The 57,671-nt window shown below is 49.3% G+C and carries 36 protein-coding genes and 2 tRNA genes (1 of these 38 running past the window's edge); 12 read left to right on the top strand and 26 right to left on the bottom strand.

The window, feature by feature from the left end:
• The 5 genes from ACSHX2_RS11080 to ACSHX2_RS11060 form a co-directional block, all read left to right on the top strand.
• Positions 1-768 carry the end of a type I restriction-modification system subunit M gene (locus tag ACSHX2_RS11080; protein WP_435693012.1) on the top strand. Its footprint begins 933 nt before the window's first position, so 768 of the gene's 1,701 nt are visible here — the last part of the coding sequence; its start codon lies beyond the left edge, outside the window; it ends in the stop codon at positions 766-768.
• Entirely contained in the window at positions 765-2,288 is a 1,524-nt protein-coding gene (locus ACSHX2_RS11075; RefSeq protein ID WP_435693011.1) for a restriction endonuclease subunit S, read from the top strand. The genes ACSHX2_RS11080 and ACSHX2_RS11075 overlap by 4 nt, the downstream gene beginning before the upstream one ends.
• Positions 2,285-4,090, top strand: a complete 1,806-nt coding sequence (locus ACSHX2_RS11070; RefSeq protein WP_435693010.1) for a restriction system-associated AAA family ATPase — start codon at positions 2,285-2,287, stop codon at positions 4,088-4,090. Before ACSHX2_RS11075 ends, ACSHX2_RS11070 begins: the two co-directional genes overlap by 4 nt.
• 1 nt (position 4,091) lies before the next feature.
• Positions 4,092-5,150, top strand: a complete 1,059-nt coding sequence (locus ACSHX2_RS11065) for an HNH endonuclease (protein WP_435693009.1) — start codon at positions 4,092-4,094, stop codon at positions 5,148-5,150.
• A 1,114-nt stretch (positions 5,151-6,264) separates the two neighbouring features.
• Positions 6,265-7,293 carry a transposase gene (locus tag ACSHX2_RS11060; RefSeq protein ID WP_435693008.1) on the top strand — a complete coding sequence of 343 codons (1,029 nt, stop codon included), beginning with the start codon at positions 6,265-6,267 and terminating at the stop codon, positions 7,291-7,293.
• Positions 7,294-7,511: 218 nt separating this feature from the next.
• Here ACSHX2_RS11060 and ACSHX2_RS11055 read toward each other — a convergent pair.
• Positions 7,512-7,601 (bottom strand) — tRNA-Ser (locus ACSHX2_RS11055).
• Between the two features lie 130 nt (positions 7,602-7,731).
• Here ACSHX2_RS11055 and ACSHX2_RS11050 point away from each other — a divergent pair.
• Positions 7,732-8,556: a sirohydrochlorin chelatase gene (locus ACSHX2_RS11050; protein WP_435693007.1), complete on the top strand. Its 825-nt coding sequence runs from the start codon at positions 7,732-7,734 to the stop codon at positions 8,554-8,556.
• Positions 8,557-8,620: 64 nt separating this feature from the next.
• Here ACSHX2_RS11050 and ACSHX2_RS11045 read toward each other — a convergent pair.
• Both ACSHX2_RS11045 and metF read right to left on the bottom strand, forming a co-directional pair.
• A tRNA-Gly gene (locus ACSHX2_RS11045) sits at positions 8,621-8,694 on the bottom strand.
• A gap of 56 nt (positions 8,695-8,750) precedes the next feature.
• Entirely contained in the window at positions 8,751-9,653 is a 903-nt protein-coding gene (metF, locus tag ACSHX2_RS11040) for a methylenetetrahydrofolate reductase [NAD(P)H] (protein ID WP_435693006.1), read from the bottom strand.
• 279 nt (positions 9,654-9,932) lie between these two features.
• On the opposite strand from metF, the gene ACSHX2_RS11035 reads away from it, so the two are divergent.
• The 6 genes from ACSHX2_RS11035 to ACSHX2_RS11010 all read left to right on the top strand — a co-directional run bounded on the left by ACSHX2_RS11035 (position 9,933) and on the right by ACSHX2_RS11010 (position 16,949).
• Positions 9,933-12,314 (top strand): type IV pili methyl-accepting chemotaxis transducer N-terminal domain-containing protein, encoded by a 2,382-nt coding sequence (locus ACSHX2_RS11035; protein WP_435693005.1) that lies wholly within the window; start codon positions 9,933-9,935, stop codon positions 12,312-12,314.
• Positions 12,315-12,332: 18 nt separating this feature from the next.
• The gene (locus ACSHX2_RS11030; protein WP_435693004.1) at positions 12,333-12,935 is read left to right on the top strand and encodes a response regulator transcription factor; all 603 of its coding nucleotides are present in this window, start codon (positions 12,333-12,335) and stop codon (positions 12,933-12,935) included.
• 10 nt (positions 12,936-12,945) lie between these two features.
• Complete coding sequence (locus ACSHX2_RS11025) at positions 12,946-13,488, top strand: chemotaxis protein CheX (RefSeq protein ID WP_435693003.1); 543 nt, start codon at positions 12,946-12,948, stop codon at positions 13,486-13,488.
• A complete protein-coding gene (locus ACSHX2_RS11020) occupies positions 13,485-13,910 on the top strand; it encodes a hypothetical protein (protein ID WP_435693002.1) in 426 nt (141 codons plus the stop codon). The genes ACSHX2_RS11025 and ACSHX2_RS11020 overlap by 4 nt, the downstream gene beginning before the upstream one ends.
• 198 nt (positions 13,911-14,108) lie before the next feature.
• Positions 14,109-16,358, top strand: a complete 2,250-nt coding sequence (locus ACSHX2_RS11015) for a carboxy terminal-processing peptidase (protein ID WP_435693001.1) — start codon at positions 14,109-14,111, stop codon at positions 16,356-16,358.
• A gap of 72 nt (positions 16,359-16,430) precedes the next feature.
• Complete coding sequence (locus tag ACSHX2_RS11010; protein ID WP_435693000.1) at positions 16,431-16,949, top strand: SprT-like domain-containing protein; 519 nt, start codon at positions 16,431-16,433, stop codon at positions 16,947-16,949.
• Between the two features lie 13 nt (positions 16,950-16,962).
• Here the strand turns inward: ACSHX2_RS11010 and ACSHX2_RS11005 are convergent, their stop codons facing one another.
• From ACSHX2_RS11005 to ACSHX2_RS10895, 23 genes are all read right to left on the bottom strand, one after another.
• Positions 16,963-19,386: a DUF6288 domain-containing protein gene (locus tag ACSHX2_RS11005; protein WP_435692999.1), complete on the bottom strand. Its 2,424-nt coding sequence runs from the start codon at positions 19,384-19,386 to the stop codon at positions 16,963-16,965.
• 35 nt (positions 19,387-19,421) lie between these two features.
• Positions 19,422-20,051 carry a class I SAM-dependent methyltransferase gene (locus tag ACSHX2_RS11000; RefSeq protein WP_435692998.1) on the bottom strand — a complete coding sequence of 210 codons (630 nt, stop codon included), beginning with the start codon at positions 20,049-20,051 and terminating at the stop codon, positions 19,422-19,424.
• 346 nt (positions 20,052-20,397) lie between these two features.
• A complete protein-coding gene (locus tag ACSHX2_RS10995; RefSeq protein WP_435692997.1) occupies positions 20,398-21,093 on the bottom strand; it encodes a PEP-CTERM sorting domain-containing protein in 696 nt (231 codons plus the stop codon).
• Between the two features lie 170 nt (positions 21,094-21,263).
• Positions 21,264-25,421 carry a sulfatase-like hydrolase/transferase gene (locus tag ACSHX2_RS10990; protein ID WP_435692996.1) on the bottom strand — a complete coding sequence of 1,386 codons (4,158 nt, stop codon included), beginning with the start codon at positions 25,419-25,421 and terminating at the stop codon, positions 21,264-21,266.
• A gap of 115 nt (positions 25,422-25,536) precedes the next feature.
• On the bottom strand, positions 25,537-26,208 hold the full coding sequence (locus tag ACSHX2_RS10985; protein WP_435692995.1) for a hypothetical protein: 672 nt from the start codon (positions 26,206-26,208) through the stop codon (positions 25,537-25,539).
• Between the two features lie 168 nt (positions 26,209-26,376).
• Positions 26,377-28,431 carry a serine/threonine-protein kinase gene (locus tag ACSHX2_RS10980; protein WP_435692994.1) on the bottom strand — a complete coding sequence of 685 codons (2,055 nt, stop codon included), beginning with the start codon at positions 28,429-28,431 and terminating at the stop codon, positions 26,377-26,379.
• A complete protein-coding gene (locus ACSHX2_RS10975; RefSeq protein WP_435692993.1) occupies positions 28,428-29,024 on the bottom strand; it encodes an RNA polymerase sigma factor in 597 nt (198 codons plus the stop codon). The genes ACSHX2_RS10980 and ACSHX2_RS10975 overlap by 4 nt, the downstream gene beginning before the upstream one ends.
• A 182-nt stretch (positions 29,025-29,206) precedes the next feature.
• Positions 29,207-29,929 carry a hypothetical protein gene (locus ACSHX2_RS10970; protein WP_435692992.1) on the bottom strand — a complete coding sequence of 241 codons (723 nt, stop codon included), beginning with the start codon at positions 29,927-29,929 and terminating at the stop codon, positions 29,207-29,209.
• Between the two features lie 101 nt (positions 29,930-30,030).
• A complete protein-coding gene (locus tag ACSHX2_RS10965) occupies positions 30,031-30,750 on the bottom strand; it encodes a hypothetical protein (RefSeq protein WP_435692991.1) in 720 nt (239 codons plus the stop codon).
• A gap of 151 nt (positions 30,751-30,901) precedes the next feature.
• Positions 30,902-33,856: an acetylxylan esterase gene (locus ACSHX2_RS10960; protein ID WP_435692990.1), complete on the bottom strand. Its 2,955-nt coding sequence runs from the start codon at positions 33,854-33,856 to the stop codon at positions 30,902-30,904.
• A 21-nt stretch (positions 33,857-33,877) separates the two neighbouring features.
• Positions 33,878-38,041 (bottom strand): LamG-like jellyroll fold domain-containing protein, encoded by a 4,164-nt coding sequence (locus tag ACSHX2_RS10955; RefSeq protein ID WP_435692989.1) that lies wholly within the window; start codon positions 38,039-38,041, stop codon positions 33,878-33,880.
• Between the two features lie 91 nt (positions 38,042-38,132).
• On the bottom strand, positions 38,133-41,315 hold the full coding sequence (locus ACSHX2_RS10950) for a LamG domain-containing protein (protein WP_435692988.1): 3,183 nt from the start codon (positions 41,313-41,315) through the stop codon (positions 38,133-38,135).
• A 281-nt stretch (positions 41,316-41,596) separates the two neighbouring features.
• Complete coding sequence (locus ACSHX2_RS10945; RefSeq protein ID WP_435693032.1) at positions 41,597-43,042, bottom strand: sulfatase family protein; 1,446 nt, start codon at positions 43,040-43,042, stop codon at positions 41,597-41,599.
• A 163-nt stretch (positions 43,043-43,205) separates the two neighbouring features.
• Positions 43,206-44,606, bottom strand: a complete 1,401-nt coding sequence (locus ACSHX2_RS10940; protein ID WP_435692987.1) for a sulfatase family protein — start codon at positions 44,604-44,606, stop codon at positions 43,206-43,208.
• 244 nt (positions 44,607-44,850) lie between these two features.
• Positions 44,851-46,236, bottom strand: coding sequence for a sulfatase (locus ACSHX2_RS10935; RefSeq protein ID WP_435692986.1), 1,386 nt, complete (start codon positions 46,234-46,236; stop codon positions 44,851-44,853).
• A gap of 68 nt (positions 46,237-46,304) precedes the next feature.
• Complete coding sequence (locus ACSHX2_RS10930) at positions 46,305-47,873, bottom strand: sulfatase family protein (RefSeq protein WP_435692985.1); 1,569 nt, start codon at positions 47,871-47,873, stop codon at positions 46,305-46,307.
• Positions 47,874-47,889: 16 nt separating this feature from the next.
• Positions 47,890-49,356, bottom strand: coding sequence for a sulfatase family protein (locus ACSHX2_RS10925; protein WP_435692984.1), 1,467 nt, complete (start codon positions 49,354-49,356; stop codon positions 47,890-47,892).
• 161 nt (positions 49,357-49,517) lie between these two features.
• Entirely contained in the window at positions 49,518-50,939 is a 1,422-nt protein-coding gene (locus ACSHX2_RS10920; RefSeq protein ID WP_435692983.1) for a sulfatase family protein, read from the bottom strand.
• A gap of 5 nt (positions 50,940-50,944) precedes the next feature.
• Positions 50,945-52,513, bottom strand: a complete 1,569-nt coding sequence (locus tag ACSHX2_RS10915) for a sulfatase family protein (RefSeq protein ID WP_435692982.1) — start codon at positions 52,511-52,513, stop codon at positions 50,945-50,947.
• A 169-nt stretch (positions 52,514-52,682) separates the two neighbouring features.
• Positions 52,683-53,459 carry an outer membrane protein gene (locus ACSHX2_RS10910; RefSeq protein ID WP_435692981.1) on the bottom strand — a complete coding sequence of 259 codons (777 nt, stop codon included), beginning with the start codon at positions 53,457-53,459 and terminating at the stop codon, positions 52,683-52,685.
• 215 nt (positions 53,460-53,674) lie between these two features.
• Positions 53,675-55,051 (bottom strand): sulfatase family protein, encoded by a 1,377-nt coding sequence (locus tag ACSHX2_RS10905; protein WP_435692980.1) that lies wholly within the window; start codon positions 55,049-55,051, stop codon positions 53,675-53,677.
• A 118-nt stretch (positions 55,052-55,169) separates the two neighbouring features.
• On the bottom strand, positions 55,170-56,558 hold the full coding sequence (locus tag ACSHX2_RS10900) for a sulfatase-like hydrolase/transferase (RefSeq protein WP_435692979.1): 1,389 nt from the start codon (positions 56,556-56,558) through the stop codon (positions 55,170-55,172).
• A 33-nt stretch (positions 56,559-56,591) separates the two neighbouring features.
• Positions 56,592-57,539, bottom strand: a complete 948-nt coding sequence (locus ACSHX2_RS10895) for a hypothetical protein (protein ID WP_435692978.1) — start codon at positions 57,537-57,539, stop codon at positions 56,592-56,594.
• Positions 57,540-57,671: the final 132 nt, after the last annotated feature.

Below are 57,671 nucleotides of genomic sequence, written 5' to 3'. Positions count from 1 at the left end.
TACCAAGACACCCTCAGTAAGAGCTATAATGAGCATTCCTCTTACGATGTGATCTTTGCCAATCCTCCCTTCACTGGAAGCATTGATAAAGGCGATGTGAATGAAGCCCTCACCCTGAACACCACGAAGTCTGAGCTCCTCTTCCTTGAGAGTATCTTCCTGATGTTAAAGAAAGGTGGCACCGCATGCGTCGTCATCCCGCAGGGTGTGCTCTTTGGATCTGGAAAAGCCTTTAAAGCCCTCCGCCAGACTCTAGTCGATAAGTGCGAGCTAAAAGCCGTTATCTCAGCCCCAAGTGGCGTATTCAAGCCATATGCAGGTGTCAGCACTGCCATCCTCCTCTTTACCAAAGTCTACGATGCAGAAGAAGAGGTCAGCCGACCAGCCTCAGAGTCTACCTGGTTCTACGATATGGAGTCCGATGGTTACTCTCTCGATGATAAGCGCACGAAGCTAGACAATCACGGAGACTTGCAAGAAATCATTAAGGAATATCACCAACGTGATCCTGAAGTTGCCTCAGAACGAAAAGCAAAGTTTTTCTCAGTGCCACATGATGAAATCAAAAAAGAAGAATATGACCTCTCTTTTTCTCGATATAAAGCAGTCGATTTCGATGATGTCGTGTATGAAAAGCCATCAATTATTTTAGATCGTATTATCGAAAATGAAGTCGGGAAACCTGAGAACGATGAAAAAAATGACCGGACTCAAATCAAAGGTGGTATTGTTAAAAGCTTATTTGAACTTAAAGGATTGTTACAATGAAGTCTGTAAAGTTAAGTGAAATTACGAAGCCCAAACAATGGAGAAATCTACCTATTTCAGCTTTAAAGGAGTCAGGTTATCCAGTCTACGGTGCTAACGGTATTATTGGTTACTATGATGAATATAATCACCTTGAAGCTACAATTGTAATCACTTGTAGAGGTGCTACTTGTGGCACAATAAATATCACCACCCCTAAAGCATATATAACCTCAAACGCTATGGCTCTTAATGAGCTCAATGAAGATATTTGTGATTTTGATTATTTAGCAAAATTTCTCTCCTACCGGGGTTTCTCAGATGTTATCAATGGGGCTGCTCAACCACAAATAACACGAGCTAACCTACAACGCGTTGAAATCCCCATCCCAGAAGGCACAGCGGAAGAGTCTCTAGAATCTCAGAAGAATATTGCGTATCTCTTGGAAAAAGTCGAACGCCTCATTGCCCAACGTAAAAAACAAATCGAAGACCTCGACGAATTCCTCAAAAGCGTATTCATCGACATGTTCGGCGACCCTGTGAAGAATGAAAAGGGCTGGGATAAACCAAATGTAGATAAATTTGGGGACATCATTACAGGAAATACTCCTCCAAGGAAAAATGCAGATAACTATTCGAACGGAGTTATCGAATGGATAAAGACTGATAATATCAAAGCTGACTCACATATTATAACAAAAGCTTCGGAGTCTCTTTCTGAAATAGGACTAAAGACAGGGCGTTCTGTAGATAACGGGGCAATACTGATTGCTTGTATAGCTGGCAGCCTTGATTCAATTGGAAGGTCAGCAATAGCCAATAGAAAAGTAGCATTTAATCAACAGATGAATGCTATTCAGCCATTTGAAGATGTTGATACATTGTATCTTCATCAGCTTATTCAAGTATCAAAAAAATATATCCAGAATCATGCTTCAAAAGGGATGAAAAAAATCCTTACGAAAGGAGATTTCAAGAAGATTAAATTCATTAAGCCTCCACTGGAAGAGCAACAGTCATACTCTAAAATTGCAAGCAAGGTTTATTCTGTAACTAAATTCCTGAGAACAGGATTACTAGACCTTGAAACCCTTTACGCTTCACTCAGCCAAAGAGCCTTCTCTGGAGAGTTAGACCTATCCTTAATCTCTCTAGATGAAGGTATGCCGGATGCTCCAAAAGCTAAGCGAGAATCGACCATACCTGTTCAGAGTGAGAACGAGGTATCTATGTTTGAAATGCCAGCTTCCGAAGGAATAGAGCTCGAATCAGAACATGTGGATGACACCATCATCATGAAATGGTTTGAGAGCTACTGCTCTTTTCAGAAAGAGCAGGCAGACGCGATAGATATAAACCAGTTCATCGAACAAGCCCAAGAACGCTACCAAGAACTCTCCGAACAGAACCAAGCCATAGGAGTTGGAACCTATGACAAATTACAAACTAAGCTCTTTGTTAACTTAGCCTCAGTGAATCAGGAGCAGTCATTGAACGAAGAGACAAACAAAGTAGAAGTCAAATCAGTAACCCTATGAAACTTCTCCGCATAAAAATTACGGATAAAGAAGGCTTTCGAAGCTTACACTCAGGATTTGAACATAAGTTTTGTGAAAATTGGAACATCATTGCTGATAGAGGAGTCATATTTTCCCATGATGGTTCAATTAGCCCCAAACCTTTCGAGCCATATATTTGCTCAGGTGAAAATGGCAGTGGCAAATCTAATGTATTAGAAGCCTTAGCAGAGATCTTCTTTCAATTAGAAAAACTACGTGTTCGCCGCTACTTCCTTCCTGATTTCTATAAAGAAGACGAAGTAGTTAGAGAAGATTACAAATATCGGTTAGACGCATACGAGCTCGAATACTCAATTTGGAATGGTGAATTTGAGCATTTCATCAAAGTTATTAAGGTTCCAACAACTAAAGATAAAAATGGCCAGAATATAGAACCCATTACCATTCGGAGAAGCTCATCTGACACTGGTGAACAGGATGTTGAAGTGAAGCCTTCCGAGCGTGACGAGATGCTACCTGAATACATCTTAGGATACTCTTCAGGTGAAAATGAAATTTTAAGTCTCCCGTTCTTCAAAATGCGATTTATTCAATACGATGAATATTGGAATGCCCTCAGTGGCAGAGCTCCCTACGCAGGTAAACCTGAAACGCGTATGGCGTATCTTGATAGTAGTTTTAGCCAAGCGATCCTCCTAACAAATATTCTAATGTATAACGAGGATGAACTCTCATTATACAAAGACCTCATAGACCTTGAAAAATTCAACAGTTTCCGAATCATACTTAAGGAAACCGTGATGGTGGATAAAGAAACCGCATATCATTTTTATAAAGACTCAAAAAACTCACCAAACTTTAACGAAATATCTTCAGAAAATCAAGACACGTTGTATGAGGTTAATATACTGGATATTTTAGAGTCTCTAGACACCAAGGAGTCTAACCATAGGATCATCGATAAGTTAAAAAACTGTGCCACTTGCCAATTCTACGAAGAATCAACCAAAACCCTATATTTAGATTACTGGGTTAATGATGCCACAAAAGAAGCGTTTCGAGAAAACTTTAGTTACTATGAAGTCGAAGGAGGCAGTAAATTCAAAGGTAATCCACTTGAACTCTTCCAAGCGTTTCAAGTGCTTTTAACTTTAAACCTATACACAGTAAGTAATAGGCTTAAAAATGACATTTACGCTTCTAATAGCATCTACGTCAACGAAACTGTGCCAACCTTAGCATCTGAAGATCGAGTTATGCGGTTCAAGCATGTTTATTTCAAAAAGAGAAATCTAGAGAAAGAGGTAATGGTCAAGAGTCTCTCAGATGGCGAACACCAATTATTACACAGCCTCGGTCTATGCCTCCTCTTTAAAAACTCCAATTGCCTCTTCCTGTTCGATGAACCAGAAACTCACTTTAATCCACGGTGGCGATCTGATTTCATCTCAAATCTCAACGCCTGTTTTAAAGATTCAACTGGTTATAGAGAAATGCTCATCACAACCCACTCACCGTTTCTTATCTCCGACAGCAAGCCTGAGAAGGTTTTAGTCTTTGATAAAACAGATGAAAAAGTGACCGTAAACCCTCCTGGTTACAACACTTTCGGAGCCTCCATAAATCAGATTACCATGAAGACATTTGGTGAAGAAGATACCATCGGTGCTATAGCACAGAGCAAATTAAAGGAATTTCTGGATCGCTCTAAAAATGGTGAAGACTCAGAGGCGTTAGTTAAAGCCATGTCATTTGAGTTAGGCGACTCTATAGAGAAATCCATGATCATCTCTGAAATATTGGAAGCGAAGAAAAAGTAGAATGTTACAGCCCTACACATACTTCGAACACGACTTGGAAAAATGGAAACGCTATGTGGACTTCATAGTTTCTGATGTATGGTCTCAGGCACCTACAGGTATTACCTTTGATCTAGAATTGTTTGAGTCCGCACCTGATATAAAAGAGTTCATCAGTAGATGTGGCTACAATCCACGAGCAAGCAAACCACAACAGAAGTTTCATCAAGACATTAAATCCATTTATGAAAGTTGTAATGCGCTAAGTAGTGCGCAAGTAAGAGAAATCCAAGAGTGGTATAATAGTAGTAGTTGTGTAGCTAGTATTTGTGAAGATAATCGCAATCACTGTATTTCAACCAAAGAATTATCGAGGGAGTTACGCCCAGTAGTATGCCTAATAGTAAATTTTCTCAAAAGCCTCTGGAATGCAGATTTGCTAGGAAAACCAAATTTACGAAAGCATTACAAACAGTTTTTAGAAGTTAATAAACCAGCAAGGTGTCACTTCTGTGGTTTATCCGACATGGTGGCGATCAACGGTTATAGAGAAGACTATGATCACTTTTTACCCAAGTCAAAATACCCAGCTAACTCAATCGATTTTAAAAATCTAGTGCCAACCTGTAGTCACTGTAATAGTAAATTCAAAGGTTCAACTGATCCAGCGCGCAATATGGATAAAAGTCGCCGTCTTGCATTTTATCCTTATTCTCAAAGTAACCTGCAACCAGGAGTAACGGTAACTATCGAAGGGTTTCATCAAGGAAGTGTTCCGAAAGATAAGTGTTATATCTTACTTACTCCCGAGGATTCTCAAGAGGTTGAAACTTGGAATGATCTCTACCGCATTAAAGATCGTTACATTGAAAAATGCACGAGTGCTGATGGAAAGGTCTGGCTAGAAGCTGCACGTATAAAGAAGGACAAAAGAAAGATCTCTTTACCCGACCAAATCGAAGACATAAAAGAAGAAATTGAACTTTGTGGAGCTCTAGCCACATCAAATTTCCTTAAGCTAGCATTTCTAGAAGCATGCAATCAGAGCGATGTAATAAATAATTTAGAATCAAACTCATGACAAAACGCGGAAAAACCATCCAAATCTATCTACCAGACGGAAACCCACGCTCAGTTAAGATTGCTGAATTTACGAGCAGAACCGTGCAAGCAATCCTGATACCACGTGCCCAATTAGAGCAAGCCTACAAACGAGCGGAACTCTCTAATGTAGGCGGAAATGGGGTCAGAAGTATCAGACATCTTGCAAGTGCTTTTTTGAGTTTTTTTTATTTTGATTCGAAGGCGTGTTAGAGCGTGCCGAAAAAACACCTTGTTTTTTGGCATCGCAAATCATGCGTCAAACGGATCGTTGCTGCTTGGGCTCTGATCGGTTAGAGGGGGGCGGCAGCGATGGCAACCATCGGTTTGCTCACTGAGAGCGTTCGCCCCCTTGTCCTGGCATCCTGTAGCGCGCCCTCGTTATCGGCTTGCGCAGATGACGGAGCTCAGTATCTTTAAGCCATGGCCCATACCCCGAACTTGCGTAGAGCCGGGGTCGGGTCGGGGGCGACCGTTGTTTCTGGCATTCTGACCCAAGCCGTCGCAATGCGGCTGCAGAGAAAAAGCCATCCGGTCGCCCCCTCGCCGATTTTATTCCCGTCGCGCGTTCATCTTGGATTTATGCATGGAAAGGTTGTAAAATATGCTAGTCTTCACTGGGCTTGACGGGTTGCAACGAGAGCTCTACGCCGTGGAGCTCCGTGACAACTCGACGCCAGAAGCCCATGGGGTAGTTTTCATCGGTTAGCATATCCTGCCAACCGGGGATGACTCGCCATTTTTCCACGAGTTTAGCCCATGTTGTTAGACAGCCGTCAGTGATGTCGTAAGTGTCCGCGCCCTGACGGCGCGCCGTGGGCGGCAGGTAAGGTGTCTGGGCGGTTACGAGGCTGCGGGTGAGCCGTAGTAGTGTGCGAGCCCCGGCGTAGGCGGCATGCTGGCCGTTGGCGTTGCGGCGTAGGAACCTTTTCTTATGCTCGGGCGGGCCGCAAAGACCTATTTTTTGAGCTCCCTGCACCACCTGAAATACATGGGGACAGACCCATGGGGACAGACCTTTTAATATATGGGGACAGACCTTTTATAGAGAAAGCAACTCGACTGTGATCTAGATCTGTAGTAAGTTGTTCACTATGAGAAGTCCTCGCTCATGTGTGTTGTCTCCCTGGGGTAAGAAGCAATCTGCGTCTTACCATATTATATCGCGTGTTGTGGATCGGCAGTTTGTCCTTCAGCGGCAAGAGAAGGAAGAGTTCGTGCGCTTGATGCGGCTCTATGAAAAGTTTTGCGGAGTACGTGTCCTGACGTACTGCGTGATGACCAACCACTTCCATATACTTCTCGAAGTCCCTCCAAAGCCGGAAGAGGAGATGAGTGATGACGCTCTGATAGCAAAACTTTCGGTGATCTATAGTGAAGGGTATGTGAGTCAGATAGTATTACTGTTATCCGCTGCGAGGGCTCTAGGAGCTGAAGAAGAGGTGGAGCGGATTCGGAATACTTACTTGTACCGTATGTATGACCTTTCTCAGTTCATGAAGGTGCTGAAACAACGCTTCACCCAGTGGTACAATAGGAAGCATGGGAGGACGGAAACACTGTGGGAGAGCCGCTTTAAAAGCGTGTTAGTGGAAGATGGCTACGCAGCCATGGTGATGGCGGCATACATTGATTTAAATCCTGTCCGTGCCGGGATGGTGAAAGATCCGAAAGAGTACCGTTGGTGTGGGTATGGTGAAGCCATTGCTGGGAGGCGCAGAGCGAAAGCGGGGATCGCCGCAGTGTTAGTCAAGAATGAGGAATCAATAGGGCAAAGTGCAAGAAATCAGACACAAGGTGAGCGGCTCGCGGCTTATAGAATGTTCATGTTTGAGGAAGCTCACGTTGTGGAGGGGTCGAAGCGTAAAGGCATCTCTACTAAAACCGTACAGAAGGAGCTTAAGAATGGCGGTAAACTTACGCGAACCCAGATGCTGCACTGTAGAGTACGCTATTTCAGTGATGGAGCAGTGATCGGGAGCAAAGCCTACGTGGATGCCTACTTTGAACAAAAACGTGCTCAATTTTCTGAGAAAAGAACATCAGGTGCCCGCAAGTTAAAGCATATGGCAGAGGGCGGGCTCTATGCCTTACGAGATCTCCAGCGACGGCCAGTGGGGTGAAACGGGCTCACTCTTTCTAGTGCTATGTCTGCACTCTAGAGAGATTGTTCTTCGCGTTGCTCAGTGACCTGCTGCTTGTGTTGCTAAGTAAGAAGGGTTCTGTGGCGTTCACTCGTGAAGCTCGCTTACTTTGAGCAGTCGAACTGCGTTCTCATCCCATCAATTATGCTGTAAAACAAAAAAGACCTCAGCGAGCTGAAGTCATTTTTATTTTAAGATGGCGGATCGGGAGGGATTCGAACCCTCGGTGACATCACTGCCACACACGCTTTCCAGGCGAGCTCATTCGACCACTCTGACACCGATCCTGTTATCTTAATATGTTACCTCTTGCGAGGTGGGCGGAAGCTACTGGGAGATTTGGTTGGTGGCAATTCTTTTTTTGTAAAAATCTCCATTGGCTTTTGACGGCTTATAAAAGTGGCATTAGATGTCTGCATGGCTGACATTACTGAATCGATTCTGCTGCTTGATAATGGATCATTGAGGGCTGCTGCGACCTTACAATTACGCGCGCTGGCGGCGAGGCTTTCCAATCTCATTGGGGTAGAAGTACATGCTGTTTCTTTACTGCATTCTAGCAAAGTAGATCCTGGCGAACTTGATGGCGTAAAAGCGCAGACCTTTGTGCCATTTTTAAGAGCTCAGAGGGAGTTGGGGATACATCGGTTTAAAGTGATGCCCTTGTTTTTTGGTCCGAGTGGTGCGCTTGTGGATTACCTGCCGAAGCGGGTGCTGGATTTACTGGAGGACGGCTGGGAAGAGTTGGAGGTGAATATTGCCCCAACATTGGTTCGCGAAGGCGACTTACGGGTCGCTGAAATGATGGCAAAGCTGGTGCGTGATAAGATTAGTGAACTGGGGTGGGAAAAGCCTGCTGTTGCGATGTGTGATCACGGCACGCCGGCTAAGGCGGTGAATGATGTGCGCGAGCTGGTGGCGAGGCAACTCGCTGAGATTTTATCTGAGGATGTGAGTACGGTCCGCGCTTGTTCGATGGAGCGCCGCGAGGGGGCTGAATATGATTTCAATGAACCACTATTAGAAAACTTGTTAGGTCTTGAAGGTTTCGAGAAGCAGGTGATTGTTTCTATGTTGTTTGCGGGGCCGGGTAGGCATGCAGGGGTAAATGGAGATGTGGCTGAGATTTGTGCTGCAGCTCGCGAGGGGAGTTTACAGTTAGAAACTGCAATGACTGCGCTGGTGGGCAGTGAGGCGGAGGCTTTGGTGGCGGTGCTCGCTGATCGCTATAGAGGAGCCTAGGTAAGACTGAAAGCAGACACAAAAAAGCCGCATCGTGTTAGGATGCGGCTATCTTTCTATCAGCTGGAGCGGGTAGAGGGAATCGAACCCTCCTAATCAGCTTGGAAGGCTGGAGCATTACCACTATGCTATACCCGCTTTTTGCTGTTGGAAATCAGCGTTGCTGCTGACGTGGGGGGAGTATTAGAAGAGAGCTAGGAGTTGCTCAAGCCTAAACTTGCATAAATTTCACGTGTGGCTTTGGATTTATTCAATGTGTAGAAATGAATACCAGCTACATTGTTAGCGAGAAGCTCGCTGCATTGTTGCGCAGCGTAATGAATACCAATGCGTTCCACCGCTGTCTCGTCGCCATTTGCGCGTTCGAGAGCTCGGAGGAGCTTAGCTGGGTAGCGTGCTCCTTCTGCTAACTCTGCCATGCGGCGCATTCCTTTAAGTGAAGTGACTGGCATGACGCCAGCAATAATTGGGATGTTTACACCTGCTATTGCACAGCGCTCACGGTAGTCGAAGAAGTCGTGGTTATCGAAAAAGAGCTGGGTGACGATGTAGTCTGCGCCGGCGTCGACTTTTTCCTTCAGGTATTCCATTTCGAGCACGCGGTTTGGCGTGGTGGGATGGCCTTCAGGGAAACCTGCGACACCAATACCGAATCCACGAGGGTCGGGGTGGCGGCCAGATGCATTAAATTTTTTGATGAAACGCACTAGGTCGGCAGCGAATTTGAAGTCATCGTTACTGCGGTCGTAGTTCGGGTTATCGCGTGGCGGATCTCCGCGGAGTGCTAAGATATTAGAGACACCGGCCTCAGCGTAACGGCTAAGGATAGAGTCGATTTCTTTCTCGGTGTGGCCAATGCAGGTGAGGTGGGGTACTGGGGAGATGCCGGTGGTTTCTTTGATTCTGACAACGAGATCGTGAGTGAGATCGCGCGTGGTGCCGCCAGCTCCGTAGGTAACGGAGACGAAGGATGGCTTATACGGTTCGAGCTCTGCGATGACTTCATAGAGCGCGTCAGAGGAATTCTGGGTTCTCGGTGGGAAGAACTCGAAGGAAAGTGACGGGCCGTCTTGATTCAGAATGTCGGAAATGTGCATGGACTACGCAGTTGTGAAACATCTGGCGATGGAAGCAAAGAAAAAAGCAAACGGATCAAAATCTAACCCTAATTTAGTAGCGGTGATTATTGTTAGGGTCGACCGCTAAAGTTACTAATGGTAATGAAAGGAGCTCATACGGTCTATGAAAAAGGTGAGCTCCTAAGGTGGGTTTTAGGTATGCCAAATGCTAAGTAGTGTATTGAAGACTTAAAATGCGTGTGTGAGCCCCCCAGCTACTGCCTGTAACGATGTGTCTTTTTATTAAAAATTGTAAAAATGATGAATACTATAGATGAGCCAGTGGTCTCGAAAAAAGGGAACGCAAAGTTAGATCTCAAGAGTTATACTGGGATTCAGTTATCAGGGGTGATCTTTGTGGTGGTGATGGCCGGTATGCTGATTGTAAATATGGTCATTTCCAGCTCATTGAAAGATGACTCATCTGGGATCAACCTTGCTGGTCGTCAACGGATGCTGTCTCAGCGCATGACAAAATCTATGGCGGCGGTACAGGCATCTATTCAGAGTGATGATTTAGTGCTCGCTAAAAAATTTCAAGACGAGCTGAAGTTATCCTCTGGTCTTTTTAATGACACTCTTATCGCTTTTCGTGATGGAGGAAAGACTACGGGCGCGACTGGGGATCAAGTGACTCTCGTACAGGTTACAGACGCTGAGTTGAAGTCCTATGTCGAGGAGGCTGATCAGATTTGGTCTGAAGTTTCTGAGGGGGTGTCTTATATGGCTAACCATGAGCTGAGTAGTATCGATAAAGCTGTTTCTGATGAGGCTATGAGTCAGCTGTCAGCAAATAACCTAAAGCTTTTGAAGCTGATGAATCAGCTGACTGTCGGGCTAGAAAAGACAGCGGAAGCTAGATCTAGTACACTGCAGTGGGTGATGGGGGGCGCGCTATTATTGGTGGTAGCGAACTTTGCGTACGTGATTATTTACTCAGTAGGCTTGTTGAAAAAGCGCGACCTTAAGCTTCAGCATTTCTCAACGGATTTGGTCTCTAAGAATGCGGAACTTTCAGATACAAACGAGGCTCTGGCGAGTGCTCAAGAGGAAATTAATGAGGCTAATACCTCGCTCCAAGGAGCTTTGGGGTCATTAAAGGTTTCAAACCAAGAAGCGCAGCACCGTGCGTCTGAACTAGAGACGCTCACTGTCGATTTGAACCGTCTGAAAGAAGAGTCTGACACGATCTTTAACTCAGTGGACCACGGGCTTTGTCTGATCGATTCCAACTTCAAGATTGGTCGTCGTATTTCAGCTGCTACTTACGACATTTTTGAGACGAAACATCTGTCAAATATGTCATTCCTAGATCTTATGCGACCTCTGATCACTGAGAAGGATCTGAAGACTCTAGAGAGTTTCTTGAGGCTTCAGTTTCAGGGTAAAACGATGTCTAGACAGCTTGAGAAATACAATCCACTCAAGAAGATAGAGATAACCCTCAAATGGGATGGTACGCGCTTCACCAATAAGCACCTAGGATTCGAGTTCGAGCGAGTCATGGAAGGGGATAAGATCGATGCAGTTCTTATTACCATCACTGATGTCACGGAAACCATTGTGTTGGAAAATGAATTGAAGCGTGCGAGCGAAGAACAGGATCGTAAGACGAGTCTTTTGTTAGAGATTATTCAGAGTGATTCTAAGGAGCTTGATCTCTTCCTTGCTCAGACTGAGAAAGGTCTAGATGACATTAATGACCTGCTACGCGATCAAGGTGTTAGCGCAGAGGCCGATCTTAGTGAAACTGTGGTGGACCTTGTCGAAAATGTGTTCCGGAAAGTGCACAACATCAAGGGTAACGCTTCTATGCTAGGTCTCGATAGTATTGTAGAAATTACGCATACAGTGGAAGATAAGCTCTCAGGTCTACGCAAGCGCAAGGATGTGAAAGGTGATGAGTTTCTTAGCTCCCTAGTTCAGTTAGCAACACTACGTGAGCGCCTCAATGATTACCAAGAGCTCACGCAAACGATCTTGAAGGACTTCGCTTCAGCTAAACCAGTAGAAGCGAAGAAAACGGCTTCTGAAGGTCTTGCTCTAGAGTTGAGTAAGTTTGCGAACAAGGTGGCAGATGATTTAGGTAAACAGGTCTATGTGAAGTCTCGTCTAGAGATGGACTCTATGAACCCTAACGCCTATCAGTCTATAAAGGATGTCTTGATTCAAGTGACGCGTAACTCGGTGGTTCATGGAGTAGAGTTTCCTAAGCTTAGAAAAGCCAAAGGAAAATTGGCAGAGGGTATTATAAACCTTTCTTGTACCAAGAGTGAGAGTTCCCAGAATATACTAAAGGCACCGTGTTATGAACTTACATTTCGAGATGATGGCGCAGGTTTAGATATTCCAGCTATTAAGGAGAAAGCAGTGGAGCTTGGAATGATTAGCAAAAGCGAAGCTGAAACGATGCCAAACGCGCAAGCGGCCGGCCTGATCTTTAACCCGAGTTTTTCCATGCAGGAAGAGTCTAATGAGCACGCTGGTCGTGGGACCGGAATGGGGATTATCAAAGATATCGTTATTACACAGCTTGGTGGGAAGGTTTCGATTAGTTATGTAGCGGGTCAGTATCTCCAGATTAGCTGCCTCATCCCAAAAGTAAGTGTGGAAGCTTCTCAAGCAGTTTCGGTCAACTAATTAGAACGAAGAAGATATATGAAATTACTCATTGTAGATGACTCGGCTATGATTCGCCGGTCAATAAACTCAGCGTATAAGGGGAGTTTATTTACTGAAATTCAAACCGCCGCTGATGGTCTGTTAGCGGTGACAACCTTTAAGCAGTTTCTGCCTGATGTGGTGACTCTCGATATAACTATGCCGCATATGGATGGCTTGGCTGCTATGTCTCAGATGTTAGAAGCTAAGCCAGATACTACCATCTTAGTGATATCGGCTTTAGCTGATCACCATACTGCGATCGAGTCATTGTCGAGGGGGGCGCATCAATTTATATGTAAGCCTTTTACAGCCGAAGAACTTAAAGAAGCATTAGATGATTTATTAAAAGATAGAGTGCCCGAAGCGAAGAAGAAGGTGTCTACTGAAGTAGATGTAGAGCTTAATAAAACGATGTCTCAAATCGCCAAAGCGAGCTCAATAGTGAAACAGCGGACACCTACGCAAGAAGAATACCCTTCTGGCTACGTCAGTCCGCCAGTGGCAGACCAGGCGGTAACGCGTCAGCCAAACTATGACGCTGTTAGTTCACAGAGACCATTGACTGAGATGTATAAGCTCTGGAATAAAAGTAGTTAGATATAAAGTGATGTCAGAAAATGATAAAAAACCCCATGGCGGGATAGATGAAGACACTATTCGTTTCTTTGTGTGGTCAGTTTGGAACTTTTTCCAAGCAAGTACCCATCAGGAGCCGGAAGTTGGGACTCCCTACCTTTTTGATAAATTTGAACATGATGATTACACCGGTATCATCGGCGTGTCAGGTTCGCAGAAGGGTGCTGTCTACTTCACAATGTGTCGTGAAATGTTAGATTCCGTGCTGAAGATTAATTACCCTGAATTAGAGGATGAAAATCCAACTGATGAGCAGCTCGAGGAGATGCGAGCGGACTATGCCGGGGAGATGACTAACATCGTTTCGGGTAATGTACGAAACTATCTGGGTGAGCAGTTTCTCATCTCGGTTCCAGTCGTAGTGACCGCTAAAGGCTCTGATTTGCACATGCAGCAGTCTACGCACGGAATCGTGTTTCCTGTCAACTGGTCCGGATATCGCTGCCATTTGATCTTAAGTCTTGAGGCGAATAACCTCAAAAATGATGAAGAGTTGTTAGAGTATACTGTATGAAAAATGTAATAAAAATCCAACTTCCTGTAGAACTAAAAACTTACACAGCATCGATAGAAAATGTGGGTGAAGATGTGAAGCTTCCCGCAGTACTTTGGCAATTATTGGAGACCCTTAGTATGACAAGCATGGTGCCAGAAGAGATCGGCGCTTACCTGTCGCTCGATAGTGGACCAGCGCTACAAGTGATCGAGGAATTAGTAGCAAGTGGTCTGATCACTGAATCTGAAGGGCATAGTTACTCTGAGTGGAAGGATATGTATGAGGAGCAAAGTATTGCGGTAGAGGAAGACCTTTTGGTTCTCGATGAAGAAACTTTGATAGAGAGCGAAGTCGAGACAAGCTCTCTAGGAGATGGTTCTTTCGAGGTGGAAGAGTCGACCTGTGAGGTGGTGGAAGTAGTGAGTTTCAACATTGCCTAAGCGATAGTATTTTGCTGTCTGTCATCCTGTGCTATGTATTGAATAGCACAGGATTTTTTTTGATCGGAGCTGGTGGCATTCTTTGGGAGTACATTAGATCGTTAATTTGAGGAAAGGATTCGACAAGACTCGTAGTATGCACGAATATACTCCCTCAAACTCGCGTAAGGGAGAAAGGCGAGATTCCCCAATACATTTATGAAAATTAAGAGATCGATCAGAAATGCGGTATTGAGCAGTGTGGCTGCTTTGACCACTGTGGTTCCTGCGACAGCTGCTGAGACTGACTTCAACGAGGTCGGTAAGCAAATGTCGATCATGCTACAGAACAGGCATTATGATCGATTGCCATTCGACGCGAAATTGAGCGAACGCATTTTTACGATGTATCTCAATGAGCTGGATTATGGCAAAATGTACTTTACTCAGGTGGACGTGGCTAAGCTTGAGAAAGAGTTTGGCGAGAAGCTGACTGACATGTTGTTGCACAAGGAGAGCATGGAGCCAGCACAGGAGATTTATAAGGTTTACCGTGAGCGTGTGGATCAGCGTATCGACTACGCAAAGGAGCTTTTAAAGACTCATCAATTTGATTTTTCTCAGGAAGAGGCTATTAAACGTACCCGTCGCGATGTGGCTGAGCCTACAATAGAAGGCTGGCCAGCAGATGATGCGGCAGCTAAAAAGCTCTGGTTAGGGATGGTTGGGGACGCAATGCTTTCAGAAACACTGCGCCGTCAAGTGATCGAAGAACGTGCTAAGGAGCAGGGTAAGAAAAATCCATTGGAGGATGATAAACCGATCGCAGAAAAGTTAACTCTCCGTTACGAGCGCGTGAAGCGTGCAGTCGATGATGTGGATAACGAAGATATCGCGAATTATTTCCTTTCTGCTGTAGCGAAATCCTACGGGCCACATACTGACTATTTCAGTGCCCGCGAGATGGAGCGTTTCATGTCAGGCATGAGCAACGAGTTTGTGGGCATTGGAGCTCTATTGCAGGCGGAAGAGGACGGCGCTACCAAGATCATGGGTATTGTCAAAAGTGGTCCAGCAGAAGGTCAAGGTGAGCTTCAGCTCGACGACCGCATCGTCGGAGTGGATATTAACAACACTGGCGAAATGATTGATGTCATGTTCATGAAGATCGATAAGGTCGTGGACAAGATTCGTGGAGAAAAGGGCACTAGTGTGCGACTCAAGGTGGAGCCCTCAGATGGTGGTGAACCAAAGTTCATCGTGATCAAGCGTGGCACTGTTGAGATGGGTGAATCTTTTGCACAAGGTGAGATTATCGAGAAGAAAAATTCGGAGAGCGAGATCAGCCGCATTGGCGTGATCACATTGCCATCTTTCTATGCAAATTTTGATACGGGTGAGACTCGTTGTTCTGTGGATGTGGAGAAAATCCTTAAACGCTTCAACAAGGAGAATGTGGAAGGGCTCATTCTCGACCTTCGAGGCAATGGCGGCGGCTCGCTTGAAGAGGTGCGTAGGATGACTGGCTTCTTCACAGGTAAGGGACCAGTAGTTCAGGTGAAAGACTACCTCGGACGTATCGATCTTAAAAATTCCTATGAGCGTGCGATTTTCCACAAGCCAATGGTGGTCCTCATTGATAAGTCCTCAGCATCCGCTAGTGAGATTCTCGCTGGTGCGTTACAGGACTACAATCGTGCGATCGTTGTCGGTACTAGCTCCACCTTTGGTAAAGGAACGGTTCAGCAGCCGATGGATATTTCGCGTTTGATGCCATTCTTTGCCAACCGTGAGCGCGCTGGCTTTCTTAAACCAACGATTCAGAAGTTTTACAGAGTGTCTGGGATGTCGACCCAGAACAAGGGTGTCGAAGCTGACATCGTGCTTCCTAACATGATGGATGCTATCGATGTGGGTGAGAAATACCTCTACTATGCATTGGCGTACGATAAGATTGATCGTGCTGCTGGCTACGCGCCGCAGTCACGTGAAAACCTTTTTGTAGCTCAGCTGAAGGGTAAGAGTCTAGAACGGATTAATGATTCGAAAGACTTCATGTACCTAGCCGACGATGTTCTGAGAACGAAGGAGCGAATCGATAAAAATGAACTTTCATTAAACATAGATATTCGGAAACAGGAGCTTGCAGAGGCTGAAAATAGAATCAAGGAGCGTAACAAGGAGCGCATCGAGCGCTTTGCTGAAATACAAGAGCAGGACAAAGAGAGCTATGTTTTCTACAAGGCTCACCTCGACGACCTTGATAATGATGAGCTGCCGATCTTTGACCCTAGTTCAGACGAAGATGATTACATGAATCGCGCGAAGGATGAGATTCAAGAACTCGACATCACTCCGGAGTGGCCATCTGGTCTCGACCCAGTGATGCGCGAAGGATTGTTCATTCTTGATGATTTGTTGCAGCTTACTGACCAAGCTAAAATGGCTGGAGTTCAGCAAAAATCATAGACCTCGTTACTTTTACAGATACCCGTCCGGTTGTTATTCAATCGCGCGGGTTCTTTTTTGCCCACATCTAAAATGGAAGAAATCAAAGCCGCGCTAAGTGATATATTAGAGTCCTCGCTAGCGCGTTTGGAAGAGCTAGCAGGGAGCAAATTCGCTGGGCAGGTGAGTGTGGTGTGGAATAAGCGCATGCGCTCGACAGCGGGCCGTGCCTTTTGGCCAGAATGCAGAGTGGAGCTCAACCCTAAGTTAGTAGAGGTGAGTTTGGATGAAGTCCGGCGGACCTTGTTGCATGAATTGGCGCATTTACTCGCGTATTATCGCTGTGGACGGAGGCGTATTGCTCCTCATGGGGCGGAATGGCAGCAGGCGTGTGCTGATCTGGGAATTCCAGGTGAGAGTGTTCGTCACACTTTGCCGTTACCGCGCAGAGCGCAGCAGAAGAAATGGCGCTACACTTGCCCGAGCTGTCAGGAGAGTATTGAACGGGTACGTAAAATGAAGCGGCATGTTGCCTGCTATTCTTGTTGTCAAAAACTCAATGGTGGCCGCTACCATAAGAGGTTCGAGCTAATCGGAGAAAGTCTCGTTTAGCTAGCCGATCGAATTAGTTGGTGAGATCTTCTAGAGTGTTCATCGGAGTCGTTGGCTCGGGTGCATTTTCGATTTCTTGGATGATGGTGATGAGAGCCTCGTAGTGCTCAGTCATTTTTTTGTTGTGAGCGCGATGCTCCGGTGTGGAGATGTGGTACTGAGGATTGTTGTAGAGTTGCTTGGCAAATTCCTTAATCATCGGGAGCTGTGTTTTGGCATCGGCTCCGTAAATGAGCAGAGCTTTGAAGCAGGATTGCCAGCGTTTGGAAAGTCCCCAGCGGCCAATATCAATAAGCTCGATACAGAGTGGAAGACCTTCCGCTACTCGGTTGCGTGCGAGTATTTCTAAACCGGTGAGGCGGATGCCATCGGAGAACATGACTCCACTGGGAGCTGGCTCTGCGACTGCTTTGTAGATGGCAGGAAGGAGTGGTTTGACCTGTGATGTTGGTAGTTTGAGGAGTACCGACTTGAGCGAGCTTCGTGACCGACCGTCTTCATTTTGCAGCAGAGTTTGAATGACATCGGTCATGAGCTCTTGGTCGATCGTCGCGATAGATTTCTGGATAAGGCCAGATTTGGAGTCGAAGAGTGCGAAGCCGACATAGCGGCGGAGGTATTCGCGATGGTCTCCGGGCATTGGCTCATCAGTGATCAATGTGAGTAGCTCTGGGATGCATTTTTTCGCGGGCGGGCCGATACCGGCGAGGGCTTCAGCTGCTTGGGCTCGGACCCAGTAGTCGTCAGAGCTGAGTAATTTTTTCAAATGGGGTATTCCTTGCGCGCCAGCTGTCCCTAATTGTTCCCACGCGGTACAGACTCCGAGGATTTCATTCTTTGAATGGCTCTGTGTGAGCTTGATGAGAGGAGTGACTAATTCTCTGGGGTTCTTCGTCTTGAGGGCGGCGGCGGCGCGCTTACGTACGACAGGCGACCATGACCTGAGGTTTCCTAACAACGCGTCAGTGCTGCGAGTTTTGTAGGAGCTTGCGTTGCTTTCAGGCGTCCATCCTCGGCCATCTTGAATCACGGAAGTGACTTGTTGTTGGTTCATTGACGGGAGACAACTTTTGCGCATGCCTGTGAGGTAGAGATTGCGCTTTGGGATGGCGAAGGAGAGTACATACGCTCCCGTGCAGTCCCAGCCACCGTAGGAATGTTCACCTCTAACAGCACCGGGCTTTCCGAGGAAGGTAAAGCTGCCATCGTGGGTGCGGGCGAGATCCATCAGCCAGGCGGATTCTTGCATCCATGCACCCGTTGCAAGTTCTCCATTTCTGGAGATTCCGGGGAGTGCCCAGAGCATATTGAAAAAATTCCCCGTGTGGCCGGTTTCGCGTTCGATCCCGTAACTCGCCAGTGCCGTTTTGGAGAAATAGCGGGTGGCGGATTGGTCGTTTAGGAGGTCGAAGAGTACGGCTGCAGCTGATGCCTTGCCATTGTCGTCGTGAGTTTTCAGGAAAGGATGATGGTCACCATACGGGATTGGTCCTTTTTCTGAGTAGAAGCGGAGGAAGCGCTGGCATTTATCGATTGCGGAATCGATTTCTTCACTTTCGATTCCAGCTTCCTTGGCAAGGAGTAGCGAGATGGTGAGGCTGATTCCGACTTGATTCATCGAGCCGTATCCTATGGCGATCCCTGTATCTGGATTCGCAAAGCGATGCCCCCAAGTGCCGACATGGCTCTGGCCCTCGGCGATCTGTTGGCTCAATCTCTTGATCGTTGGAAGCACAGATGGATCACTGGTGCGGAAGTAGTACTCACACATGAGAATATTGACCCAGCCAGAGGACCATGAGTGGAGGTCGCGGTCCGAGACCTCCCAATCTTTTAATTCTGAAATGGCTTGTTTCACCAGCGGTGACCATTGCTCATCGCCACTGGCCATCAGCGCGAGGGTGTTCAGGACCTTCACCACAACGTGTCTACGCTTGCCATCCGGTTTGCTCATGCTTTTGGCAATTTGGCTGCAGCCGAGTGCGACAATTTTCTGCGATTTAGGGCAATCGAAGGGCGCTGTCTTGGAATAGCGGCCGAGTGGCTCGAGCTGTAAAATGACCTCAGCCGTTTTGCCTTTGCGCCAGACCGTGAGTGAAAGCTTGCCATTAGTGGCTTCGGCTTCGGTGATCGCCTTAGCGAGGGTGATGCGTGCATCGCTTTTAAATGAGGTGCCATTGGTGCCGAGGATGACATCTCCAACCTTGAGCAGCGTACTCGCTGGGGAGTCTTTCGCGATTTCAGTGATGAGGATTTGACGGCTTTTTGAAGAGCCTCCTTTTTCACAGTAGACCCAGCCTTCTGCTCCTGTCGCACCGAGATTCCATGCGTGCGGGCTGTCGGGTGCTAATCCGTCACCCTTGGTGAAATCAGGGATTTGCGCCGTAGCTAGGCCAGTGAAAAAGGGGAGAATGAAGAAAAGGGTGAGCAGGCGCATTCCAGTCACTATTTCCAAGTTTGAGCCTCTATCAATTAAATAACTTGTTGATAGTGTGTTTGTTCCTCGTTTCTTCTCATGAAGACTGCGATGTGGCGGTCGACCGATTTGAGTGGCTGTTTGAGAATCACACGGGAGCGTGGATTTTGGAAGGTGTGGAGGAGTTGTGCCCCGAGTGCGCTGATGGCCTGCACTGCCTGTCTGTGTTCGCGGTCAAAGTAGGAGGTGATGATGAGCCTGCCGTTTGGCGAGAGCTGCTGGAGGGCGCTGTCGTAAATGCGAATCCAGGTCTCTGCGCCATTCCAGAAGTTTTGGTGGCGCATCAGCACGAGGTCGACTTCTGCTGGAAGGCTGCGGATTAGCTGCAGCTTGCTGGCATCGTGCTTCAGAAAGGCGATGTCCGCGTGTGGGGTCGACGGCCAGCGCCGGCGGGCATCGCTGAGCTCGCGATCTCGGATATCAACGCCGGTGAGGTGGAGGTGCGCACAGAGTGGGCTGAGGCAGCGCAGGAGCGTGCCAGTTTCGTCGGCTCTGCCACAGGCTATATTGAGCGCCGTAAACGTGTCTCGGTGCTCTGGGAACGATTCTTGAAGGATGGGAGCCAACAAGGATTCCAGAATGTGCAGATCAGTCTGGGTGCGCGCGTTGTTGGTCGGCTTCGGCATGACAGTCAGCGTAGAGAAACTCCGCAAGCCTGTCGAACTAGGATATGAGACTAGGTAGGGCGGGCTCGCTGAGCACGCCGTTTGAGGGGCTGATAGACATCGGCTTTAAGGTAAGTCCACAATGCACGCTCAATGATTGGGAATTAGTCTAGTGTAATAGTGACTACGTGAAAGGTTTCAGAAAGTGGAATGGATAGGCGAACAACGGCGTGTTCGGCGAACCCGCCCTAGCACTTGGGCGATCTTAAACAGGTGGGGTTGCCATTTACCCTAACGAAAGAAAGGCCCGTCGATTTCTCGACGAGCCTTCCCCAACATATGAAAAAAATAAATTCTGCCGTCGCGCTTACTTGCGGCGACGGAGGATGAGAGCGAGTCCACCAAGACCGAGAAGGGCGGTGGAGGATGGCTCTGGTACTGCTACTGCTTCGAATTGAAGGCCTGCGAGACGAGCTGTACCTGTGGACATTCCGATTTCGAATGCATTACTGCCATTTGCTGCAACAGAGCTAGTTAAAGTCTGAGCAACAAATCCATTAACAGCGGAAGAAAAGTTCATGCCTGTAACTGTTGGAGCGCTAGCGAATGTACCGGCGGCATAGGATGTTCCGTTGATGAGCATGGTGTCAGCTACGGCATTATTGGAAGAAGTAGCACCAATGTTCCAAGCTCCAGAGTTATTTTCAGACACAAATCCGATGAACTCGAGTGAGGCAAGCGGAGCTGAGAAATCAGAGAATGTGAAGGTGATTGTTTCGCCAGGTCCCATGCGGTTCCCTTCGTTTGAGGCGGTACTTGAGACACCATAGCCAGCTGCGATTGTATCTAATGCTGCACCAGCTGATCCTGACACTCCGGTTATTGTAATATCAGCAGTTAGACCGCCGCCGAGATCGAAGTTGTCCCAGAAAGTTTGACCTAGACCAGCGCTACCTGCAGTAGCTTCATTGGCTGTCAAGTCGAGTGTGACTACTGCAGCACTTGATGTGCCTGCGAGACCGGCCATGGCGATGCTGGCTAGCGTAAGTTTGTTCAGTTTCATATTTTCGAGGTATTTGTGTTTTGAATTTTAAAATGCATGTTTGGTGGGTGAGCTGTACATTGCTCACTATGCATTTAGGGATGTGCGGGCCATTCGGTGGTTTGGGACAAAATATTAGTTTTTTATTATTTTTCTAAAATGCGTCACTTGTTTTGAGCCAAAGCGAGGTATCACTCCTGCCAGTTGACCCTCCAGAAAGCTTTGTCACTGTAGGGATCCATTTCGAGATGCAGCTGGTAGGGGGAAGTTGGCAGGACTGGGATATTCTCTACTTCTTCCCAGCTGGAGCTGTCCGTGAGGTCAGTGGTTTTTTCAATGGAATAGGCGAGTCCCGGTGTGCCATAGAAGTCTAAGGTCACGATGCCATTGGAGGTGTTTGCCGTGGTTTGGGCGGCGAGGCCGAGATCCCAAACTGGCTGGTCACTGGCCGAAAATGAGAGTGAGGCGCGCAAGGCCACTTCATCTCCGGTGCTGTCACCCTGGCTGCCGACGACAAAGCTGAGGGTGTCACCCGCTGAGACTGCTACGTCATTGAGAGCAAAAGCACCATCCGCTTGAGTTAGCTGTCCTGAGGCACCTGTGGCGGTGAAGAGTGAAGTGGTATTGTGGAAAACCTGAGCACTCACGGAGTTGTCCGATGTGCCGCCTACTAGATCTCGGAAGCTTCCTGAGATGCTGGCGAGAACATGACCCATGGCGATGTCACCAGCGGAAATGGTGTAACGTAGGATCACAAAATCACGTGCGTCATCTGCATCCGTAGTGATGAGGAAGTCGGTGCCAGCGACGGCGTTATTGGCCGTATTGGTGGAGTCGATGACGTAGCTTCCAGTATCTGCGCCGCCTAGCACGGCAGCGGTGCCGGCTCCGATGTAGCCTGAGTTCGCCTGAGAGTCGACGGTTTGCCCGGCGGTGAGAACCACTTCATTTCCACCTAAAGCTTCTGAGGACTCGAGGTATTGCCAGCCACCAGCCACAGAGCTGGCTGCAGTGTAGCTTTGGCCAAGCGTGATACTGTCCTGGCCAAACAAGGTGTGACCCCGGCCTTGTTCTTCAGTGGTGAGTAGGCTGTTCCAATCTGTGAGATTTTGGACAATAGGAACCTCTGGGAATAAGGAACCCGTTTCACGTTGTTCACTGCCCCTGAGCATATAATCGCCAAGCACGGGACGAATCTCTTCAGCAAGGGTGAGTAGCTCTTCGATATCCTCACGATACGCGTTGTCTAGAGCCACATCTGAAAGTTCGGTGAAGGTAATGACTGCATTACTCTCATCTACAGCTTCATTACCAACGAGTGAGTTGGCTGCGCCGCTATCCGGCGAGAGGTCATAGAGACGGTAAATCGATGATGCTGCTTGTTGGTCCCAGAAGGGGCGTTCGTTCGAATCGCGTGGTACATGTAATTTCAAATGCCCTTTGCGTACTGCCTGGAGGTTCTCTCCATTGTAGTAATAAAAGGGCTCGTCGATGGCGCGAGAGATGGTTTGGTCAGTGAACAGGGGAACTAAACTCACGCCGTCATAGATGCGGTCAGAAGGGAGTGGCTCACCGATGATTTCAGACAAAGTCGGGAACAGATCCATCGAAACTGTGGGTGTGTCTTCATAGCGAGGGGTCTGAATCTGATCTTTCCAATAGAAGATAAAGGGGACTCGGTGGCCACCTTCATAGGTGACAAATTTTGTGCCACGGAAAGGAAGGCAGTATTGGTTGCCGGTGGCTCCATTGTCTGCGGTGAAGACGAGGATGGTATTTTCTAGAATGCCATTGGCTTCCAGCTCAGTGACGATCTGACCGATACTCCAGTCGACTTCGCGCAGCACATCGGCACGGGTGCCATTGCCGGTAGCACCGTCAAATGCGTTGCCTTCAGTGTAGGGAGTGTGGGGGTATTGGTGAGAATAGAAAAAGAAGAATGGGCGGTCTCGATGGGTACGAATGTATTCGCGTGCGCGCTGGGTGTATAAAGAAGTGAGGCGCGCTTCTTGTGCGTCATTGCTGACGCTAAAAATGAAGTCTCTTTCATCGAGGAATTCTTTGTTGTGCCCAAGATTTGAGGGAGCTCCGTAGTAGGTGTCGAATCCTTGATTGTAGTAAGAAAAGATCTCTTCAGTACCTAGGTGCCATTTGCCGATCATCAGCGTTTTGTAGCTTTGTTTACGGAATTGTTCAGCCAAGGTGATTTCATTTGGACTGAGTCCCATAAACCAGTGGGATTCGCGGTTTTCGTTGATGCCGTAGGGGAGGCCAGCTCGCTGAGGATAGGCTCCTGTGAGGAAGGACGCGCGAGCCGGGGAACAAATATTGGCGCCAGAATGGAAGTGGGTGAACTGAAGCCCACCGTGCGCTAGTGCATCAATATTTGGTGTGTCTACATCTTGAGCGCCATAGGCACTGACATCGCTGTAACCCATGTCGTCCATTAAGATGAAAATGACATTGGGGCGCTCGGTTGGAGCTCGGGGAGATGAAGGTGGAGTATCCCAGATGATGAGGTCGTCTAGCCAGAGGCCTTGCTCCGCAGTGTTGGTGCCAGTGATTTCCCAGCGCAGGCGTGACAAGCTCGTAGCTGCGTTCATCACTTGGCCACTCTGTGTCAGCAGGCTTGAACCATTGATGCTGACTTGTCCGTCATAGAGTGTGAGGTAGAAATCCTGAAGGCCTGAAGGAAGTGTTGGCGGCGACAGCCCTTTCAATGGTGTAGCTCCCACGCTCTCTTCACCAAGCGCGGTGGTGAGTGAGATATTGTTCTGTGAACTGTCTGTGTGTGAGGTGTACTTCACGCGGAAGATTTCATTGTCACCGTCATAGCCAATAAGAGTGGCTTCGTTGTCGCCTGAGGCCGATGCATTGGTGGCCAGCATTTGGAGATGGATCGCGATTTCACTGCTTTCAAACTCGAGTGCTTCGTCGAGGGTCAGTTCGATAGAGTCACCCTCGGCATTTTCGGAATCGAAGACGTAGGCATAGCCACGGGAAGTCTCTTCAAATTGGCTGTCGCCGGAGAGGCTAGTCGTCCAGGTGCCACCCAGTGTTGAGCCATCAAGGTCATAGAGCGCGGCACTGCCGGTAGCGTATTGTGGGTCAAAATTCAGAGCGACTCCAGCCTGAAGGGCTGGTGGGCCTAGTGGGGGAGGTGGACCAACTGGTGTGCCGCCGGTGGCAGTCAATTGCAGAGCCGAGACGACACTCACATCATTGCTATTAATGCTTTCGGATTGGATGGTGAGCACTCCATTTACGGAGCTTAAATTCGAGAAGGTGACATAAGAATCGGCGGCATCGAGTAGATCGGTCTCGAGGCTGGAACCATTAACATTCCAGCCGGTGTTTCCGTTTTCTATTTGATCTCCAGAGGCAGAGGGGCGGTAGGCACCAATGACTAATTCGTAGATTAGACCATCATCTAAGCCGTTGAATTCGAAGGTCAATTCAGACGAGGCGCCTGACTCATACCACCAATCGGTCTGGGCCGTCGCTGGTATGGATGTGTATGTAGGCGAAGAGGCTGTGGGGTTTCCTTCTCCAGCTGCTCCTGAGGTGTTGAGAGAAATGTAGTTGAGTTTGGAGCCATTGGTGTCGGTTAGTGATCCTGCGCTGATGTCGGCATTGACACTGGTTAATGTATTCCAATGGGTCGTAGCGTCACTTGAGCTGCTGAAGTCGACACCGATGACCGTTCCAACATCGATATCCGCAGTCTCAGGAGGGGCGATTGTCTCGCCCTCCGCGCGGAGCTCAGCGACTGCAATACCAACCCACTCGTTGCCATCATTGTCATCGATAGGGGTGATGGTGATCGTGATCACGCCGCCAGTGGGAGTGATTTCTGAAATCGTTCCGTAACCTTGGTCGATGGTGGCATCTGAGATGAAGCTACTGGATTCAGTCGTGGTGCCGGTGCTTAGAGAATAAGTGGCATCAAAGTTTTCAGCGCCAGTGTCACGATCTTGTCCGCCAAAGAATACGTAGCTTAGTGCATCGTCCAGACCGGTGAAGGTCAGCGTTACCGATTGGTTGGCCACATTGCTATAGGCGTAGTCGCCCCAGACATCGTTTCCTGTTGTCAGGCCTGAATTTCCGATCTCACGGTTGGATCCATTGACCGCGAGACCGGTTGCTTCGAAGCTTACTCCACTGAGAGCAGAGCCGCTGGTGTTTGAGAGCGAGATGCTTCCAGCGTTGAAAGCGTATTGATTGTAGTTGTCGTTGTTGGTCGTGCTACCGAAATCGACACCGATGATGTCGCCGCCTGAAATAGTAGCATTGGCCTGTGCCGCAAGGGCGAGGCAGGTGAAAGTGAGGTGACGAAAGTAAGGGTTCATCTTAGATTATATTGATTTAAAAAAGTTGGAGATGTAGAGGCTCGGAGATGTAGAGTGAACTCGATCTCCGTAGAGTCATGCATACTTGGAGTGGCTTATTTCAGAGAAGGGGCGATTATTTAGCCTCATTGAGGATGAGGGTTTGGCCGCCAATCTGAATAAGGGCGTGGGCCTTTGGTTTTGTGCGAGAGATAGCCTTTAGCTGGAGAGCCGAGACCATGGTGAACGCATCTGAGCTAGCATGAATGATGATGGTGCCGTCGTCTCGGGTGCTGAGCTTACTGAAGGTGGCGTAGGCCTTCTCTCCTTGGCTCGCATCAGTCGTTTGAGGAGTGCCATTATTGACGGACCAGGTGGTGTCGGCATGGTTGTTGTCCGCGTCATTGGCGGCTCCAATGATGAGCTCGTAGGATAGAGAGTCATCTAGATTGGAAAAGGTGAGCGTAATGGAACCTTCTTTTGCTGTGCCGAACCAGTCACCTAGTGCACTGGCTGGGAATGCTGGTTGATTTGCTATTTCTGAGCTGTCTTCCGAGCCGTCAGTGTTGAAAGTATGTTTAGAATCGAATTCCCAAGAAAATTCGATGGCATTAAGCTGCTGGCCTGAGGTGCTGATTAAGGAACGCGTACGTCCTTTGGACTTATTGAGGGTGTTCCAGTGTGTTGTATCTCCACCTTCACTGCTGAAGTCGATTCCAATGGCTGAACCTATCACCATGTCTTCAGCCACGGAATACGTGGTGATGCTTATGCTGATAATGTAGAGAACAAGTGTTTTGAGAATCATAGTGACCCGCTGGATGAAGGATGAAGTGAGGGAAGGTTGGTTTCCCCTCTACTTCAGCTTGTGCAGGTCAGTGTCACAACTGGGACACTTTCAGGTAATGTTTCTCATCAAGTGAGATAGAATGCCATTAGGGGCACCGCTATAATAATGATAGAGCTATCTCAACGACTAAAGCTTAGCGCTTGGTTCACGCACGGTGATTTTTATTTCGTCTAGACTGGATGAAGTGAGGATGCGTTGCCGCCATTTCACGTTCTTTTGGCTGTTGTTGATGATGATTTCCTCGAGCTTGCGAATCATGATTTGCTTATTCATGACTGGGTCGCTGCAATGCGAGAGATCGAGTCGCTTGATGGAGGTGTTATCGAGGTGATTCAAGTGGAAGGAATCGTCGATTTTGAGGACAAGCCCATCCACTTGTAGATAGCGTAGAATATGTGCTGTAGGTAGCTTGCCTAAATTGGATGTAGTGAATTCTTTCTCAGAAGAGATCGTGAGCTGGTCACTTTTTGGTAGGTAACTGGTACTTAGCTTGTGCGATTTTTGGCTAAGAAATTCTAAAGCAGCTCCGATGACCCCTGCGTAATGGGTTTTGTCAGTTCTTGCTTCATGATCATAGGCGAGGATAGCCAGCATTAGTGGCCCATGCTTATCGTCTATATTTCTAGCCTCACGGATAAAATGTGCGAGCTGCTCGACGCTTGGACGCTTAGTTTCGCTGAAGTTAAATTCTGGGAAGGCTTTTACATAGTCCATGTATCCCGCTCTTTGATGGTCGAGTTCAACCGGATGCTTTAAGGCATTTTTAAAGTCCAGCATGATACAGTGAATACTGAAGTGCTGGAATTGAGCTTCTTTCGAATCTGGATCGAGCGTGAGAGAACGATCAATCAACTCATTGACGTTACGGAAGGGGACCACGGGTTTTGTGAAGACTGATTTTCTTTTTTTATCCATGGCTTGCAGCAGAAGCTGCTTGGCCTGCTTGCGTCTGGGTTCTTCAGTTTGGTTGAAGAGGGCCTCGTACTCCGCTGTGAGTTCATCGACCTCGCTGCTGAGCTGTAGGCTGTGTTCGCGGGCTTGGAAGGTTTCTTGTTCTTTTTTGTCCAGACTTTGAAGGTACCAAAGTGTACAGAGCCCGATGACGGCAAGGGCTGAAGCTGCGATGCTAACTGGTGCCTTGTTGCGCTTGGTGAAGAGGAGTGCACGTCTGAAGATATTTGGACGCTCAGCGCCGGTGCTGTGGCCGAGTAAGTGTAGGTAGATGTCTGACTTGAGCTCGGTTACCGACTGGTAACGATCCGCTGGGTTGTAGGAAATGGTCTTGAGAATGATCGCGTCGAGCGCCTTGGGTATATTTTTCTGGGGAAACTCTTTGCGTGGTGACTTGCGGCCGAGAACCATAGTTTGCTTTAATATCTCTTGCTCAGTTCCGGTGAATGGAGCCACGCCTGTAAGCATGAAGTGGAGCAGGCAGCCGAGTGAGAAAATATCACTGCGCTGGTCACAATTTGCGGAGCCTTGAATTTGTTCGGGAGCCATGTAGCCGAGGGTCCCTTTAATTTGGCCAATCGATGTGACGTGGCGGGCTTCGAAGAGCTTCGTGGCGCCGTGAGTATGGTCTGAGCCCCTTTGATGGACAAATTTTCCAAGCCCCCAGTCGCACACCAGTACTTGCCCGTAACTATCGCACTGGATATTTTCGGGTTTGATATCACGATGAATCACTCCCTGAGCATGCGCGTAGGCGAGGGCGTCACAAATTTTGAGAAAGATTTCGAGTAGGATTTGGTGTGAAGTAGTGCGCTCGACAGCGTCAGCGAGAGTCGAGTTTCCCTTTAGATCCATGGTGAAAAAGGGGCGGCCCTCAGCAAAGGTACCCGCATCATGCACATTGATGATGTTCGGATGATTTAAGGAGGAAACGAGCCAGGATTCGTGGATGAATTCATCGAAAAATTCCGGTCCGTGTTCAGCGCGCGGCAGTGCTAGGGCGACGAAGCGCTGGGTCATTTCGTCATGGCAGCGATAGACTTCCTTGAGAGCACCTTTGCCGATCAGGTGTAAATTGGTGTAGCGCTCTTCTATGCTGACGAGTTCATTAAAGCTGGGACAGAGTGCCTCGAGGACTTCCTCATCAAGGTTGTCGACTTGTTGGTAGATCTGTTTGAGCCGCTTGTCAGGTTGGTAATAGCTCGATTGATGAGTGGGGTCAGGTGTCATCCTTCAAGCTCTTTGATTACCGCTTGTACTTCCAAATAAAGGCTGCGCTTTACCCGTTTGCGCAGAGTATAGACAGAGGAAAGGGTGAGCCCCGTACGCTTGGCGACTTCTTCTGCGGAAAGCCCCTGGAGTCCGAGCTCAAAGACCTCAATCGCTTGACCTCGATAGCCTTTTTTGACTCGGTTCATCGCCACATTAGTCACATAGGTTTCCCATTCGTCTTCAATGAACTGGTCGAGGTCTGGCGCCTGTTCACTGTCGCTAGTGATCATGTTTTGCGCAAATTTTTCGACCTTCAGTTGCTGGTTGTCACGCTGCCGGAAATGCATGAGAGCTGTGCTGCGGATGACTTGCTTGAGCCAAGTGCGGAAGCGCGCGCGCTCACGTTCATACTTAGGTAGATCGCGCATCAGAACGATCAATGTTTGCTGAGCAACATCGTCGATATCGCTCGGATTCACATTGAGCTGATGAAGCACGTAATAGATAAAGCGCTCGTAGTGTTTGCTCAGTTCATTCCACGCATCTTCATCATTGAGGTCGATTGCTCGGCGCAATAAAGAGTGGCGGGTGTTTTGGGAGGTACGTGTCATGCAAGATGTGGCTTCATCAAAAATTGCATGGATTGCTACTGGCGAACAAGGATCAAATCTTGGGCGAGATCGAAGCCCTATAAGCGATGAAGGAGATGCTAGAGCGAGGAAATGGCCTAGGACCCTAGAAAAAAGAACCCAGTGGACTTATGCAGATTAAAAGAATTTTTGTGGTTCTCTGATCACTGTGACTGATTCAGGAGTAAAGAAGTGGAGCCAAAATGCATGAGAGCTGAGTGCTTGTCGCTTAAAAAAGGTGTCACGGTGGCTGTGAGAGTAAGGCCGCCTATGGTGACGTGTTTGGTATTTCTTTTAACACGGATCACTAGAGTGCCGCGACCATCCGTTCTGAGTCCAGTGAGAGTGCCGTAGCCACTACCCGCAAGGGATTTAAAGCTTTGGTCGCCTGCAGACCAGATGGAATCGAAGTTGTCATTAGCGCAGTCATAACCACCTGACAGGTTGTAGCTGAGATCATCGTCTAGTCCTGAGAAGGTTAGTAGAAAATGTGCATTTTCATCCAGCTTCATACTCGCGGTGTCATTGGAGAGAATACGGTCGGCATAAATACTCGGCTCAGAGAATACTCCAGACCCACCGTAGCCTTCTTGTTCGTTTACACGATTGGTCACTTGGCCCGTGTTGTTAGTGAGGCTAAATCCTACACCTGTGAGCTGCTTAGATTCGGTAGTGATCAGAGGCTTGGAGTAGCTGAGTGTATCACCATTTATTATGCCCTTGCCGTCGTCAAAATGATTAAAAATGAGGCTTTTCGCGGGAGATTTCCCTCCGTGGTTAGAGCTGTCAAAATCGATACCGACTGTTTCGCCTAGAGGGATTCCTGCAAATACAGGTAGAGCGTAGGTAACGAGGTTTGTAATCAAGAATGTTGTGATGATCCGCATACAGCTAAAAATTTGTTAGAGTATCTTGTTAGTGGATACTCTAAGTCTTGTAAAGCTGCGAATCTAACAAGGTTGTTAGTAGCTGTGGTGTTGTAGCCTAGCTATTTTTCGTCACGTAAAATGAGACTTGTTTCACCGATACTAATCAGGCCGAAGCTTGTAGGTTCTGCCGCTGATCCTTCCACCACGATGTTATCAATATTAATTCGCGAGTTGCCGGCGTTGCCTTTGCCACCCCAGAAATAGATGCGGAACTCGACAAAATTGATATTTTGTAGGCTAGGTTTCGTACTGAGATCGACGGTAGTCGGGTGCCAAGACGTGCCCGCTTGATGCACTTCAGTCATTTGATCCGAGGTCAAAGTGTGGCCAGGTTTCCATCGACCAGCACCGTTAGGTTTAGCTAGGACATTGTAGTGACAAGCAGCTTTATCGCCGGCACGCGAGGTTTTGAATGAAAGCTTACCAAGCTTCAGAGTCCCAGGGACACCAGCTTTTAGCGTAAAGCTAATGTAGTTTTTTCCTGCAATAGCTCCACCAATATTTTCTGCTAGCATTCCCTCATTACTATCTCCCCAACTTCCTTTGTCTGTCGAACCGAAGCGAATGCCACTGGCTGCGGTTCCCGTAGTGTCGCCAATGTTGGAAATCTTGCCATTTTTAAAGCCTCCGATCCCAGCAATAGGGCTTGCGTTGATACCTGACGCCTCTTTGCTCACTTCCGCGTTCTCGGCGAAATCGTAACCCGCTAAAATGTCAGCGCTGATGGCTGAAAATGGGATGGCTGAACATAAGAGTACTAGATAGGGGAGCTTTGTCATGGGTATGGTAGATTTTTGAATGATTCTATAGACTTTATGCTGTTATGACTGGGCATAGCAAAGCTTAAGTAGGATGGAGACTCTATATGCGTAAATAGATCCAGAAGCACCTAACCGATTTAGGTGTTAGGTGCCGCTTCGTCGTATAGACTTACTGGGTGATAGAGAGACGGACGAAATTCTTGAGCGTAGATGCCATGGGGATGGTGGCTGTGATAGAATCAAGTCCATCGCTGTTTTCCACTGTATAAGAGGCTCCTAGAGGCTCAATGGGGCCGCTCTCGGTTGAGTTGCCAATCACGATGTTATATTCGGGCGAACTGAAACTAAGGTCGCCTGAGACCTCGACTGCTATACTGGCGGTTGGAGATTGTTTGAAAATGTCGGATCTGCGGAAGCTGACTTGAAAACCCGTATTGGATTCACTCACCACAGGAGCAATACCTTCTTCACTTATGGTCGGGTCTCCTCCGAAAACAAATTCGAGGAAGTTACTGAGCCCGTCGTTGTCGAAATCAACCGAAGAATCGGTATCGGTAAATAGGTGAGTGAAAGAACTTGTTGCCCAATCATTATAGGCGGCTGCGGCTATCGTTGTAACTTCCAGAGAGCCGGTGGATTCAGAGAAAGTCCAAAGAGAAACTCCGGATTCTAGAGTCCAGATTCCCTCATTGTTAGAAAAAGCTCCCAAGCTGCTGTTGACGCTAAAAGTACTCTCGCTGTAGTTCGCCGTGAGATCGGTCTCGCCTACGAGTAACCAGGAATTTCCTGGCGATGAGTTTGCATTTTCTAAGTTGAGGTGGATATGCCCATTGAGGTTGACTATCCCAGAACCTGCGGTGACGCCTGCGATCTGGTTACAAATACCATTAGTAGTTGGAATGAAGCTAAGTGATGCGTCTGGTTCCAGTGTCAGTGAACCAGCTTCTACAATGGTGTCGCCTGTATAGGTATTTAGCCCAGAGAAGATTACTGCGCCTGTGCCGGATTTAGTAATTCCATTGGACTCACCGTCTTCTTGGCTGATTGTTAGATCGAAAACCAAAGAGCCTGAACCGTGATGGACGATGTTTAAATGGTCATTAAGAATGAGTGATCCGGCGGTGTCATAATCATCAATCAAACAATCACCTTCTGCGCCAGCTTCGACTGTGATCGATGCGCTGCTCCCATTGTTATCCATTGTGAGTGTTCTTACGTAAGCGCTCGATCTGAAAACATTGATAGTGAAAGCTTCGTCAATTGATTCGTCGAAACTCAAGCTGCTAAGCTCATAATCGTTATAGGTGTTAGAGGAGGTTCTTGAGCCAGCGTCAGCAAGGACTACCTCGATAGTAGAGTCGGTTGGCGGAGCTGAGTCTCCGAGCCAGTTACCCGCGGTGGACCATCTGGATTTAGAGCCGCCGCCGTCCCAAGTGAATGCCGAGCTTTGGTCGCTGGAAACTGTGGCGGAGAGAGGGATGTCAATGGTGTCGGTAGTGACGTTATCAAGGGCGACCCATGTCAGGCGTAGGGTCGTGCTGGCACTTTCTCCAGATGTGAGCCCGGCGATGCTGTTGTTGAAAGTGACATCAAATGCTGCGCCAGTGACGAGCCCGAAGGTGAATTCCTCCGTAGTGGAAAATGCGCCGGGGTGAGATGGATTGATAAATTCCACGGAGGTAATCTCTAGGTTATGGATCGCGGTGAAATCGACACTGACGCTGGCAGTCGCGCTAGTGTCAGCTGATGCTAGCTCCATAGCGACGAGGCTCGGTTGCTGGATAATCACGCGTTCTTCTAGTCGTGAACTAACAAAGACGGTCTCTGTTACATAATTGGTTTCTCCCGGTAAGTAGTTGGTCTCGAAGATCGAGGTGTCAGCTGTCACGTTCACAAACCATGCCGTTACATCCGATGGCAAGGTCGCAGTTCCCTGCCAGATTCCAGAACCAGTAGACGTTTCTGCAAAGTCAGTCAGCGTCACAGTTGTCCACGAAAATGCCTTACTATCGCCCATCTCATTACTGTGATAGAGCGTGGCGCTAGTCAGCGGTCTGGTGGATTCAAATGACACCGTGACTTGATCGCCAACAAGGCTGAGACTCTTTTGCACACACCATGGATTGTTCGCACTCACTCCAACAGATCCTGCATTATTCCCGACAATACTATCCGCGAAATCATAAGAGTCCGCTCGTCTCCATGTAAACGCATGGGAGTGTTTCATCCCCTGTATCATACTAACCATCCGGGTGCCGGGTGCTTGGTTGTAGCTGTTGGCTTGGCAATCCAGATTGAAGGTGCTGTCGTTGAGCCAGGTCAACCACATGATCGGCATGGTCGCGTTTTCGAGGTAAAGCATCGGATCCCAGACATTTTTATAATAGTCAGTCCCGCCGGCATTATTGATCGCTTCTTGCCATTTCCCAATGCCATCCCACATGTGACCACAGCCGTAAGTCGGGATGGCAAATGCGAAACGGGTGTCGACTCCGATCACCGTGGAGGTAATGACGCCGCCCCAAGAAACTCCGTGGATACCGACTTTAGTTTCGTCGACAAAGGTGAGACTCCGCATGAGCGAATTCGCAAGAATGGATCCCGCGGTGGCGTGGTACATGAATTGATTTCCTATATCCACATTTGCCTCGTTGAATACTCCTGATCTACGAGGCCCGCCCTTGTTGTGTCGGCTGGTTGTGTTGGCCGCGCCTTCGGTATCGATAGCGATGGCGACATAGCCGCGCTCGGCCCATAAATCTACCCAAGTGGAATAGGCCATGCCAGAGCCACCGTGAACGAGGACGACGGCAGGTAAAGGTGCGTCACCTGCTTGCCATTTCGGCATGCCGACCCAAGCGTACACTCGAGTGGGGTTGCCATTATAGTCGATGGAATCGAAGAAAATGTTCTTCAGAGTCTGCTCAGTCTCTGAGGGAACGAGGTCCGTGACAGTCTCTGATGATTGGAATGCAGCATTACTCTCGTCGACTTCATAGAGTGTGGGTGCTGTCGTCAGATTGGCCAGACCCTCGATCGCGGCGCGGTCACTCGCGTGGTCCGCATTGGCCGTGAGTGAAAGGCAAAAGGCGATGCAAATGCTATAGGCTATCTTTAGATTCATGAGTTTTCGGTTTTGTGTGATTTAACGAACCACGCTGAGGCGGCCAAATAATCGACCATCGACAGCCCTGTCTTTACTGACTGTGACTGTGACGTCTTCAGCGCCTTCGACTCCGCTGGTAATACTGACTTCAGCAGCTTGTTCTCCTGTGATGTCGAGGTCATACCAGTCTTGTAAGTTGGAGCTGTATTGGAACACTTGCGACGTGTCATTCGCTGATTCAGCACGACGGGTGAATGTGAAAATGAAATGTTCACCCGAGGCGTCGAGTGTTGGTAGAATGTTTTTATCATCCACTAATGGGCTCCCGTTTAGAGTGAACTCAAGCAAACTAGTGATTCCGTCCTTATCCGCATCCTCGCTTGGCTCCACCTCCTCCATGCTCGGGTATCGGCTGGTCCAAGCTTCATAGCCTTCATAACTCTCATAGAGACCTGTCACCTCGGCGGCATTTAATGCCACATTGTAGAGCTGTACTTCATCGATCAGGCCATCGTAGCTGGAGGTCCCATCCGCACCGCTGCCGAGGCGCGCTGTGGTGATGCCGGCCATGCTGCGGTTGTGGTTGGTTCCGCTATGCCAGAGTGCTCCGTTGAGGTAGATTGCCATCTCTCCCGTTGTGGAATTTTTCGTAAATACCCAGTGATTCCAGCGTTCTTTGTATTCGGAGGGAATCGCGAGCTTATTGATCCGATCATAGTTTGATGTGCCGTTGTTGCCCGCATCCCAGATGAGTTCGGAAGTTGACCAGGGTAGATGGAGGTTGAGTACGCGGTAGCCGGACGCGTCTTCGGCGCCGAAGACTGTGTCGGCTCTCGGCTGGGTGGGATTCCCATAAAGCCACATGGCGAGTGTGATTTCGGTGTCGATGGAGGAGAAGGCTTGCGCTGGGAGGGTCACGCTGGAATCGCTGCCATTAAATTGCATCGCGCTGCCATTGACGCCCGTGACGAGGCTGGCATTTTCACCTGTGGCATCGAGTGAATTACCGGAGCTGTCGATGATGGTGCTAGCATTGCCTGAATCGAAATTCCACTCCGCCACGAGCCCTGGAATAGATAGATCATGGAGGTCTATAGACATCGATTGGATGGACTTTCCGCCGCCATCGTCATCTTGGCCGTAGAATGCAACGCGGTAGTTTTTTGAGAGGTCGAAACCTTCAGTAATCACGCCGGAAGCTTCTTCTATGCCATCGATTGAGTAACTCCAGACACCGTTAGGGCGGATGTCGATGGTGACTTCTGTCGAGATGTCGGTAGGGAATTGGACATTGGAGCCAGAGACATCGAGGGTGGTGCGGCTGGAGCCGTTGGTGAAATTGAGACCCCGGGCGGTGGTGTCCCCATTGGATGTGAGGTTGACTCCGAGGCTGTAGACGCTGGTGTCGACTTTGAAGGGGTTGAGGCCGGTGTAGGATGCAAGATCTGTATCGGTGCTGATGAAGCCGAAAGAGAAATTATGCGAAATGGCATTGCCGATGCTGCCAGTGGTGTAGTTGACTCTGAGCGTAAAGCCGCCATCGGATTGGAAACTCTCCGTGGAATAGAGGAGCGCACAGTAGTCAAAGTTTACCCTTTTGTTGTAGTAAACGTACTCAGCGGTCTCATCCTCAGTTTCTTCATAAGCCCAGTAGGCGTTACCATTGAGAGCATGCGATGTTAGATCAAAGAATTGGGTGTCGATTACGTCGATCTGAACGAGCGTGGAAACGGACTGTGAGCCATCGTTGAGGGCGAGTTGGAGGGTATTGATTCCAAGGTCAGTACTTCCTGGCGTTCCGCTCAATTGCCAAATGTCTGGCGCGACTTCTTCAAGCTCGAGCCATGAAGGCCCCGAGAGTTTGGTGAGTGTCAGTGTGTCGCCATCAAAGTCTGCAAAATCTATTCCGCGTTTGAGTACGATGGAGAACGGATTATACCGATAGGCAGTTGGCAGGATGAATGGGTCTGTAGCCCAAACGGGAGTTCCATTTTCTGGATTCACAATCGTGGAGGTCGAGGCATTGACCTGTAGCTCGATGTCTCGCGAGCGCGCGTCAATATTAACATCGCGAGCTCGGATAGTAAACTGATGCTGGGTCGGGGAATCTTCGTCCGGGAGCCCGCTCATGACCCACTGACCTGGCTGGTTTGGGTCTTCGCTGATGCTTAACCACGAGGGCGGATTGTTGAGAAACCAGACGGCATCGATCGCGTCACCTTCTGGGTCCCAGAAGTCGACTCCTTCGGTGAGAACGTGGTAGTAGGCTTCGCCAATGGTGGCTTCGGGTAAGATCGTGTGGACCTTGGCCCAGTTTGGTGCGCCTGGGTCTTGATATTGAGCGAGATAGTCGTCGAGCGCTTTGATGAGGTCATAAGCCCACGGTCTAAGGACGGTCTCTCCGCCAGAGACCATAGTGGAGCCACCCCAAGTCATCGAGCCGCCCGCTTGGAGCGCTTCGATGTTCCATTGTAAAAAGTCAGCTTCTTCCCACGCTTGATAGGGGCCACTAGACCATGAGGTAGTAGCGAGTTTTGAATGGAAATTCCCTACGATTTTGTCGTCCCATGTCCAAGCGCCGCCATCGTGGACGTAGCCATCGGTCTCGACCATGCGTAGGACATGGTTATAGTTTCGGCCGAATGCTCCATTATCCTTGCTGGCGTGATCGGTGTTTCCACCATAGGCATGGCCGAAGGTGAAGTCCTCAAAGCGAATCGCGTGGGCGAAGGGAAAGGAGTTATAGTTGACCGTGCTTCGAGCGTTATTGAAGGCGATAGGGATGTCTGAATTACCCGCGTGGACTGCATTAGCAAATGCCTGATAGAGACGTTGTTCTTCTACGAGTCCACTGGTGGCATTGTCGCCTACGCGCGGGATGTCGTCGGCTGAGTCAAAGATCCAGCGATCAATAAACTGGCCATAGCGGAGGGAGTAATCCTTCAGCACAAACTCGGCGTAGCAGAAGCAATAGCGACGGTTTGGATAGGTTTCTGAGCCGTCTTCGTTGTAGGCGACTTCGTATTGTTCTGTGGTGCGGTTCCAGACGCCCGTGTGAAAGGGTTGGCTGTGGATAAAGGCCTGAGCTACAGGATCGGTGTCACACCATTCTTTCCAGCGCTCGACGACGACTGTGTAGGCGTCAGCATTCGGCTCTGAGAAATTTTTACAATTCGAATACGCTTGGACTTGGAAGCCGGCGGCTCTGATTTCTAGGATTTCCTGCATCTGAGCATCGTCTTCCGGCGTGTCTAAACTGAGATCGCCCCAGAGCGGTACTACCAGATTAGTACGGTCGCCATTGTCATCGACATCTCCTTCCGAGAGGCTTTCAAGGAGCTTGTGCGGGACCGTGTGGAGCGCGGATTGTGATGCGCCGGAGTTGAAGCCAACTCCTACGAAATCCATGGTTTTAAATTCTTTGAGCTGCTCGATTCCCGACTCGCCACCCGCTGACCAGGTGCCTCTGAGGTCTGCGGCAATTTCGCCCAACTCTGGGGAGGATTCTAGGGTGATTGATTCGATCGCCTTGCCGCCACCATTGTCATCTTGGCCGAACACGACGACGTGATAGTTGGCATCGAGATCGAAGCCTTCGAGTAAGACACCAGACGCTTCATAGACGCCATCGATGCGGTAACACCAATAGCCGCCGATGCCGATTTCGAGCGTTACTTCAGCAGTCTGGTTGGCCTTAAACTGAGCGCGAGTTCCGGATTGGTCGAGGGTGGTGCGTGTGGCGGTGTCAGTGAAGTTGAGCCCCTGAGCGGTAGCGTCACCGTCAGCTGTTAGATTGACTCCAAGGCTGTAGACGCTGGTCTCATTTTTGAAGGGGTTGTTGCCGCTGTAGGTCGAAAGACTCGTGTCCGAGCGGACGAGTCCGAAGGAAAAGTTATGTGCTGCAGTGTCGCCGATCGAACCCGTGTTGTAAGTGAAGCTGAGCCTAAATCCAGTGTCGGACTGAAAGGCGTTTTCTGAATAAAGGATCGCTCTGCGGGTGTAGCTGGTGCCGCTGTTGATAAAGGTGGCAGCGCCGTCGTCCGTCCAAGAATGGCCTTGGATGGTGCGATTGGCTGCGCCACCTCCGGTGCCCGCGTTGGTGGCGAGACCGTCATTGTCGAAGCTGTCTTGGTAGAGCTCCTTAGCCTCGGATCCCGCTAGGAATAGAGCTGAAGTGAGTAAAGCGGTGAAAAGTTCCTTCATTTAATCGATTGTGAAAATTCTTAAATGGGGAGAATTATTTGTGCTGCTGAAAAGTTATTTCGAGAGGGTGTGTGGCAAGTGATTACTCGAATTATTCTTTGGTGGCTTTAAGCCGCCAGAAGAGCTTTCCATTCTCCTCGGAATCGGTGCTGAGCAAAATAGAGACATCTTCAGTGTCATCGACAGCTGAGCCGATGGATACCTCAGACCCGATGTCTCCACTGAGCTTGATTTCCTGCCAATCGACGAGGTTCGTGCTGTATTCGAAGAGTTGTGTGGTGTCCTGAGTTGAACTTGCGCGGCGGGTGAGGGTGAGAGTGAGGGTGTCACCATCTTGAACCATCGTTGGTAGGCAATCCCAGTCATCTACTGTGGGGTCTAGGTTGAGGACGTATTCGAGAATAGTGGGGAGGCAGTCGCCATCTTGATCAGCTTCTGAACTGGAGTCTTCGAGGTCCCCGTGCTGGTTCAGCCAAGTATGGTAGCCAGTGTAGGAGTCGTATAGAGTGCTCACTTCTGCGGCGGTCAGGGCAGTGTTATAGAGTAAGATGTCGTCGAGAGCTCCATTATAGAAAGCTCCAGAAGCACTCGAGCCGATAAATGCCTCAGTGCTGCCAGCCATCGGCTTAGTCATGCCTGTTCCGCTGTGCCAGAGTGCCCCATTGAGATAAATGGCCATTTCTCCGGTGATTGCATTTTTAGTAAATACCCAGTGGTTCCAGCGTTCTTTGAATTCGGAAGGGATCGCCACTTTAGAGATGCGGTCGTAATCGGTGTCACCATCGTTACCTGCATCCCAGAAGACTTTAGAATTACTCCATGGAACGTGGATGTTGAGAACTCGGTTTCCGTCACTATTAATGGCGTGAAATACTGTTCCCGCTATTGGTTGCTCGGCAGCTCCATTGACCCACATGGCGACCGTAATTTCGTTGTTTACTTGATCGAAGGCTTCGATGGGCGGCGTGATTCCAGTATCGGCTCCATTGAAATTTATCGCATCATTTTGCACTCCGGAGGCGTTAGCTCCGTTAACTAGGGTGGCGTGGAAAGCATTGCCAGAAATGTCGCTGACAAGGGCTGCAGAGCCGTCATCTAGTGGCCAATGCGCGACGAGGCCAGAAAGTGGAAGTAACTCTAGCTCGAGAGACTGAATTGTTTTTACGCCTCCGTTGTCATCCTGACCATAGATCGCGACCCGGTAATGTTTATCGAGATCAAAGCCATCAGGGATAACTCCAGTCGCCTCGACGGTGCCATCGATGGAATAGCTCCAATACCCATCAGGGCCAACCTCCAGCACGACAGGAGTCGAAGCTTCCTTGACGAATTGCACATTGGTGCCTGCAGAATCGAGTGTGGTGAGGGTCGCTCCATCGGTGAAATTAACTCCGCGCGCTGCGACTCCGTTGTTGGTGGTGATATTGATTCCTAGGCTGTAGACGCTGGTGTCGGCTGCAAAAGGATTGAAGCCCGTGTAGCTCGAGAGATCGGTTTCATCGCTGATCAAGCCAATGGAGAAATTATGACCTTCATTATTGCCGATGATGTTTGTGGTGTAATAGGCCGTTAGCTTGAAACCACCCTTCGACTGATAGGTCTGGGTGGAATAGGTGATCGCTCTGTTGTCAGATGTGGTTCCGTTATTGTCGTAACTGAGTTCGAGCCCATCGTCTGCCCATGTTGCCCCGCCATTGATTGAGTGGCTGACTGTTGGTAAGATGGGTGACTCGGCTACGGTGAGCTCGACGGTTCTTGTAGACTCCTCAATTCCGTTGCTGATGAGTAATTCAAAGGAATGTTCGGTCTCGACAGTTTCAGTCGGTGTGCCGCTGATCTCCCAGACTCCCGTGCTGGACTCTCCCGCAGATAGCCAAGCGGGAGCATTGACTAGTGTTAGGCTGGTAATCGTTCCACCGTCGGGATCCCAAAAATCAAAACCGTCAGTGAGAGTGTGGCTGTAGGCGACCTCGCTGGTGGCGTCAGGTAATGGGGTGTCAGCACGTCTCCAGTTGGGTGTGTCGGGATATTGGTTTTCACTTAAATGCGCATCCGCTAGCTCCAGCTGGGTCAGTGCATAATCTCTGAGTGTGAGGTTGTAGCCCGGGTTGATGAGATTGACGTACCAGAGCGCGGTGCCCCAGGCGATAGAGCCGCCGTCGGTGACTCCCACACTGGTCCACTCGACGAATTGCTCATCGGTCAGGCAGGGATTCGCGCCCGCATTCCATGAGGTCGTGCTTTGTTTTGGGAAGAAATGGCCAACCACGTTGTCGTTCCAGTCTCTGCTATCCGTGGTTTCAAAAGGAAGCCCATTGTGCGTACTCATGTACTCGCAGATTCCAAAATTTCTGGTGTAGAGGCTTTCGGTTTCGACCATGTCACCAGCTCCTCCAAAGGGGTGGCCGAAGGTGTAATCGTCAAAAAGACAGGGTGTGGCAAAGGGCTTGGCGGCGGTTCCGACGCTGTTATTAAATGCGATGGCTGCGTTCGGGTTTCCTGCATGGCAGGCGTCTGCGAAGGCTTCGTAAATCCTCTGATCTTCCAGAATGCCTGTTCCCGCGTCATCGCCGCAGGTTTCCATGATGTTGTCGGCTGAGTCAAAGAGCCAGGCGTCAATCAGGTCGCCGTAGCGGACGGCATAGACTTTAAGAATAAACTCCGCATAGCAGAACATGTACTTGCGGTCCTCGTGATCGCCTTCTTCTAGGTAAGGGTGGTTGGTGATGAATGCCTGAGTCTCCGCATTGGTGTCGCAATATTCTTTCCAGCGTGCCGAGAATTCAGGGAAACCATCTGGGATGGAATCCGGATTGCGAGCCATGAGGTTGTAGGAATTGACATAGACTTGCGTTTTTAGCCCAGCTTCATCGAGGGCTTCGAGCCAGCTGAGAAAGGGATCGGGCTCGGAGGCGCGCGGAACTACGAGGTTGATTGGCGTGCCATTGTCATCGGTGTCGCCTTGCCACAGGCTTTCGATAATTGGGTGTGGTGCGGAGTGTGCTGGTGAATAAATGCTAGGACAGCCGAGACCGAGCTGGACGAAGTCGATCGTCTTTAAGTGCGCGATTTGCTCGATGAATGGCTCGATGGTGACGCCTTCGATCCTGCCACTATACGTTTTTTCAGGAAGCCAGAGAGCTCCCCACGAGCCTCTTAGCCAATCCGCGCGGAGACCTAACTCCGGGCTCGCTTGAGCATGGGCGTTATTCAATTGGGCGACGGCGCATAGCGCAGCCATACCAACACTAGACAAGTGGCGGGCTAATTTCATCTGATTCGTGTCTTTAGATTGAGTGGTCTAAATGAGATGAGGGGACTAACCGAAGCTATTGAAGATCAAAGGTGAGTCAATAAGATACTAATCGGGGGAATGTGATGCCTTGTTGCCTCCGAATCCCTAGGGCGGTCGTTGTCGATCCCGTCATGTTCAGTCATTTGGGTTCTTAAACGCCCGCCACAGGAGGGCAAAAAAAGAGCGCACCGATTTCTCGATGAGCCCTAGGGTGAAAGTTGTTTTCAACTAGCCTGTAGTCGACTTGGAATTGTAGCGAACTACCGTTTATTGGGGTCCTGCTTTCCGCGATTAAAGTCTTTTTCTTCTAGAGGGATATTGCGGTCAAAGAGGGTAGGGTAGGTTTGGTAGCGGCTACCTACGATCGCTTCTTTTTCCCAGATGCTGAGCTGAGAGTCATATTTCTTGCGCATGGTGTTGAGCAAGGATGCGGCTTCTGGATTTTTGGCCAAGTTATTCATCTCTTGTGGGTCTTTACCCAAGTGGAAGAGCTCTTCTGTTGGTTCCATTTTATCATTGCCGTACCACCAGTAGGTGTATTTCACGTCCTTGGTGAGTACGGTTAAGCTCTTTGTTGCATCTGGGCCAAAGACATTGATGAATGATAATTGCTCACGTAAATCCTTATTTGGCTCTTCTAGGAGCGGAACTAGGCTCACACCGTCCATATTTTCTGGTATCGTAGCTCCAGCGAGCTCCAGCATGGTGGGGGCGAAGTCGATATTTCCTGTAAGGGCGGAGCTGCGGATCTTTTTACCTGCGCTCGGGCTGCGTGGATCAAAAATCATCAATGGCGCGCGCGCCGCTTCTTCGAGTGGGAGAACCTTAGAGCCGTAGCCGTGTGACCCACAGAGGAAACCATTGTCACTGGTGTAGATGACTACGGTGTTGTCGGCGACTCCTTGCTTTTCAAGTTCTTCACGGATCATGCCGAGGGCAACATCGATGGCGTAAATCTGTTGGTAGTAGGTCGCCATGACTTTGTCGTAATTTTTATCATAACCCCATTCTGTAAAGCGGGCATACTGGCGGCCTTGTTTACTCTGCTCGGAGAGGTGGGTGCCATTTTCACGACCGTAGTTGGCTGGCTTGGTAAACTTTTTGCCCGCATAGATGTGATCAAACTGAGGGTCAGGAGTGGTTGGTCTGTGTGGGGCCTTAAAGCTGATGGAGAGGCAAAATGGCTTATCTTGCTTCACCGCATCGCGAATGAAGTCTTGGCCAAAAGCACCGTAGGAAACTGTGGAATGCGGATACTCCTTGGCGTATTTAGCCATAGATTTGTTCTTCTTAGTCTCATAGTTCGTCTGAACGGGACCTCCACCCCAGCTGTCAAAAAACTGACTTCCATCAAATCCTAGACCTGTGATCTCAATGCCGAATTTCCCAGCAAAGGCGGTCGCATAACCGGCTTCGCGAAGTAAGACAGGGTAGGACTTTGACCAGACTTCTTGTGACATGTGGCCATGTCCGAAATTCGTCCCCGTCTTGTATTCATACATTCCTGTAAAGACATTGCCTCGGCTCGCCATGCAGATCGCCGTTGTATTGTAATGGCGGTCAAAGACGATGCCGTCCTCGCCGAGTTTGTCCATATTAGGAGTCTGGACTTCGGTGTTTCCATAGATGCCTACGGAGCCGAAGTTCTGATCATCGGCCATGAGGTAGACGATGTTAGGACGGCTAGGATCGGAATCCTTTGCCATTGTGGTAGCCGCAGCTAAGAGCAGGCCTCCGATTACAGTGAGTGTGATGGTTTTCATTATTGTAGAGAATGTTTGTAGAGAGTGACGTGAGTCCAGCATTTTAAAAGCTGGATCGTGAGAAAAATGCTGAGCTGAGCATGCTTCGTGAATGCGTTCGTTTCAATTACTTTGGCTGGAGGGGCGAGTCGTCCAAGCTGCCGGCTGGGCGACTGTGGTTTTTTAGGCTTTGGGTATAGCCTTCAAAAAGTCCTTGGAGGTTTTGCACAATCTCGGGGTGTTGCGCTGCGAGGTTCTTTTTCTCTCCGATGTCCTCACTGAGGTCGTAGAGCCCGTTTTTGCGGCCAAGAATCAATTTCCATTTTCCACTACGTACCGCCTTGCCGCCGTGAGTGTAAAAGAAAGCTTTATAGGGAGATTGCACTTCTTGGGGGGATTCGAGCAGAGGGAGAATGTCATGTCCATCAATCACGCGGTCTTGAGGAGGCTGGGTTCCCGCTAGGTTCGCAAAGGTAGGGAGTAGATCCATGGCGGTGGCGATCTCGCTTGTTACGGAGCCAGCGGGGATGCGGCCTTTCCACTGCATGATCGCTGGGACGCGATGCCCACCTTCGTGGACGCCACCTTTTTTTCCACGAAGTGGACCAGTAGAGCCTGTCATGGGGCCATTGTCAGAAGTGAATACGATGAGGGTGTTTTCTTCGATGCCGAGCTCAGCAAGTTTCTTTAGAATGACTCCGGTGCTCCAGTCGATTTCTTCGACTGCTGCGGGGTAGAGGAAGTCACGTGATTTCTTGTCCTCGCCGGGTTTGATCTGACTGAGCTGCTCTTTGGTAAAGCGCTTGGTAAATTCTGGTGACGCATGGCATGCGCGGTGCGGCATGCTGTGGGAAAGAAACAGAAAGAAAGGCTGCTCTTTATTTTTTTCGATAAATGCGAGCGATTCTTCGGTGTAGCGCTGGGTGATGTAATCCTGATCTGGGTTTAGTTCAAGGACCTCACCATTGCGGAGGAGGGGTAAGTCGACGAACCTCGGTGGCACCATGTCATTGCTGTAGGGGAGTCCGAAGTAGGCGTCGAATCCCTGGTTGTTCGGCATGAAGCTAGGGTCATCGCCTAAGTGCCATTTTCCCACCATTCCTGTGGCGTATCCTTGGCTTTTTAACAGTTCGGCAATGGTGATTTCAGAGGGGTTGAGGCCTTTAGTTTTTCCCGTATGCTTGTCTTTCGAGTCAGGGAATAAGACATTGTCTAAGTTAACGCGTGGTGGATAACTTCCCGTCATGAGTGCCGCACGAGCTGGCGTACACGAGGCGCTGCCGGAATAGAAGTCCAAGAACTTGAGGCCCTCGGCTGCCATTTTATCAATATTGGGAGAATGGATAGTCTTCGACCCCATACAGCTCAGGTCGCCGTATCCTAAGTCATCAGTGTATATGATAATGAAGTTCGGTTTCTCGTGACTAGGTTGGGGGGATTGCTGTTCAGCCGCGCTGCTCACAGCCATTTGACCTGAGAAGAGCGAGCTTAGTGCGAGGAGCTTAGTGATAGGAGAAAGTTTGATCATACGCGATGGAGATTGAGCAAATAGGGTAACGTGCTCGTAGCGGGTAATCTATCACGCTGATACAAAACCTCAGATCGTAAATTTAGCCGATCTGGAGCTATCAAGTCACTCGTCCCATTGACTCAGCCCAAAGCTCCGGTCTTGATCAGTTTAATTAGTGGTGATTGTTCTGCGGAGGTTTTAGGTCAAAGAAAAAGGCCCGCCGATTTCTCGACGAGCCCTTACACAATGAAAATTTGAGGTACTACTTTTTGAGCGGTGGTGGCATTTTAGCATCCACGGAGTCTCTCCACTTGTGGAGTTTGGCACGCAGGCGCTCTGCGAGTTCTGGATTTTGAGCCAGAAGGTTCGTTTTCTCCATCGGGTCGTCTTTTAGATTGAAGAGTGCGTCAGGCATGGTGCCGAAGCCTTCATAGAGTTTCCAGTCACCATTGAGGATGACGCTGCCCATGAAGAGTTTTACGTCTGGGCGATTGTGTGGGTAGTGCCAGAAGAGACTGTCGCGCTCGAGCTTGTCCGAGCCCTGGTAGAGTGGCATTAGGTCTAAACCTTCCAGCTGGGTGATTTCTTCAGTCGAACCGCCAGCGGCGTGGACGAAGGTTGGGAAGAAGTCCATGGTGTTGACTGGCGTGTCTGTGCTGGAGCCTGGCTGAATCACTCCTGGCCAGCTAACGACCATTGGCACACGGAGGCCGCCTTCGTAGAGTGAGCCTTTCTTATCACGGATAGTTTTAGATGCTTTCCAGCCGCCATTGTCGGAATAGAACACGATCATCGTATTGTCAGTGACACCAGCAGCGTCGAGTGCGTCGAGAACCTTACCAATAGCGATGTCCATGCTTTCGATCATGGCCGCGTACTTGTCTCCACCATTCTTCTTCACCAAGTCATTAGGTGCCTTGATCGGAGTGTGAACTTGGTAAGGCCAGAAAGTTAAATGGAGGGGCTTGTCCTTGTTTTTCTGGATGAAACTTACGGCTTCATCGCCAAGGCGGTCGGTGAGGTATTCACCTTTCTCCCGATTGGTGATGGTGGCGTTACGGTAGGGATCGAACCATGATGGTGGTTGACCATAGGCGCAGCCACCGATGTTACTGTCGAAGCCGAAGTGCTGAGGGTGATAGCGTTCGTCAACGATGCCATTTTTGGACTTGATCGAACCTTCACCAGCCAAGTGCCATTTTCCGATGAATGCGGTTGCATAGCCCAGCTTCTTCAATTCGCGGGCATAGCTTGGCAATTCGAGAGGGAGTTGCTTGAGCGATTCGGCATCGCGCGGGCCGCCCTTCGGAGCCTTGCGCTCATTTCCAGCTTTCCCTGGAATGTGAGTGGTGAGAGTGATTTGAGCCGGGGACATGCCGGTGATGCACGCCGCACGGGTCGGTGAACAAACGGAAGCTGCGGCATAAGCCTTATTGAATACCATCCCATTTTTAGCGATGCGTTCGAGGTTTGGCGTGTTGAGCTTTGGATTGGAATTATCGTAGTCGACCCAGCCAGGACCTAAGTCATCAGCCATGATGAAAACGATATTTGGCTTTTGAGCTTCAGCGCTCAATTGGGGCACAAGTAGGCTGCCGAGCGATACGCTTACGGCCATTAACTTGAAACTGTGTTTAAGATTCATCATTGTTGGTAAGATTGGGGAAATTTGGCGCGTCTGAATTAGATTTCACACACATGAGGTCATGTACGCGGTTACTTGCCTTGTTTCTTTCCTCTTTTTACAGAGTTCTTCGCTGGTCGGTATTCAGCGAGGAGGGCTTTCATTTGCTCTACGACTTCAGGGTATTCGTTGTAGAGGTTCTTGGTCTGGCTGAGGTCGGATTCGAGATCGTAGAGCTGAGCTGGAGGCGCGTCCTTTTTGATTTTGCCGTTCTCGATATCGCTATTGACGCTGCCCACGTGGGACACAGCAGGAGCTCCGCCAGCTGCGTGGTCGCCGGGCTTGCCTTTAAATCCACCACTTCCTTGCGCAGGAATGTAGATCCATTTCCCTTTACGAATAGAGACGTGCGTGGGCTTATTCGGGCTGAGTACCAAAGTTTCACGCAATGCTTCTGTTGGCTCACCAGTGAGCGCGGGCAAGACATTGACACTGTCCGCGAGCTGAGTCGCATCCAGCTTCTGATCGGTGACTGCGGCAAAAGTAGCGAGCATGTCGACACCGCTGATTAGTTGATTTGAAACTGTGTCTGCTGGGATATGATTAGGCCATTTAGCGATGAAAGGAACGCGATGGCCGCCTTCCCAGACCCCAAACTTGAACCCGAGTAGGTCTGCGTTGATCCTGTGACCATCATCGTAAGCATCTTGCCCGCCATGATTAAACATCCCGCCGTTGTCACTCGTGACAATAATGAGTGTGTTTTCAGCGAGTCCGTTGTCTTCTAGGCATTTCACAAGCTGACCGACCATCCAGTCGAATTCATGGATGAAATCGCCATAGAGTCCGGCTTGGCTAGAGCCTTTGAACTCAGGTGCTGGGGTGAATGGGTGATGGATATTCGTCGTTGGGAAATAGAGGAAAAATGGGTTCTCCTTGTTTTCGCCAATCCACGTTACAGCTTTTTCGGTGAGCAGCTTGCCGGTTTTTTCGTCATCGTAGAGAGCATGGGCAGCTTTCGCACCACCGACTTTATTTTCTGTTTTTTTGCCCGCTTCATGTGGGTAAGTGGTGGTTTTTGAAAATGGTGCTTTGAAGGTGATTGGGTCGTTCGCGTCATAAGCGACAACCATGTCATTCTCAACATAGACATAGGGATAGCCGCTGTTTACTTTCGGCACGCCGAAGTAGTAATCGAAGCCGAGATCCTGTGGACCCGGGCGCAGCGGCTTGTTCCAGTCGGTCTTGCCCTTACCGAAGCCCAAATGCCATTTGCCGATCGCAGCAGTCGCGTAGCCTTGGTTTTTGAAAAGTTGGCCGAGAGTCAGCTTGTTGGTTTCGATGAGAAGCTCTTGGAAATGGCCACAAGGTCCCCAGAGACCTTTGCCCCCATTGGCGCGAAATGGGTATTCACCGGTTAGTATGCCATAGCGGGATGGCGTGCAGACAGAGGAGGCGGAGTGTGCGTCAGTAAACTTACGGCCTTCTACCGCGAGCTTGTCGATGTTTGGAGTTTGCACTTTGGTAGCCCCATAGCAACTGACATCGCCATAGCCGAGGTCGTCAGCGAAGATAAGAACGACGTTAGGTTTTTGCTCTGCCGCGCAGAGGCTGGCTGCAGCCAAGAAGGTCAGGGTGATAGATCTTGTTAGATTGTTCATGAAATTTTGAGTGTGTTTATTGATCCGGGTCCGGAGCCTTGTTTGTTGAAATCGCCTTCTTCAGCTGCTGTGGGTTTTCCACAAATGCCGCAGGACGGCTGTTCTGAGCTAAGTCTTGTTCGAAGGCAGCTGCATAGCCACGAAGCTTTTCAGCGACCTCCGGGTGCTGCGCTACGACGTTTTTTTTCTCTGCAATGTCTTCTTCCAAATTGAAGAGCGAGGGGGCAGGAACTCTATGCTTTCCAGCTTTGCTTTTGACGTGAAGCTTCCACTTGCCTGATCTCACTGCCATGAGGTTATTGGAAATATGGTAAAAAAGTACCTCGTGCGGGCTTTCCGCATTGGTGGTGAGGACTGGCCAGATGTCTTTCCCGTCTATGACGCGGTCGCTCGGGATTTGCGCACCAGCGAGCTTGGCAAAGGTCGGCAGCAAATCCATGGCGGAGAGCATCTCGTGGTTCTCCTGGCCCGCTGGGATGTGACCAGGCCAGCGAATGATCGCTGGAACCCTAGGGCCGCCTTCTAAAGAGCTCCCTTTTTTTCCGCTGAGAGGACCGGCGGAGCCGGTTCCAGGGCCGTTGTCCGAGGTGAAAATGACGATGGTGTTTTCGTCCAAGCCATTTTCTTTCAGCGTGTCTAAGATCTTCCCAACTGACCAATCGATTTCGCTGATCGCGTAGGGGAAAAGTAGATTGCGTGTTTTGTAATCGATCTTTCCGCTGCTCTTTTCCTTTGCGAGTTTCGCTTTGATGGGAGCGGGGACGTCCTTCATGAACTCGGGTGAGACATGGATGGGGACGTGAGGGATCGGGTGGGGGAGATAGAGAAAGAAGGGCTGGTCTTTATTCTCTTCGATGAATTTGACAGCGCGCTCGGTGAAGCGCTTGGTCAGGTAATCTGCGTCGGGGTCCACTTCAATGACATCCTCACCTTCTAACAATGGAAGTGGTGGGAATTTGAAGAACTTCTGTTTGAGGTGATAGGGATGGATGTCGTGGCTGTAGGGGATACCGAAAAATTCATCGAAGCCCTGGCGCGTGGGTAGGAACTCAGGCTGGTCACCCAAGTGCCACTTGCCGAACATGCCTGTGCGATAGCCAGCGTCCTTGAGGACTTCTGCGATAGTGATTTCCTCTGGGTTTAGCCCCTTGGGGTCGCCTGCTAAAATGACGCCGAAATCTTTGCCGCCAGTCCCCATGTCGATGCGGCGTGGGTAAGAGCCAGTCATCAGCGCAGCGCGCGAAGGCGTGCAGACGGCTGCAGCCATGTAAAAGTCAGTCAATCTAGCCCCTTCAGCAGCCATTTGGTCAATCCGGGGCGTGCTGACATTTTTTCCTCCATAGCAACTCAGGTCACCATAACCTTGATCGTCGGTGAGGATGATCACGATGTTGGGTTTTTTCGCTACCGCCAGAGAATTTAAGCCGCTGAGAATTGCCAGGCTGAGGCATCCCTTGAGAATAGTGTGAGGTAATTTCATCATCAGTTATCGACTAGCGTCAAAGCTCATCTCTGACCGCTATCCCCGATATTTTACGGAGAAATCGATAGATTGTGTCAGTTCATTATCCACATGAACATACAGCATTTCAACGCACACAGAATCAGTTACGGCTATTTTAGTGTATTTCATGGAGTTCTACCTTAATGCTCGGTCTCGGATGCTTTCGGCCATCCTGGACGTTGGTCAGAGCCAGGCTTACCCACTTCGCCAAGTTCCGTGCGGGTTCTCTCAGCTTGTTGGATGAGTGTGGCGACTACTTCTGGGTTCTGTGCTGCGACATTGTGCATCTCGCCGATATCAGCATCGAGATCGACCAAAAAGGGTTGATCGAGAGTGAGGAAACGACGGCCTTTTCCTGCAGCAGCCCAATACGGTTGATCTTTTTCTGTGCGCGGGAGATGTAATTTCCACTTTCCTTTGCGTACTGCCTGTAGGTTGTGCGCATTGTAGTAATAGAGGAATTCGTGTGGCGACTCTTCCGTTTCACCGAGCAAAATGTCCTGAATGTTTTTGCCATCAATTTTTCGGTCGTTGGGCAATTCTACTCCAGCTAGATCAGCGATGAGCGGGAAGATGTCCATGCTGCTGAGAGTCGTCTCCGAGACTTGGCCAGCTGGGATTTTGCCTTTCCAACGGAAGATACTAGGAACCCGGTGACCACCTTCCATGGTGGTGTATTTACAGCCAGCGAGTGGTGTGTCAAATCTGTCGGCAGTAGGGCCATTGTCCGCTAGGAAGATCACTAGGGTGTTTTTCTCAAGGTCATTCTTACGCAGAGCTTCTAACACCTGACCGACACTGTCATCGAGCTCTGTCACGAAATCGGCCTGCTTGCCAAGTTTCGTGCGGCCTTTGAACGCTTTACTGGGGAGCACAGGCGAGTGCGCGATCTGGTGCGACATGTAGATGAAAAAGGGCTGATCTTTTGGCTGCTCTTCGATGAACTTGACGACCTCTCGATTGTAACTCTCGGTAAGTTTTTGGAACGGAACCTTCTTCTCTTCTGCTTCGTGATCACGAAGCAGCCAGGTGCTGTTGTTATGGAACTTTCCACCATAGTTGTGGGGTTGTCCGTAATAGCTATCAAATCCAGCGTCGAGAGGGTGCGATCCTTCAATATCAAAACCTAGGTGCCATTTGCCTACGGCAAATGTGCGGTAACCAGCAGGCTTCAGGAGCTCTGCGATGGTGATTTCATCCGGGTGTAATCCATAAAAACCTCCCGCTTTCTTGTAGTAGTTAGAACGGTAAATTGGGTGGCCATTGCGCATGGGATGGCGGCCGGTGAGTAAAGCTGAGCGCGACGGACTGCAGACATTCGCGGGGACGATCATGTCAGTGGAGCGGAAACCCTCCGCCGCCAGCTGGTCGAGTGCTGGAGTTTTGTAGGGAGCACCATAACAGCTCAGCTCCGCGTAGCCGAGATCGTCCGCGAGGATCAGGATGATGTTCGGCTTAGCCGTTTGCGACGTAGCGGTAACGGGTTTCGACGATTCTTGTGCATTGCTCACGGAGAAGGTAGCCATGAGCAGAGCACTAGTGATGAGGATGAGTTTATACATAAAACTTAGTTTGATTTCCGCTTAGTATTTGGAGTTTTGTATTGCTTCAGAGCCGTCTCCATTTGTTGGACCACTTCTGGGTTTTCGGCGTAGAGATTCTTTGTCTGATTCACATCTGCTTCCAAATCATAGAGCTGGCCGCGCGGGGCATTCTTTTTGATCTTTCCGTTCACGATGTCGCTATTGGGGGTGTCCACCAGTTTCGTGGCGGCGATGTTCCCACTGAATCCACCATCACCCTTGGCAGGGATATACATCCACTTTCCTTTACGCAGTGCAGTATGGGTAGGTTTATTCGGCGTTACAATCATCTCGGTACGCAGCGGGTTGTCTGGAGTTCCTGTGAGTGCTGGAAGCATGTTGATACTGTCTAGTTGCTCTTCTTCACTAAGCTCGTGACCGGCAACTGCAGCAAAGGTAGCCTTCAGATCGACATTGCTCATCAATGCATCTGACACGGTTCCCGCCTCAATATGTTCTGGCCACCAGGCAATGAATGGCACGCGTTGGCCACCTTCCCAGACGCCAAATTTAGAACCTAATAAATCCCCATTGATCTTGTGCCCAAGCTTAGCTGCTGCGGTGCCGCCGGTGTTGAACATTCCACCATTATCACTGGTGACAATAATAAGCGTGTTATCATCCTCTCCTATGGCTTCGAGGCATTTTCTCACTTCGCCGACCATCCAGTCGAGTTCATGTGCAAAATCACCATATAGGCCAGCCTGGCTGGTTCCTTGGAACCTTTTCGCAGGAGTAAAGGGGTGGTGTACTTGGGTGGTTGCAAAGTAGACGAAAAATGGTTTCCCGTTACGGCTGCTCATCCAGTCAACTGCTTTCTCAGTGAGCTTAGTGCCGACTTCGTAGTCATCAAATAGATCGTGGGCTTTCTTTTGCCCTTTGTAATAGTTCGGAGTGCGGTGCCCTGCTGCTTTAGGCATCGGGCTCAGCGGGTGCGAGCCTTTACCACTTCTGCCGACATCCACGATTGGGTCATTAGGGTCGCTACCATAAAAGTGGTCATTCTCAACATAGGCGTAGGGCGGCGCACTATTCACGACTGGCATACCAAAGTAGTAGTCGAAACCAAGGTCCTGCGGTCCTGGGCGCAGCGGCTCCTGCCAGTCATTTGTTCCTTCTTTGAAGCCCAAGTGCCATTTGCCAAATGCCGCTGTGTCATAGCCTTGGCGCTTCATCACATCCGCAATAGTCAGGGCTTCGGTATCGATAATCAATGGGGTTTCGAGCCCGGTTGGCTTCCAGACTCCTTTACCACCGTGGGCGCGGAATGGATACTGGCCAGTCACAAGCCCATAGCGTGATGGCGTGCAGACCGCAGATGAAGAATGTGCATCGGTAAATCTCTTACCTTCGGCTGCTAGCCTATCGATGTTTGGCGTCTGAATTTTTGTGGCACCATAACAGCTGAGGTCACCGTAGCCTAAGTCATCGGCGAAAATGAGAACGACATTCGGTTGTGTTTCTGCTGCATGGAGATGCGCAGCGAAACTAGAGCAAGCAAGTGCTAGGAGCAATGCTACTCTAGTGTAGATCAAATGGATTCGTGCCTTCATCGTATACTATTTATACAGACTCGATTGAATGTACAGGACATCACTTTTACTTTTAGGAGGCTTTCTTTGTTAACTACCTTGGATTTGATGTCCAGATGCAAGGGCTTGAGTACAAAAAAGGCTCATCGATTACTCGATGAGCCTTTTCAATAAATAGAGAGTGTGTCGCTTAGAACATAAAGTTCAAGCCGATCAAGAGACCCGCTTGGTCGACATCGTAGATAAATCCATCGGTGTCGTAGTCGGTAGAGAAATAACGGTAACCTAGCTCAGCATTGATGTTTGGTGTGAAATTATATCCTACGGTGGCTTCAAGGTCCAAAGTGAAATCAGAGCTGACACCGAACCCGCCAATGTCGCCTTCTCCTGTAAGAAACCACTTGTCGTTGAGGTTCCAGTGACCGCGGAGACCTATAATAGGGTCTGCCCAGTCTTTATCGGCAGTAGTGGATAGATCCCTTCTTGCATCCACGTCAATATCGAGTTGGAGGTTGTTGTAGCGCACTCCTGCATAGGCATCGACAAAGTAGGTGGGAGTTTCAGAGAAACGGTAAAGTGCCTTAAATGTGCCGAGGAACTGCTTGAATCCAAGGTCGACATTAGCACGCTCAGGACCATTGGTATGGCCTGAGTTTCCGAGGTTGGCGTAGAAGCCTTCGGCGAGAAAACCCCAGCGTTCGTGACGTGCTTCTACTTGCAGGGCCGCTGCCATTTTAAGGACATCTGCGATGTCGGCGAAGCCGGCATCAACATCGGTGGTGAATCGTTCTGGTCCAGTAACTCCATTGATTCCTGTGAGCCAGCCGTAGGGTTCGACTCTGAACTCCCAAGGGCTGACTTCTGGTGCGACGATGATAAGCTCAACAGCTGGAGTGCCGGCACTTGCGACAAACGGAGCGAGGCAGATGGCAGCTGGGATAAGGCGTGCGATGGTGGCTGGTTTCATACAACGAAGTTAGATAGGTGATTTAGTTTGAGTTTTCAAGAAGGATTCGGCGGACTGCTTTAATGCCTAGTTAGCATTACGGCTGGAGGTGATAGGGAAAGCTGTTTGAATCGTTTAAATAAAATATATACCTGCGACCGTACTAGCTTTTTTTACATTAGTTCTTGTAGTTGAAGCCTTCTGCTCTGTGGATAATAAAACGTGTGGCGGTTTTATTATCGGGGTGGCTTCATCTGTGCATTCACTTCAGTGAGTTTCTTGGCGAGTGACTGCACTTTTTCTGGGTGGCTTTTAGCCAGGTTTTCCTTCTCTCCCTTGTCTGTCGCGAGATTGAAGAGCTCGATCTTTTTCTTTCCTTTGACGTATTTCCAATCGCCTACGCGGATCGCGTTTTTGGAGCGATACAGGTGGTAGTCGTGCTGCGGAGCATTCTCAAACTCCCCCTTTAGAATGGAGCTCACATCTAAGCCATCGATAGCTCGATCAGAAGGAAGCTCTGCTCCTGCGAGCGCTGCGATAGTTGGAAACATGTCTAAGGTAGATGTCTGAATGTTGCACACTTTTCCAGCGGGTACCGTTCCTGGCTTCCAAGCAATACAGGGCACTCTGTTGCCTCCTTCGTAGTCCGTCATTTTTCCGGCTCGGAATGGTCCAGCATTCCCCGCGTCCTTTTTCTTTGAAAGCCATGGGCCATTGTCAGAGGTGAAAACTACAAGGGTGTTTTCGGCGAGCCCTCTTTCTTTTAAAAATGTAAGAAGCTGTCCTACTGACCAATCGATTTCTTGGATGACATCACCAAAGAGCCCGTGTTCACTTTTACCTTTGAATTGCTCAGAGGCATAAAGCGGAATGTGTGGCATGGCATGCGCGAAATAGAGGAAGAAGGGGCCGTTTTCGTTCTCACGGATAAAGGCTAGCGCCTCTTCCGTGTAGCGTCGCGTGAGCTGAGCCTGATCGACTGGCCATTCGATCACCTCGGTTCCTTGCATGAGAGGGACTCGATTTCTGGAACTCTTATTTGCCAGTTTCGAGTCGAGGTAGTCTTTACGCGTGAGATCTTCACGGAAGACCGCATTGTCGGCGAGAGGGGTCTTAGGATCATGCCACATGTCGTTGCTGTAGGGGATTCCGAAAAAGTAATCGAAGCCTTGCGATGTGGGTAAGTACTCCGGCTGATGACCGAGGTGCCATTTGCCGACCAGTGCCGTTTGATAGCCTTCGGTTTTGAGCATTTCGGCGATGGTGATTTCGGAAGGAGGCATGCCATCTTTACTATCGGGGAAATAGACCTTTCCATTATGCCCCCAGCGTTTGGCGTAGCGACCAGTCAGAAGTCCAGCGCGCGATGGAGTGCAAATGGAACTCGATGTAGAGAAGTCCGTGAAACGCATTCCTTCCTTAGCCATCTGGTCAAGGTGGGGTGTCTCATAGCCTTCGGCTCCATAGCAACCGAGATCACCATATCCTAGATCATCGGTGTAAATGATAATCACATTGGGCTTCTGAGCTTCAGCGGTGCTGGCAAGGTTAGCCATCACGCTCGTGATTCCAAGTAGTGTGAGGGAGGAAAGGAGTCTGCGTGGCTTTTGCATGAGTGTGGTTTCTAACGAATGAAAAGAGTCTATTCTACTGGTATCCAGTTGTAAGCTAGGTTCTTCCATTTGAGGGACTCCTCTAATTTACCAGAGAGAATAGTGAGTCCAACACAGCTTAGCCTTTATCGTTCGGATTGACTAGGCCGTGGGGGCGCTGGTCGGAGCCTGTGACATTGACGTCGCCGATTTCTTTGCGGGCACTTTCCGCAGCCTTGTTGAGTTTCTCTGTGATCTCTGGATTTTCAGCAATCACGTTCTTTTTCTCGGCAACATCCTTTTCTAAATCAAAGAGGTGTGGCTCTTTGAGAGTGGTGAAAAGCTTCTTCTTATTTCCGCCGGCTTTCTTAGCCCAGTAAGGTTGATCCTCTACTGTGCGGGGGAAATGGAGTTTCCAGTTTTCGTTCCGCACTGCTTGTAGGTTGAGACCATTGTAATAATAGAAATACTTGTGTGGGCTTTTCTGGTTTTTTCCTGTGAGTAGATCGAAGATGTTTTTGCCATCGAGCTTGAGGCCGGCGGGGAGTGGTGCGCCGGCTAGGTCACTAAAAAGGGGAAGTAAATCCATGCTGGTGATCATGGCATCTGAAACCTTGCCTGCAGGAATCTTGCCTGGCCAAGTGAAGATTGCAGGTACGCGCTGGCCGCCTTCCATGGTGACATACTTACCGCCGCTTAGGGGCTTGGCTGACCCGTCTTTTGCTGGGCCGTTGTCCGCGAGGAAAATGATCAAAGTATTGTCAGCAATACCGGCTTCGTTCACCGCATTGACGACCTTTCCTACGCTGTCGTCGAGCTCCAGAATGAAGTCGCCATACTTGCCGCCTTTTTTACCAGCGGAGCCTTTGAAGGGTTTACTCGGTTCGATAGGGGAATGTGAAATGTGGTGGGCAAAGTAGATGAAGAAGGGTTCTTCATGCTTACCTTTGATGAAGTTTACGACTTCTTCGTTGTAGAGCTTGGTGACTTCAGTGAAAGGAATGTTTTCCTGCAATTTATCGTGATTGTGATAGATTGCCCGTTCATCTGGTCTGTTTTTATCTGTGCTGTAATTGCTATGCAGACCTAGGTAGTCATCGAAACCAGCATCGAGCGGGTGCGAGCCTTCCACGTGAAAGCCGAGATGCCATTTGCCTACCATTTTAGTGTAATAACCAGCGGACTTGAGTTGTTCAGCCATCGTCACTTCTTCAGGGGCAATACCGTATTTGGCATATTTCTCAGTAGGGTGTCTCGAAATTGGGTGGCCAGCGCGCATAGGGTAACGGCCAGTCATCAAGGCTGCCCGCGATGGACCACAGACACTGGCTCCGACAAGGCAATCAGTCGAACGCAGACCTTCTGCCGCGAGCTTATCGATTGCTGGAGTCTTCACAGGTGAACCGTAGCAACCTAGATCTCCGTAGCCGAGATCATCGGCAAAGATGAGGATGATGTTAGGTTTAGGAGCAGCCTGAGCTGTAAGCATCAAGCTTAGGCTCACGAGAAGGGATTTGATCTTATTCATGATGCTTATTTCTGAGTGTGCTGGTGGCGACTACTAGTCACTAGTGTTGATCTGATAGGAGTCACTGAGAAACTCAAGCATTCTGGCTATTTCCTCATTATTGAGGGGGCGTTCATAGATAAGGAAGCGCGTGATCTCACCGTGGAAAGATTCCAAACCGGGGTGGTTGGTGGCATCGCGTTCTTGGCCGATTGCCATCATTGATGGGTTGGCGTCGAGATTGACGGGGACTGGCTTGCTGTCGACTAGTTCAGCGGAATTAATGAAGAGGTCTAGATTGGCGGTTTCAGTTCCCGCACCCATGCGGCCTATAACGATGTAGTATTGGTTTTCAGTGAGTGGTTTGTCGGAGACGACGAGGGGATTGAGTTTGTCATCCCACAGGCCAGGTGTTCCGCGGCCACTCGGGTGGAGAGCCGCCTTGCCTTTTTTCTGCCCCTTTTTGGGCGTGGCAATTCCGTTGCGGGTTCCCATCCAGACGATGTTGTCATCCATGAGGTTGCCCCAGAATCCATCATAGGGATTGCCATTGCGCAGGTTGCCGAAGAAGGAGTTTACATCCTTTTTCCCTTTGTTCTGCTTATGGGCGGACATGACAGAGACCCATGTGTAGCCGCTTCCTGTGACCATGTGGTCAAAGGCGTCTTCGTCCATGTTGAGCAGTTCTTGCTCTTCAAAGATGAGAGTGCTGTTTCCTCCTATTTCAGCGACATTTTTTTTGAGAGTAGGGCGACCAGATCCTGGCTGCTTGCGTCCCTCGTCTCTTTTGACAAAGACATCAGCAGGATTCCCAGTGACTTGGTTGTGCCATGCCTTTACTCGATTGCCTTCTTCGATATCGACTTCGGCGTTTGCATTGAGGTCGAGATAGAGACCCGTGGTGACTGGTAGATCAGGAGTTTCTTCTGCAGCCATTGAGCTGGAGCTAGTGAACAGAGCTATACTGGGGAATATCCAGAAAGTGAGAGGGTGTTTTTTCATGATAAGTGGTTATACCAAACTTAGTTACAAAAGAGACAAATGTGATTTTAATTAGGCTTGGGGAATAGCGCGTTGCGGAAGAAGTGAAGGCTGGGCGCTATCCTGTTGAATCTGCGTTATTCCTCAGTCACG

Source organism: Rubritalea sp., from assembly GCF_051252225.1.
GTDB lineage: Bacteria > Verrucomicrobiota > Verrucomicrobiia > Verrucomicrobiales > Akkermansiaceae > Rubritalea.
Note: the sequence above shows the minus strand (reverse complement) of the source record. Positions and strands in the feature narration are given on the sequence as shown.

What these genes read in the sequence shown, in the direction of transcription:
- ACSHX2_RS11030 (WP_435693004.1), top strand. Translation starts at nt 12,333, where the DNA reads ATGAAATTACTCATTGTAGATGACTCGGCTATGATTCGCCGGTCAATA.
- ACSHX2_RS10985 (WP_435692995.1), bottom strand. Translation starts at nt 26,208, where the DNA reads ATGATTCTCAAAACACTTGTTCTCTACATTATCAGCATAAGCATCACC.
- ACSHX2_RS10960 (WP_435692990.1), bottom strand. Translation starts at nt 33,856, where the DNA reads ATGAATCTAAAGATAGCCTATAGCATTTGCATCGCCTTTTGCCTTTCA.
- ACSHX2_RS10940 (WP_435692987.1), bottom strand. Translation starts at nt 44,606, where the DNA reads ATGATCAAACTTTCTCCTATCACTAAGCTCCTCGCACTAAGCTCGCTC.
- ACSHX2_RS11005 (WP_435692999.1), bottom strand. Translation starts at nt 19,386, where the DNA reads ATGCGCCTGCTCACCCTTTTCTTCATTCTCCCCTTTTTCACTGGCCTA.
- ACSHX2_RS10930 (WP_435692985.1), bottom strand. Translation starts at nt 47,873, where the DNA reads ATGAACAATCTAACAAGATCTATCACCCTGACCTTCTTGGCTGCAGCC.
- ACSHX2_RS11035 (WP_435693005.1), top strand. Translation starts at nt 9,933, where the DNA reads ATGATGAATACTATAGATGAGCCAGTGGTCTCGAAAAAAGGGAACGCA.
- ACSHX2_RS10920 (WP_435692983.1), bottom strand. Translation starts at nt 50,939, where the DNA reads ATGTATAAACTCATCCTCATCACTAGTGCTCTGCTCATGGCTACCTTC.
- ACSHX2_RS10990 (WP_435692996.1), bottom strand. Translation starts at nt 25,421, where the DNA reads ATGAACCCTTACTTTCGTCACCTCACTTTCACCTGCCTCGCCCTTGCG.
- ACSHX2_RS11060 (WP_435693008.1), top strand. Translation starts at nt 6,265, where the DNA reads ATGAGAAGTCCTCGCTCATGTGTGTTGTCTCCCTGGGGTAAGAAGCAA.
- ACSHX2_RS10980 (WP_435692994.1), bottom strand. Translation starts at nt 28,431, where the DNA reads ATGACACCTGACCCCACTCATCAATCGAGCTATTACCAACCTGACAAG.
- ACSHX2_RS10915 (WP_435692982.1), bottom strand. Translation starts at nt 52,513, where the DNA reads ATGAAGGCACGAATCCATTTGATCTACACTAGAGTAGCATTGCTCCTA.
- ACSHX2_RS11010 (WP_435693000.1), top strand. Translation starts at nt 16,431, where the DNA reads ATGGAAGAAATCAAAGCCGCGCTAAGTGATATATTAGAGTCCTCGCTA.
- ACSHX2_RS10945 (WP_435693032.1), bottom strand. Translation starts at nt 43,042, where the DNA reads ATGGCAAAGGATTCCGATCCTAGCCGTCCTAACATCGTCTACCTCATG.
- ACSHX2_RS11000 (WP_435692998.1), bottom strand. Translation starts at nt 20,051, where the DNA reads ATGCCGAAGCCGACCAACAACGCGCGCACCCAGACTGATCTGCACATT.
- ACSHX2_RS10910 (WP_435692981.1), bottom strand. Translation starts at nt 53,459, where the DNA reads ATGAAACCAGCCACCATCGCACGCCTTATCCCAGCTGCCATCTGCCTC.
- ACSHX2_RS10955 (WP_435692989.1), bottom strand. Translation starts at nt 38,041, where the DNA reads ATGAAGGAACTTTTCACCGCTTTACTCACTTCAGCTCTATTCCTAGCG.
- ACSHX2_RS10935 (WP_435692986.1), bottom strand. Translation starts at nt 46,236, where the DNA reads ATGATGAATCTTAAACACAGTTTCAAGTTAATGGCCGTAAGCGTATCG.
- ACSHX2_RS10925 (WP_435692984.1), bottom strand. Translation starts at nt 49,356, where the DNA reads ATGATGAAATTACCTCACACTATTCTCAAGGGATGCCTCAGCCTGGCA.
- metF (WP_435693006.1), bottom strand. Translation starts at nt 9,653, where the DNA reads ATGCACATTTCCGACATTCTGAATCAAGACGGCCCGTCACTTTCCTTC.
- ACSHX2_RS10970 (WP_435692992.1), bottom strand. Translation starts at nt 29,929, where the DNA reads ATGCGGATCATCACAACATTCTTGATTACAAACCTCGTTACCTACGCT.
- ACSHX2_RS10900 (WP_435692979.1), bottom strand. Translation starts at nt 56,558, where the DNA reads ATGAATAAGATCAAATCCCTTCTCGTGAGCCTAAGCTTGATGCTTACA.
- ACSHX2_RS11075 (WP_435693011.1), top strand. Translation starts at nt 765, where the DNA reads ATGAAGTCTGTAAAGTTAAGTGAAATTACGAAGCCCAAACAATGGAGA.
- ACSHX2_RS11065 (WP_435693009.1), top strand. Translation starts at nt 4,092, where the DNA reads ATGTTACAGCCCTACACATACTTCGAACACGACTTGGAAAAATGGAAA.
- ACSHX2_RS11020 (WP_435693002.1), top strand. Translation starts at nt 13,485, where the DNA reads ATGAAAAATGTAATAAAAATCCAACTTCCTGTAGAACTAAAAACTTAC.
- ACSHX2_RS10975 (WP_435692993.1), bottom strand. Translation starts at nt 29,024, where the DNA reads ATGACACGTACCTCCCAAAACACCCGCCACTCTTTATTGCGCCGAGCA.
- ACSHX2_RS11070 (WP_435693010.1), top strand. Translation starts at nt 2,285, where the DNA reads ATGAAACTTCTCCGCATAAAAATTACGGATAAAGAAGGCTTTCGAAGC.
- ACSHX2_RS11015 (WP_435693001.1), top strand. Translation starts at nt 14,109, where the DNA reads ATGAAAATTAAGAGATCGATCAGAAATGCGGTATTGAGCAGTGTGGCT.
- ACSHX2_RS10965 (WP_435692991.1), bottom strand. Translation starts at nt 30,750, where the DNA reads ATGACAAAGCTCCCCTATCTAGTACTCTTATGTTCAGCCATCCCATTT.
- ACSHX2_RS10905 (WP_435692980.1), bottom strand. Translation starts at nt 55,051, where the DNA reads ATGCAAAAGCCACGCAGACTCCTTTCCTCCCTCACACTACTTGGAATC.
- ACSHX2_RS10950 (WP_435692988.1), bottom strand. Translation starts at nt 41,315, where the DNA reads ATGAAATTAGCCCGCCACTTGTCTAGTGTTGGTATGGCTGCGCTATGC.
- ACSHX2_RS11025 (WP_435693003.1), top strand. Translation starts at nt 12,946, where the DNA reads ATGTCAGAAAATGATAAAAAACCCCATGGCGGGATAGATGAAGACACT.
- ACSHX2_RS10995 (WP_435692997.1), bottom strand. Translation starts at nt 21,093, where the DNA reads ATGAAACTGAACAAACTTACGCTAGCCAGCATCGCCATGGCCGGTCTC.
- ACSHX2_RS10895 (WP_435692978.1), bottom strand. Translation starts at nt 57,539, where the DNA reads ATGAAAAAACACCCTCTCACTTTCTGGATATTCCCCAGTATAGCTCTG.
- ACSHX2_RS11050 (WP_435693007.1), top strand. Translation starts at nt 7,732, where the DNA reads ATGGCTGACATTACTGAATCGATTCTGCTGCTTGATAATGGATCATTG.